40 protein-coding genes, 2 tRNA genes, 1 pseudogene and 1 riboswitch (2 of these 44 cut by a window edge) are annotated in these 57,671 nt (G+C 42.7%); of the genes and pseudogenes, 16 read left to right on the forward strand and 27 right to left on the reverse strand.

Annotated elements, in window-relative coordinates; all coding sequences use genetic code 11:
- Nucleotides 1–2,786: the 5' portion of a DUF6443 domain-containing protein gene (locus ACDQ55_RS18675; protein ID WP_420983018.1), read on the reverse strand. It extends 1,537 nt beyond the left edge of the window; only the first 2,786 of its 4,323 coding nucleotides appear in the window; the start codon lies at nucleotides 2,784–2,786; the stop codon falls past the left edge of the window.
- A gap of 495 nt (nucleotides 2,787–3,281) precedes the next feature.
- A complete protein-coding gene (locus tag ACDQ55_RS18680; RefSeq protein WP_420983019.1) occupies nucleotides 3,282–3,722 on the reverse strand; it encodes a helix-turn-helix transcriptional regulator in 441 nt (146 codons plus the stop codon).
- 167 nt (nucleotides 3,723–3,889) lie between these two features.
- On the opposite strand from ACDQ55_RS18680, the gene ACDQ55_RS18685 reads away from it, so the two are divergent.
- Nucleotides 3,890–4,372 (forward strand): hypothetical protein, encoded by a 483-nt coding sequence (locus ACDQ55_RS18685; protein ID WP_420983020.1) that lies wholly within the window; start codon nucleotides 3,890–3,892, stop codon nucleotides 4,370–4,372.
- A gap of 11 nt (nucleotides 4,373–4,383) precedes the next feature.
- Nucleotides 4,384–5,064, forward strand: coding sequence for a hypothetical protein (locus tag ACDQ55_RS18690; RefSeq protein ID WP_420983021.1), 681 nt, complete (start codon nucleotides 4,384–4,386; stop codon nucleotides 5,062–5,064).
- A 50-nt stretch (nucleotides 5,065–5,114) separates the two neighbouring features.
- Here the strand turns inward: ACDQ55_RS18690 and ACDQ55_RS18695 are convergent, their stop codons facing one another.
- Nucleotides 5,115–5,843 carry a hypothetical protein gene (locus tag ACDQ55_RS18695; protein ID WP_420983022.1) on the reverse strand — a complete coding sequence of 243 codons (729 nt, stop codon included), beginning with the start codon at nucleotides 5,841–5,843 and terminating at the stop codon, nucleotides 5,115–5,117.
- A 386-nt stretch (nucleotides 5,844–6,229) separates the two neighbouring features.
- Between ACDQ55_RS18695 and ACDQ55_RS18700 the strand changes: the two genes are divergently transcribed.
- Nucleotides 6,230–6,877: a recombinase family protein gene (locus ACDQ55_RS18700; protein WP_420983023.1), complete on the forward strand. Its 648-nt coding sequence runs from the start codon at nucleotides 6,230–6,232 to the stop codon at nucleotides 6,875–6,877.
- Between the two features lie 12 nt (nucleotides 6,878–6,889).
- Nucleotides 6,890–7,006, forward strand: a pseudogene (locus tag ACDQ55_RS18705) (recombinase family protein); the annotation flags it as partial.
- Between the two features lie 733 nt (nucleotides 7,007–7,739).
- On the opposite strand, the gene ACDQ55_RS18710 reads toward ACDQ55_RS18705, so the two are convergent.
- Together ACDQ55_RS18710 and ACDQ55_RS18715 are read right to left on the reverse strand one after the other, a co-directional pair.
- Nucleotides 7,740–7,823, reverse strand: a tRNA-Leu gene (locus ACDQ55_RS18710).
- A 93-nt stretch (nucleotides 7,824–7,916) separates the two neighbouring features.
- Nucleotides 7,917–8,330: a carbohydrate-binding protein gene (locus ACDQ55_RS18715; RefSeq protein ID WP_420983024.1), complete on the reverse strand. Its 414-nt coding sequence runs from the start codon at nucleotides 8,328–8,330 to the stop codon at nucleotides 7,917–7,919.
- Nucleotides 8,331–8,980: 650 nt separating this feature from the next.
- On the opposite strand from ACDQ55_RS18715, the gene ACDQ55_RS18720 reads away from it, so the two are divergent.
- On the forward strand, nucleotides 8,981–10,081 hold the full coding sequence (locus ACDQ55_RS18720) for a redoxin domain-containing protein (RefSeq protein WP_420983025.1): 1,101 nt from the start codon (nucleotides 8,981–8,983) through the stop codon (nucleotides 10,079–10,081).
- A 58-nt stretch (nucleotides 10,082–10,139) separates the two neighbouring features.
- Nucleotides 10,140–10,892: an XRE family transcriptional regulator gene (locus tag ACDQ55_RS18725; protein WP_420983026.1), complete on the forward strand. Its 753-nt coding sequence runs from the start codon at nucleotides 10,140–10,142 to the stop codon at nucleotides 10,890–10,892.
- A gap of 81 nt (nucleotides 10,893–10,973) precedes the next feature.
- On the opposite strand, the gene ACDQ55_RS18730 is transcribed toward ACDQ55_RS18725, so the two are convergent.
- The 12 genes from ACDQ55_RS18730 to ACDQ55_RS18785 all read right to left on the reverse strand — a co-directional run bounded on the left by ACDQ55_RS18730 (nucleotide 10,974) and on the right by ACDQ55_RS18785 (nucleotide 32,255).
- Nucleotides 10,974–11,489, reverse strand: a complete 516-nt coding sequence (locus ACDQ55_RS18730; protein ID WP_420983027.1) for a hypothetical protein — start codon at nucleotides 11,487–11,489, stop codon at nucleotides 10,974–10,976.
- A 56-nt stretch (nucleotides 11,490–11,545) separates the two neighbouring features.
- Nucleotides 11,546–12,052, reverse strand: coding sequence for a 2'-5' RNA ligase family protein (locus ACDQ55_RS18735; RefSeq protein ID WP_420983028.1), 507 nt, complete (start codon nucleotides 12,050–12,052; stop codon nucleotides 11,546–11,548).
- A 298-nt stretch (nucleotides 12,053–12,350) separates the two neighbouring features.
- A complete protein-coding gene (locus ACDQ55_RS18740) occupies nucleotides 12,351–14,606 on the reverse strand; it encodes a GH92 family glycosyl hydrolase (protein ID WP_420983029.1) in 2,256 nt (751 codons plus the stop codon).
- Between the two features lie 67 nt (nucleotides 14,607–14,673).
- Nucleotides 14,674–14,904, reverse strand: a complete 231-nt coding sequence (locus ACDQ55_RS18745; protein WP_420983030.1) for a hypothetical protein — start codon at nucleotides 14,902–14,904, stop codon at nucleotides 14,674–14,676.
- Nucleotides 14,905–15,102: 198 nt separating this feature from the next.
- A complete protein-coding gene (locus ACDQ55_RS18750; RefSeq protein WP_420983031.1) occupies nucleotides 15,103–17,457 on the reverse strand; it encodes a hypothetical protein in 2,355 nt (784 codons plus the stop codon).
- Between the two features lie 375 nt (nucleotides 17,458–17,832).
- Nucleotides 17,833–18,123: a hypothetical protein gene (locus tag ACDQ55_RS18755; RefSeq protein ID WP_420983033.1), complete on the reverse strand. Its 291-nt coding sequence runs from the start codon at nucleotides 18,121–18,123 to the stop codon at nucleotides 17,833–17,835.
- A gap of 262 nt (nucleotides 18,124–18,385) precedes the next feature.
- Nucleotides 18,386–19,264 carry a polysaccharide lyase gene (locus ACDQ55_RS18760; protein ID WP_420983034.1) on the reverse strand — a complete coding sequence of 293 codons (879 nt, stop codon included), beginning with the start codon at nucleotides 19,262–19,264 and terminating at the stop codon, nucleotides 18,386–18,388.
- 269 nt (nucleotides 19,265–19,533) lie between these two features.
- On the reverse strand, nucleotides 19,534–23,160 hold the full coding sequence (locus tag ACDQ55_RS18765) for a glycoside hydrolase family 2 protein (RefSeq protein WP_420983035.1): 3,627 nt from the start codon (nucleotides 23,158–23,160) through the stop codon (nucleotides 19,534–19,536).
- Between the two features lie 107 nt (nucleotides 23,161–23,267).
- Nucleotides 23,268–24,377, reverse strand: a complete 1,110-nt coding sequence (locus ACDQ55_RS18770; RefSeq protein ID WP_420983036.1) for a glycoside hydrolase family 99-like domain-containing protein — start codon at nucleotides 24,375–24,377, stop codon at nucleotides 23,268–23,270.
- Nucleotides 24,378–24,388: 11 nt separating this feature from the next.
- Complete coding sequence (locus ACDQ55_RS18775; RefSeq protein WP_420983037.1) at nucleotides 24,389–26,170, reverse strand: SusD/RagB family nutrient-binding outer membrane lipoprotein; 1,782 nt, start codon at nucleotides 26,168–26,170, stop codon at nucleotides 24,389–24,391.
- A 9-nt stretch (nucleotides 26,171–26,179) separates the two neighbouring features.
- Nucleotides 26,180–29,425: a SusC/RagA family TonB-linked outer membrane protein gene (locus ACDQ55_RS18780; protein ID WP_420983038.1), complete on the reverse strand. Its 3,246-nt coding sequence runs from the start codon at nucleotides 29,423–29,425 to the stop codon at nucleotides 26,180–26,182.
- Nucleotides 29,426–29,672: 247 nt separating this feature from the next.
- Entirely contained in the window at nucleotides 29,673–32,255 is a 2,583-nt protein-coding gene (locus ACDQ55_RS18785) for a kelch repeat-containing protein (protein ID WP_420983039.1), read from the reverse strand.
- A gap of 448 nt (nucleotides 32,256–32,703) precedes the next feature.
- Between ACDQ55_RS18785 and ACDQ55_RS18790 the strand changes: the two genes are divergently transcribed.
- Both ACDQ55_RS18790 and ACDQ55_RS18795 read left to right on the forward strand, forming a co-directional pair.
- Complete coding sequence (locus ACDQ55_RS18790; RefSeq protein WP_420983040.1) at nucleotides 32,704–33,729, forward strand: nitronate monooxygenase; 1,026 nt, start codon at nucleotides 32,704–32,706, stop codon at nucleotides 33,727–33,729.
- A 111-nt stretch (nucleotides 33,730–33,840) separates the two neighbouring features.
- A complete protein-coding gene (locus tag ACDQ55_RS18795) occupies nucleotides 33,841–34,086 on the forward strand; it encodes a hypothetical protein (protein WP_420983041.1) in 246 nt (81 codons plus the stop codon).
- A gap of 249 nt (nucleotides 34,087–34,335) precedes the next feature.
- Here the strand turns inward: ACDQ55_RS18795 and ACDQ55_RS18800 are convergent, their stop codons facing one another.
- On the reverse strand, nucleotides 34,336–37,473 hold the full coding sequence (locus tag ACDQ55_RS18800) for a sigma-54-dependent Fis family transcriptional regulator (RefSeq protein ID WP_420983042.1): 3,138 nt from the start codon (nucleotides 37,471–37,473) through the stop codon (nucleotides 34,336–34,338).
- Between the two features lie 183 nt (nucleotides 37,474–37,656).
- Here ACDQ55_RS18800 and ACDQ55_RS18805 point away from each other — a divergent pair, with 183 nt between their 5' ends.
- Nucleotides 37,657–38,508 (forward strand): helix-turn-helix domain-containing protein, encoded by an 852-nt coding sequence (locus ACDQ55_RS18805; protein ID WP_420983044.1) that lies wholly within the window; start codon nucleotides 37,657–37,659, stop codon nucleotides 38,506–38,508.
- A gap of 709 nt (nucleotides 38,509–39,217) precedes the next feature.
- Here ACDQ55_RS18805 and ACDQ55_RS18810 read toward each other — a convergent pair.
- Nucleotides 39,218–39,346: a hypothetical protein gene (locus ACDQ55_RS18810; protein ID WP_420983045.1), complete on the reverse strand. Its 129-nt coding sequence runs from the start codon at nucleotides 39,344–39,346 to the stop codon at nucleotides 39,218–39,220.
- 35 nt (nucleotides 39,347–39,381) lie between these two features.
- Complete coding sequence (locus ACDQ55_RS18815; protein WP_420983046.1) at nucleotides 39,382–40,203, reverse strand: CRISPR-associated endoribonuclease Cas6; 822 nt, start codon at nucleotides 40,201–40,203, stop codon at nucleotides 39,382–39,384.
- Between the two features lie 1,020 nt (nucleotides 40,204–41,223).
- A riboswitch (cobalamin riboswitch) is annotated at nucleotides 41,224–41,437 on the forward strand.
- Nucleotides 41,438–41,606: 169 nt separating this feature from the next.
- On the opposite strand from ACDQ55_RS18815, the gene ACDQ55_RS18820 reads away from it, so the two are divergent.
- Both ACDQ55_RS18820 and ACDQ55_RS18825 read left to right on the forward strand, forming a co-directional pair.
- Complete coding sequence (locus tag ACDQ55_RS18820) at nucleotides 41,607–42,725, forward strand: DUF5074 domain-containing protein (protein WP_420983047.1); 1,119 nt, start codon at nucleotides 41,607–41,609, stop codon at nucleotides 42,723–42,725.
- A 461-nt stretch (nucleotides 42,726–43,186) separates the two neighbouring features.
- Nucleotides 43,187–44,029 carry a YXWGXW repeat-containing protein gene (locus tag ACDQ55_RS18825; protein ID WP_420983048.1) on the forward strand — a complete coding sequence of 281 codons (843 nt, stop codon included), beginning with the start codon at nucleotides 43,187–43,189 and terminating at the stop codon, nucleotides 44,027–44,029.
- A 195-nt stretch (nucleotides 44,030–44,224) separates the two neighbouring features.
- On the opposite strand, the gene ACDQ55_RS18830 is transcribed toward ACDQ55_RS18825, so the two are convergent.
- Complete coding sequence (locus ACDQ55_RS18830) at nucleotides 44,225–45,199, reverse strand: Gfo/Idh/MocA family protein (RefSeq protein ID WP_420983049.1); 975 nt, start codon at nucleotides 45,197–45,199, stop codon at nucleotides 44,225–44,227.
- 596 nt (nucleotides 45,200–45,795) lie between these two features.
- On the opposite strand from ACDQ55_RS18830, the gene ACDQ55_RS18835 reads away from it, so the two are divergent.
- From ACDQ55_RS18835 to ACDQ55_RS18845, 3 genes are all read left to right on the forward strand, one after another.
- Entirely contained in the window at nucleotides 45,796–46,671 is an 876-nt protein-coding gene (locus ACDQ55_RS18835) for an AraC family transcriptional regulator (RefSeq protein WP_420983050.1), read from the forward strand.
- A gap of 69 nt (nucleotides 46,672–46,740) precedes the next feature.
- The gene (locus ACDQ55_RS18840; protein ID WP_420983051.1) at nucleotides 46,741–47,544 is read left to right on the forward strand and encodes an inositol monophosphatase family protein; all 804 of its coding nucleotides are present in this window, start codon (nucleotides 46,741–46,743) and stop codon (nucleotides 47,542–47,544) included.
- A 14-nt stretch (nucleotides 47,545–47,558) separates the two neighbouring features.
- Complete coding sequence (locus ACDQ55_RS18845) at nucleotides 47,559–48,191, forward strand: NAD(P)-dependent oxidoreductase (RefSeq protein ID WP_420983052.1); 633 nt, start codon at nucleotides 47,559–47,561, stop codon at nucleotides 48,189–48,191.
- 187 nt (nucleotides 48,192–48,378) lie between these two features.
- On the opposite strand, the gene ACDQ55_RS18850 is transcribed toward ACDQ55_RS18845, so the two are convergent.
- Nucleotides 48,379–48,462: transfer RNA gene (locus ACDQ55_RS18850), tRNA-Leu, on the reverse strand.
- Between the two features lie 321 nt (nucleotides 48,463–48,783).
- On the opposite strand from ACDQ55_RS18850, the gene ACDQ55_RS18855 reads away from it, so the two are divergent.
- Together ACDQ55_RS18855 and ACDQ55_RS18860 are read left to right on the forward strand one after the other, a co-directional pair.
- The gene (locus ACDQ55_RS18855; RefSeq protein ID WP_420983054.1) at nucleotides 48,784–49,344 is read left to right on the forward strand and encodes a hypothetical protein; all 561 of its coding nucleotides are present in this window, start codon (nucleotides 48,784–48,786) and stop codon (nucleotides 49,342–49,344) included.
- A 2-nt stretch (nucleotides 49,345–49,346) separates the two neighbouring features.
- Nucleotides 49,347–49,904 carry a thioredoxin family protein gene (locus ACDQ55_RS18860; protein ID WP_420983055.1) on the forward strand — a complete coding sequence of 186 codons (558 nt, stop codon included), beginning with the start codon at nucleotides 49,347–49,349 and terminating at the stop codon, nucleotides 49,902–49,904.
- Between the two features lie 23 nt (nucleotides 49,905–49,927).
- Here the strand turns inward: ACDQ55_RS18860 and ACDQ55_RS18865 are convergent, their stop codons facing one another.
- From ACDQ55_RS18865 to ACDQ55_RS18885, 5 genes are all read right to left on the reverse strand, one after another.
- Entirely contained in the window at nucleotides 49,928–51,025 is a 1,098-nt protein-coding gene (locus ACDQ55_RS18865) for a class I SAM-dependent methyltransferase (RefSeq protein WP_420983056.1), read from the reverse strand.
- A gap of 74 nt (nucleotides 51,026–51,099) precedes the next feature.
- A complete protein-coding gene (locus ACDQ55_RS18870) occupies nucleotides 51,100–53,313 on the reverse strand; it encodes an alpha-galactosidase (RefSeq protein ID WP_420983057.1) in 2,214 nt (737 codons plus the stop codon).
- A gap of 33 nt (nucleotides 53,314–53,346) precedes the next feature.
- Nucleotides 53,347–54,681 carry a sugar porter family MFS transporter gene (locus tag ACDQ55_RS18875; RefSeq protein ID WP_420983058.1) on the reverse strand — a complete coding sequence of 445 codons (1,335 nt, stop codon included), beginning with the start codon at nucleotides 54,679–54,681 and terminating at the stop codon, nucleotides 53,347–53,349.
- A gap of 24 nt (nucleotides 54,682–54,705) precedes the next feature.
- The gene (locus ACDQ55_RS18880; RefSeq protein WP_420983059.1) at nucleotides 54,706–55,776 is read right to left on the reverse strand and encodes an aldose epimerase family protein; all 1,071 of its coding nucleotides are present in this window, start codon (nucleotides 55,774–55,776) and stop codon (nucleotides 54,706–54,708) included.
- Nucleotides 55,777–55,797: 21 nt separating this feature from the next.
- Nucleotides 55,798–57,671, reverse strand: partial view of a DUF5107 domain-containing protein gene (locus ACDQ55_RS18885; protein WP_420983060.1) — the 3' portion only. The gene runs 1,474 nt beyond the window's last position; only the last 1,874 of its 3,348 coding nucleotides appear in the window; its start codon lies off the right edge, out of view; it ends in the stop codon at nucleotides 55,798–55,800.

Genomic DNA, 57,671 nt, shown 5'->3' on the forward strand with positions numbered 1-57,671 from the left:
GGGCCAATTTTTCGACCTTCGTCTTTAACGTTAAGCCTTGCTACAGATTTGTTATCGTCGGAACTGCCGTCCGAAGGATAACCTACTGGTTTGGGAGTTCGGGTTGCATCTATGTTGCTGAACAATATATTCTCTTTGGCGGCTAACGGCGCTTCCATCGTCGCGGTATATACAGAAAGGTCGGATTGCTCTGTAAGTACTAAACGAACGTTGCCCAGGCGGTCTTTCACAAAATAGTCGTACACATATTGCGGTGCCTGCCCCGTTTTCAGGAACAATCTTACACGACCTTCATCATGCGCCATATATAACAACGTGTCATTCTGATATACAAATCCGCTGATATAATTGATAGAGGTAATTTTGGCGGGTGATTTTGTATAATCTGTGATTTCCTTTTTCAGTTTGTTGCCTACCGCGTCATATTGATAGCGAACGATGCCCTTACTGCCGAAATCTACTTGTGTAGGAAGATTTAAATGATTATAACTAATAGTAGATATTGATTTATTGAGATCCTTTGACAGGTTACCATTCGGGTCATAAGTATAGTCATTACCATTCTTATTACCATCTTTGAAGTCACCAAGGGGACTAGATACTGCACTGGTATCAAATACAGCAGACAGCTTATTGCTATTAGGCGAATAACTATATGCCAATTGGTCCATTGGTACAATATTGACCCCATCCATCCCTTTCTGCGACATTTTTGTTATGTTGCCATTGGCGTCGTAATTTATCCAGGGAACAGTAAAATCCATTTTGTCCTGTGTCCAGGGACTACCACTTGTGTTCTGTTGAGTGAAATATGCCTGGGTCAGGCGATTAACTTTGTCATAACTGTATCCGTAAGCTCTTGGCAGTGGGTCATTCCATCCTTTCCAGCGGGTACCTGCTAAATTGCCATTGTAATTTCTTCCAGTAAAGCCATAGTCATAGTTCAGTTCCTCACCAAAGTGTGAGAGAATACTCCCGCTATTAAGGTAATCCTTGTTCAAACTTTTAAGCCAACCACGAATATTATACTCGTAGGATAACTGTTCTATAGCTTGATTGTTAGTCTGTAAACCCAGGGCTTTTGTTTTTAACTGCCCTAATTCATCATATTCATTCGTGGCGATAGTTCTTTCAAGACTTACATTGTCGTTAAGTCTCTTCTTCAGGCTAATAACTCTCCCCGCTTGGTCATACTCTTTCATAGTAAGTACCATCGTTTGAGGACTGACGCCGCTACGGGGATTCGTATGCCGCTGATAAGTACTTAATACTTTTCCGCTGAAATCATACAATGTTGTGGTAATATCTTTGCCACCTGCAATGTTATCACTGACGACGTGTATTATTCTCCCTTTATCATTGTACCAGGTAGTAGTGGTCAACCATTGGTCAGTGTCTAAAACACGAACTTTCGTGCCGGTGACTAATCCCTTTGTCATGGAACTGGTACCTGTCACCGGTTCAGCATAAGGGTTATTACCTGCCTGTGGTTTAGCGAAATCCCCTGAAGTAGGATTTTGTACGCCGGGATAGCTATAATTGTCGTAAAAAGTATAAGTTAAGGGTGTGAGTGCAGCTGAAGGAATATTTGGTAGTGGGTTGGATACTGTCAAATTAATGAGGTCTCCTTTTAAATTTGGATCTATATAGACATCTCTTTGATTTCCGTTGCCACTATCAAAACCACTTTCCAATGTTACAGAATTAGTAGCTACATAAGTATTTCTGTCGTCAGTGGCAACGACCAAATCTGAAATACCTGGAGTTTGATAGGAGGTATTACCAGTTCCAGTGGAACTATTCAAACTCGTTTGTAAAGCGTCCCTGGTAGCAGATGAATTATATAAAGCAGTTTCAACAGGTCTGTTAAGTTCATCGTAAAAGGTTACCTGCCATTGATTACCCGTCTTCAAGTTACCGTCCCGTGAAAAGACCAACCTGTCACGCTGGTCATACACCATCTCAGCAAGGCTTGCACCTGGCACTTTTTTTTCGATCATGCGGTTACGCCCATCAAAACGATACTGAAAGCACAATTCATCTGCTACGACGTACAAACTCCAATTGCTGAAAATTTTTTCTACTGCCAAAGGAGGAATTACAAAACGTAAATTGCCTAAGTCATCATATACATAGTAAGTAGATAGCCACCCAATATGTGCTGTACCTGGCAGGTCAGATAGTTGCACTTTCTTTAGTACCAGGTGATTCTCCTTGTCTTTATATTCTATAGTCTGATTACCACTTTCATCAATCATTACATTTTTATGAAGTTGTCCAGCATCATAAATGCGAGTGCTAACTGGGACTGGATCAGATATATCCCATATTCTTACGGAATCACTTAAATTATTTACCAGATATTGATGTTTTACAGGGTGATTTCCACCTGTTTTAGACCAACTATTGCCAGCAGCATAAGTACTAAGAACACGATTCAATGGCGATGGTTCAAAGTCAACCTGACTGTAAAAAATGCTTTCGTCTTTAATACCGGGATTTAGACCGTTATCTTGATAAAATGCTTTCTGTACAGTGAATGGGTCTGTTTTAAATTTACCATCGCTGGTATTGCCTGTCTGTGGCACATAAGGTAGGTATTTATATGCTTCTCTACCAAAATCGTCATAAATATTTGTTGTTACCAAATCCTTTCCTGAAGTGCTTACTCCTTTGACTACAACTTGTAGAGGTCTACCCAGTCCATCAAAGTATTGTGTTGATTGTTTTACCTCATTTATCGTGCGAGCGGGGTCACTTGCAACGGCGGGATCACTAGTAGGCATGGATGGCTCCCAGGTGCGTATGTAGTTGATAGTAGGAGTAGAATATGGCACTGGAAGCCCTACGGGTGTAGCAACTGGTCGAGCGTTGTTTGCAGGGGTATTCTGTGCGCTAGCACGGGCTATACAAAACAGCATTAGTATTGCACTAACCAACTTCATGTAGGTATTAGGGGAAAAAGGATACATATGGATTATTTTTGGTCCAGGTTAAAAACCTTCTGATAAAAAGTAAGAAATATTTCAGTTAACAAATCTACAGGTAATAGGCAGTTTATTCGATCATCCACAGGGTTGCTACAGGGGTACCAGTACCTAAAGACAGTTACCAACAAACTAATACTTAAATAAACAAAATCCTATTGAAAGATAGCTATTTTTTCGTAAAAAAGTCACCGATGAGAAAGGGCATAAAACGTCTAATGGATAGTACCCACATTAAAGGCTGGCGGGCTGAATAGCCGGTCAGCCTGCATTTGAATATTCTTATCGGTAGTGTTACTTTCCACCTTTTTTCTCGTTCAGCAACTTCTCCAACATTTCTACCTTTTCCCGTTCCGTCTGCAATAGGCGCTCATATAGTTTTTTATTTTCATCCATCGCCTCCAGCCATTTGTCCATCGGGTTAATCGTGCATTTATAGTTAACTGTAGGACCGCCGTGTATTACAGAGCCTTCATAGTTATTCTGAATATTATGAATGGCTGTTTCCTCATCAAAATTCCTGATAGCCTCAGCGGGAACTTTTAGAGCTTTTGCCACTTGTTCGAGAATTTCAGGATCAACTGTTTCCTTGCTTTCCAGCAAGGAAATTTTCTTTTGATTCCAATCCTCACCTAGTTCAAACGCCAGAGCGTCTTGTTTAATTCCCAGCATTTCGCGGAATCTCTTAATATTATGGCCTTCATGTACTTTACTACGCATATCTGTATAAGTCATAAAACAAATATAATTAATTTTTTGACTACTTAAATATCCCTAAAGATAGGATTAAATATCGGCTAAAACATCTTCAATATCCCAGTAAATCATCTCCATATCAAATTGAATACTATTTTATTACAAAGGAACTTGTATCCATGTTTATAACCTTCAAAAGTCAAATTATGGAAGAAACAGATAAAATACATTTAAGCCCCCCGTTTAATGAAGATGAGTGGCTAAGGCTGGTTTTCCTACTTAGCGACACGCAAAACTGGCTGAATGAACTGGTTAACGCTGCTATGTTCAGCGTACCCATGAAGGACAGGAAAAAATTGTTCCGCAAGTCTTACTATATCACAGTAGGGGCGCTGGCTCATATAATGGAAAGGCATCATTATAAAATTCCCAGACACCCCAATGTCAGCAAATTCACTATTCCGGTAGTTGAAATCCTGGCCTTACTCCGGGATGCCAATACAGAGCCGGTTGAACAGGTTACCGGTGCTACTTACCTTAAAAGGATTATTGATACCGGAAAAACAATAGGCCACGACTTTAACCAGCTCCCTACTAGCGTTTTAACCGTTTTGACGGATGGCGGAGGGCGCATCCTTACAGCCTTTCCCGGTTTCATGAAGTCACAAACCAGTATTTCAAACTTATAAATCCGCCAGCTATGTATTTTACTACTCCCCGCGCATGGGATAACCTCCCTTTGCGCCTTACAACCGAGGAAATACGCGATCCTCATGAAGTAATACACGAGTATTACTCCGCACATGATATGCCACGGGCGAGGCAAATTTTAAACAAATGGCTATGTTCAACCAGTAAGGAAAAGCCGGGCAAGCAATCGGCATCCGGGCTGCAATTCTTTTATGAAAGAACGGAATCATTGATTGAAGCCGCCTTTTTGGTCGAACAATTGGACAATAGCGGAAGAAAGGCGATCATCATGCAAAACGAAGATGATGAAGAAATCGACCTGATGAACCCCCGTTTATTCTGCGCATGGATTAGACAGAGCAAGGGAGAAGGCGTAGCCTACCGTGAAATATGGGATAATTTCCCTAGAAGCCTTTCCTATAAAGAGTTTTTAAACCCCTATCTGGTTTTTGAAAAATTCTTTTTGTTCCTCACATTGGGGGAATGGCGGGAGTTACTCCGTGAATTGTTTTCTATGGGTTTATCCTGTAGAACCTTTTTTGATGAAACGCTGGACTTTGATATGTTAGGCATAAAGAAGCACCTTGAAAAACTAATTGAGGCGTGCCACCTGATTGATGTTCGCGAACGCCGGCAGGCGTTTTATGATAAAGTAATGAGTGAAGCAGACGAAAAGAAAGGTGAAGCATAAAGGACTATAGCGGGGAACAGGCGAATGAAGCGTTTGAAATTTCAAACGCTTCATTCGCCTGTCTGTATCGTTTCCTTCCTTAAGTGGTCAAGCCACTTATTCACCTGTTCCATTACCTCTTTTAAATCCATATTGGGATAATATTTCTGCACATAGTCTGCGAACTGGGATTTTGTTTTTTCATCCTCCCATTCCAGCACAGTAAGGCTTAACATTGGCCACTTCTTTGTTTGCTGCATAAAGCCGTATAGTGGAAGGTATGGCGGGGCATAGTAAAACGAATTTTCTACCAATTCATCATACAAAGGCTTATTAAAAGCCCTTTTCATATCCCGTACTACATCATAGACAATACGAAATCTACTACCTTGCTGTACCATGACAGCAAATGCCGGCATTCCCTTATCTTGAAAAAAGACGTACATATAATCAATAAAACCGTCTTCCGTTACGTCACATAGATCTTTGCTATAGTAGCCATATTCCTGTTTAAACAGGTCTAAAGAAAAGTCTGATAGGTTTTTGTCAATAATGAAATCAATTAACGAATTTTCTTTTTTAATAATATCTTCAATAGACGGACCACCTGTCAAACCCGCTACAGATAAAAAGTACCGGGGTTTAGAAAATAGTTCAAAATAGTAGCTCTTAAAAAAGATCGTCTTTCTGTCAAATGTTACCTGTATATACAGCGGATAGGTAAGTTTTCCATGAAAGGACACTTGTTTAAGCCGTTCATTGAAATATGTTTTATAGCTAACCTTGTAGGTTTTAGTCATTTTTATTCGATTTTATACTTACTTGTGTACAAATGCATAACAATCATTTCGCAATCATTGTTTTACAACACAAACAGTATCAAAACATACTATTTCTTACCAACATTAGTAAAGATCGATAAAATTTGATAAAATTTATAAAAAAGTTTAGGTAAAACATAAAATAACAAAACAAAATACTTATATTCGTTATGAAGAAGTATTTCCCTCCATAGGGTTTTGTGAAACTGATTAATGTGATGATGTAAAATGGAGACAATTACCCCCGAAAAAATAGTAGAAATACTAGGAAAACATGGTGCGCATGTAACAATAGAAGAAGCTAAGATTATTCTGGAATTTATGTATAAACTGGCTAATATAGCCATAAACACGTATTTAGGAAGATGAAGGCAGATTTATACATCCGCGTAAGCACTGATGAGCAGGCAGACAAAGGTTTTTCCCAAAGAGACCAAGAGGAAAGGTTACGCAAATATTGCCATAATAACCAAATATCTATTCGCAAGGTAATTTTTGAAGATCATTCTGCCAAGACATTTGATAGGCCGGAGTGGCGTAATATGCTCTTAGATCTGAAAAAGCGGAAAGACCAGATAGATGTTATCCTATTCACCAAATGGGATAGATTTAGCCGTAATGCTGGTGACACCTACCAAATGATTAACGTTCTGCGTAGGTTAGGAATAGAGCCACAGGCCATAGAACAACCGTTAGATATGGCCGTTCCGGAAAATAAAATAATGTTGGCAGTATATCTGGCGGCCCCCGAAGTGGAGAATGACCGGAGAGCATTAAATGTATTATATGGGATGCGTAGGGCTAAGAAAGAAGGTCGTTGGATGGGACCTGCGCCAGTAGGATATGCTAATAAGATAACGGAGGACATGCGGAAGTACATAGCCCCTGTAGAGCCATATGCCGGTATTATGAAATGGGTATTTAATATGATGGTAACCGGACAATATCAAGTAGAACAACTTTACAGAGAAGCCCGCTTAAAAGGTATTAGATGTTGTAAAACTAATTTCTAGAATCTCCTAAGAAACCCGGTTTACTGCGGGAAGATTTATCTATCTGCTTATAAGGACGAGCCAAGTACACATGTCCCCGGTTTGCACGAGCCCATTATATCAGAGGCATTATTTTACGAAGTACAGGACTTACTGGATGGCAAGAAAAAGAATTACCGTACTAAAGTGGGTTCACAGGAAATCATGCAACTGCGGGGCCACCTGCTTTGTCCTAAATGTGGTCATTTATTAACAGGTAGCGCTTCACGGGGCAGAAACGGAATTTATTATTACTATCATTGTAAATCATCATGCGGTGCACGTTTCAAAGCAGAAGCGGCAAATGATCTCTTTTCAAAAGAGCTACGCAAATTTGTTCCCCGCGCAGGCATGGCAGAATCATACAAAGTTGTAGTTAATTCAGCGTATAAAGCCCAAGCAAAAGGCCATCGTAGTGAAGCAAAGGAAATTACCGATCAATTAAATGAAGCTCAAAACGATATAGCAAAAGCGAGGAAACTGCTATTAAAAGAAGAAATTGATGCTACCGACTATAAGGCAATCAAAGCCGAGAGCGAAAAAAGAATTATCCTACTGGAGGCCAAATTAATGGAGGCTGCTAAGAATACAAATAATATAGAATCCTTGTTGGATAAAGCAGTAAAATCCCTTGTAACCCTTGACCAGCTTTATAAAGACGGAGATGTAAAGAAGAAGCGGCAAATCATTGGTTCGATTTTCCCTGAAAAACTCACTTTTGACGGAATCAATTATCGAACCGCACGGCTTAACGAAGCCGTTAAGCTAATATATATGCTGGACGTGGGTTTTACCGAAAATAAAAATGGACAAACCGAAGCAATTTTCGATTTGTCCACTTTTGTGCCCAGAACTGGATTCGAACCAGCACACCCTTGCAGGCGCTGCGACCTGAACACAGTGCGTCTACCAATTTCGCCATCTGGGCAACTGATATCGTGTCAGGGAGCGCAAAGATAAGCAGCTATTTTATTTTTCCAAAAAAACAGCAACTTTTTTCTGACTAACGTAAAAGACTATACTAATAATTGTAGATAAAGCCGAAAGAAGTAATACTAAATGGCATAGCGCCTCTGGCTACCAGGTATAAATCGTGTACACCTTCTGCATGCCGTAGGTTACCGGTTAATTTCAATGCGTAGGTGCTATCGCCAGTATAAGGTATATCAAGCGTACCAATAATTTTTCCTTTGGGTTTGTCGATCCGGAATTCCAAACGGGCATTACTTCTCTTATGCTCTGAGGCTACTTCCACCCGGAAGCCTATTTCTCCCAGACTCAGATTTACCTGTGCAAATGCCAGATAGCTACCTTCCTTCATCTGGAATTCGGTTTCGCGATTCCCTTTTTTTGCCGGTTGTGCTGGCGGCGGTGCTGTCTGTCCATAAACAGACAAAGGTACCAAAGCAAAAATCAGCCAGATCATCAGCCTCATAGGATAGGTTATCTTCTTCTCGTTTTTTATCGAAACCGCGATAAATTAAGGAATAAATCTGATAAAATTAAGGAATAATGTAATATTATGGCAAAATAATTCTATCAACTGATAAAAATCAGTCTTTCAATTGATGGCTGTCGGCCGTCCCGTCGCCATTCCAGGCTACTTTACCAAACGGTTAAGCTTTCATTTGCTTTACAAAGCTACACTCATGTCAAAACATTAAAAGATACGAGAACGATCGTTATACTAATACAAACCAATCCAACTAAAAAGGTATAATCCGCCACCTGTTCTAAGCGCTCGCTTCGTCTTGGCTGCCGGCTCTTTAGTGATAAAAAGGATAACAGGCAGCTGGCCATTAACAGAATGGCTGCCACACCGGTAAAATCGTCAATAATAGTCGTCTGATTAAACCGGGCTACCTTAATGGAGGTCAGTACAATTAAACAAAAACCCAACAGGTTCGTTGATGTATTAAGAATGTGTGGTGACTTACTCTGATGGCTCATAATATCTCGTTATTACGGCTTAACAAGTATTTTACAATATGAATTGAAGAAATTAAATAAATACTTTTAGCGGCAGATTACCATCTTATGAAAAAAATAACAATTCTGGCCCTATTAAGTTGGCCCTGCCTCATAATGGCACAACCCGCAAAATTTACGTTGAATGGAAAGTTAAACAAACAAAATGGCCCCGAAAAAGTTTACTTAAATAGAATGGAGAATGATAAACTGATAGTAGATTCTGTAGCTATCAACAACGGTGCCTTCTCCTTCGAAGGGATGGTAGATGGCCCGGTCCGCACCATGTTGATACTTGATCACAAAGGCGGCGGCATAAATTATATGCAGTTACCTCCTGATACAGATATAAAGATATTTTACCTGGAAAAAGGTACTATTAACCTGGAAGCAGAAGATAATATCAGTAACGCCAACGTCATTTCTCCCCTCAATAAACAACAAAAAGATTTTAAAAACTTCTTTAAATCTGTCGATAAACCACTGGCACAGATAAACAAAGCTTATCAACAAGCCTCCAGCGCTCAAAAAGCAGATAAAAACTTTCAGCAACAGATGGCCCAACGGTACAAAGTCGCCATCGAAGCAAAAAAACTCCTCCAACAAAAATATGTTGCCGAAAACCCCGACTCTTACTTCAGCCTGGAAATATTAGAAGAACTCGCAGGCGTTCAGATAAACCCCGACGTAATAGGCCCCTTGTTTAAAAAACTGTCTGAAAGAGTACAAAATACGCCTGAAGGCAAATCTTTCGCAGCAGAAATTGCGCAATCCCAAAACCTGATAATCGGCTCCGTTGCTCCCAACTTTGAAGTACCTGATATCAACGGCAACAAAGTGAAACTATCCGATTTTAAAGGGAAAACCGTATTGCTCGACTTCTGGGGCTCGTGGCTTGAGCCCTGCAGACAGCAACACCAATATGTCCGGGAAGCCTACAATAAATTCAAGGATAAAAATTTTACCGTTATCAGCATTGCACTCGACCCTCCCGCAGACCGGTCATATATGCTGAAAGCCATTCAGGAAGACAGCCTCGTATGGACCAACCTCTCCGATCCCAATACCGATAAAAATGAGGCGGCTAAAGTCTATATTATTAAAACCCTTCCACAAAATTACCTGATAGATTCTTCTGGCACTATCTTTAATAAAAACCTGCAAGGCGCCTCCCTGATGCAACAACTCAACAGCCTTTTACTACCCCAGAATAATTAAAAAGCCCTACATTTGCTCCTGTCAATTATAAATATAATATATTATAAATATATAAAGCATGAGCAAACAGCCTCTTTTCTGGGCCGCAAACCTTAAATTATTACGGACACGAAAGAAGATCTCACAACAACATCTGGCTGATTTACTGGGACTGAACAAATACAAGATCACGGCGCAGGAAAGTGGTAAAACCCGCAATCCAAGAATGGAAGACCTGGTGCTGATTGCCGGCTATTTTATGATCGACATCGATATAATGATCAAAACAGATCTTTCCCGTATCCCGGAAGCACTGTTACTGGAGCTGGAAGCCGGGAAAAAGATAGACCTTGCCGGAAAACATTTACGGATACTGCCGATCACCGTTGACGACAACAACGAAGAAAATATGGAATACGTGCCGGCACGCGCTAAAGCGGGCTACCGCAACGGTTTCAGCGATCCGGACTTCATTGCTGCACTGCCACGGTTTACCCTACCCGAATTGCCACGGGGCAAAACCATTCGCATGTTCCCGATCAGCGGTGATTCGATGGCACCCATTCCCGATGGCAGCCATATCATTGCACAATACCTGGAAGACTGGTCTATGCTTAAAAACAATATGCCCTGCATCCTGGTGTTAAGAGGCGGCGAAGAAGATATTGTGTTCAAAATAGTAGGCAATCATATCCGGCAAAACGGTACACTTACGCTCCATTCACTGAATCCAAACTATGCAACCACTACTGTGGCCATTGAAGAGGTGCTGGAAATATGGACTTTTATCAGCTACATGAGTAAACAAGTCCCGGAACCACTGGCCTCATAGCGCATTAATAAAATGCGCTCCGGAATGTTTTCCGGAACGCATCCACTGATTTCAGGCTGTAATGACGTCAATAAACATGAACTACTTATAGCTTTCCCGGAACGCTTGTAACGCTTGTTCCATTTTTACTTTCAGGCGCTCGCCCGCAGGACCTTCGCCCGGCTTTGCAATGTGCATCAGCGAAAGCATATTGTTTTCTACCAGCTCACGGCTGCCCTTCTCACTTTCAGCTACCTTCACTACGTTACCTTCAAACTCCAGCCCAATGTATTCGTCATAAAAAACACCCTTGATAGCACTCACCGGAGCGATGAGGCGATACAATGTAAAACTGGTTTCTACCGGATAGCGAAACGTCACCGATAACATCCCATCTTCACTTACCCGGAAAGAAGATTCAATCCTGGCGCCGGCTTCTGTTAGGTAAGATAACTGTGGCGGATATACGCTAGCGGCATCGTTAAGCACTTTAGCAAACTGTATGGCCGCTTTGGCCCTGCTGCCAGGATTAATAGCTGATTGCGGTCCCTGTTGGGCCATCGTTGTAAAAAAGGAAAAGGTCAGCAGTAGGCTGACAAGGAAGTAGCGTTTTTCCATAGGTATAGTTTTCGGATAGATATTTTACTGCTGCAAAGATAAAAACTTTGTTTTTTCTATTCTGCAAAAGAATACGTGGCAACTGGCTCCCACGGCCCCTTACGGTAACGCCATAACTGTATACCTGTAACGGTGGCGGCTATATGATAAAAACTTCGTTCCAGCTCCTGATAGGTTTGTTGTGCCTTAAATGCGGTTGATCCGTTCATAACAGTGATGTGCGGATAAAATGGCCGTTGGTCCCTCTTGGAGAGCCAGGATTCCCATTGTAATTGCAGCGTGGCATGCAATGTTTTTACCTTATCAGATTGCAGCGTATAGGCCACCCAGTTACCATACAACTGTACCTCACTAATAGCAACGGGAAAAACTGGCTGTGCAGCCACTGTCTCCAATAACGTATGGGTGATCAGCTGTTCCGCCGCTACAGGCAGGCAATAAAATAATGTTAGATGCGCCGCCACCCGGTTGGCATGCGCCGGATAATATTTTTTGCGCTGTCTGTTCAGAAAAGCGGTGGTTTCCGTATCCAACTGCAGAGTAACGATCAGGTTGTGGGACATCCCTATAATTTCAGGCAAAGATACATTTCAGGCGAGGATATTACCACAAAAACAAAGGCCGCATTGCTGCGGCCTTTGTTTTGTCTTCATCAATATTACAAGTGCTCACTTACTTCACCTGCAAACTATCTGTCAGGCGTATATCGGCAGAGGAACTGCCTACCTATTAATTTAAATATGCCCGGCTCTACTACCCGCTTCATTTCGGCTCCAAAGCCACACCATCTTTGTTGATGCCTTGCAGCGAACAACAAGCCAATACTAAAAATATCACATAATATTTTCAGTTATGGAAAGATTACTGTACGCCCCAGCTCTTATTAGGCTTAGGCCCCATGAACAGTTCCAATGTACCGCCGTCTACCAGTTGTTGATGGGTGAACGTTGGATTATTCAGCTCCTGGCCATTGAACCTGGCCGACTGTATGTATTTATTTACAACAGAACTATTGTGCGCAATAACGGTAAATTGCTTCTTGTTAGGCAATGCAATGCTTACATTTTCAAATACGGGGCTGCCAATAGTATACACTGGCTTACCAGGCGTAATCGGATAAAAACCCATAGAAGAGAATACCACAAAAGCAGACATACCGCCACCATCTTCATCTCCCGGAATACCAAATATATTATCCTTAAACCACACGTCCAGCAGGAAGCGTATACGCTCCTGCGTTTTCCAGGGAGCGCCGGTAAAGTTATACAGGTAAGGAATGTGGAAGCTAGGTTCATTACCCATGGAATACTGGCCTACCAGGCCCGTAGCATCTGGAAATTTGTTCCAGAAAGTATAACGGGACATATCCAGCGGTTCACGGAACAGTTGATCCAGTCTGTTTTCGAAAGCCTGCTTACCGCCCATTAGGCCAATCAGCCCGGGGATATCTTGTTGTACCTGCCAGAGGTAAGTCCAACCATTGTTTTCATCATAATAATCACGGCCACCTACACCGCCATCATATTTTACATTGATATCAATCCAATTACCATTGCTATCTTTTGGCAGGAAAAATTGCTGATCAGCGTTCCAGAGGTGCTTATAATTGTAGGCCCTTGGTGCAAACAATTGCTGATCCGCTTTCTTATTCAGTTCGCCAGCCATTTCAGACAGCGCCCAGTCATCGTATGCGCCGCCCAGGGTAACTGCTACCGCCTGTCTTTTTTCGAAAGGATGTACTTCCGCTACAGTTTCTTTTTCACCTGGGTGTAAGGCAGGGAAATAGCCTTTGGTGCGGTACACATCATCCAATACAGTACCAGGACCATTACGCCATGGTAACATTGTAGCCGATGTAGCGTTTTTACGCATACCCTGGTAAGCTGTTTCCGCATCAAATTTACGCAGCCCTTTTCTGTAGGCGTCCAGCATTACCACAGAAGAATGGAAACCATTCATACAAACGTGGTCGCCGAATAATACCGGGAAAGTAGGCATCCAGCCGCTCTGCTCATACATATGTACATATGATTCAAGGATGTCTTCTTCCCTGGACGGGTTGAGGATCATTCTCAATGGATGCAGCGCCAGGTAGGTATCCCAGGACCAATCATCTACATAAAAAGGCCGGGAGTCTTGGTGCACCTTCTTATCAAAGCCGCTGTAATATTGACCATCTTCAGTAATATCCACCGCCCTTTCATAGCAACGGTACAAAGCAGTATAGAAAGAACGCTGCTGCGCCAGGGTGCCGCCTTGTACTTTCACCTGGTTCATTACATCAGCCCAGGTTTGCTGACCGCTGGCAGCTACTTCGTCGAACTGTTGTTGGCTGATCTCTTCCGCGTAATTTTTCTTTGCCTGTTCGGGGCTGATGTAACTGATAGCGTATTTAAAGGTTACTTCCTTAGTAGTAGCCGGGAAACTAATCCAGGCCTGAATTTTTTTACCCGCAATGCTTTTCTTGCTGGTCAACTGGCCTTGTTCAATTACACCAGGATTACCGGCCTCACTGAACACACCATACATATATACCTTTACATAACCATTGTAAGTTTCCATTCCGGTAATCACATTACCTGGCAGGAAACTATACGTAGCCTCACCGTCGTTGTATACACCCAATAACAAGGATTTATTTTTTGCTTCCGGGAAACGGAAACGGTAGTAACCTGCTTTTTTTCCGGCAGTAAACTCGATGTTTACTTCGTCATTGAGCAACCAGGTAGAATAATACCAGGGCTTGTTAATTTCCAGGTTATGATCATAAGCCATTCTTGTTTGCCAGGCAGCTTTGTCTACCGGCGCCACACTGGGCTTAATAGAAAACACCTGTCCAAGCCGGTGTGAAACGATCGTCAGCGGGAAGTTGGATATCTGGTCATCCATATAATCTTTCCGCTGTGGAGTAAAGCGTATCAGCTGATTGGGTAATTGTACAGTAGGTCTGGTAGGCTCCAGTAACTGTCCTACATTACCAATAGTAGGGTCTATCAGATCTATATTTTGCTTAGGTCCGGGAATAGTATCCGCCACAGTGGCCTTAGCAGCGCCAGACAAATACATAAAGGGCGACAGCAACAAAAGGCTGCACAACTTCCATGTTGTTTTTTTCATTCACTAAAAGGTTTATACTCAAAAGAGAAATTCAATATAGTATAGTTTAACTAATAAAACATTTTAATCATGCACAGGTGCTATTCAGGGAAGGCAATAACTCTTTGGCATATCTCACTATGGTATGGGAATAAATGCCTGTAAGTACCCAATTAATGGCTTGAGGTTGTTCATCAGGAAGCAATACCGCCAATATTATAAAAAGAAAAAGAATGCTGACGAGCTTAATCATCAGCATCCTCCTATTTTGTAATAAAACGGCCTGAGTGCCATAGTCGTGGAATCGAGTCTTATTCATTTTCATGCAATTTATAGGGTATACCTTAATAACAGCACTAATAATGCACTAACCACCACTATAACCAGGAAGAAATATCCTGCTATGCTTAATTAATGATTAATAACAAATTAAAAAGTGGCTTAGTCAGCTGCAAACAATTGTTATTTTGTTTTGCGAAATGACTAAGCCACTGAAAAAAGGGTATGGGTATAATGATTATTTATCGCCGGAAAACGCATTGAAAGGGTATGGAAAATCCTCTCCGTACATATGCTGGTATTCCTTTAAGAATTTATTGAAGGTAGTTCTGGCCAGGGAATGACGGCCCAGAGCGATAAGGCTGCTACATTTCAGGCGCAGTGCTTCTTCATTTACCGGATCAAACAGGAAAATGCTGTCTGCAATTTCAATAAGCAGTTCAGGATCTGCTTTAAACTGTACAGCAGCTTCGGTAAGTATATCCAGCGCCTGGGTGGAAATTTCCGACTGGATATCTTCCAACCATGTATAATTTGTATCGGGCAGGAAAGAGCCCCGGTGCAGTATTTTTAATAATCCCCGCAAAGATGGCTGTTGCAAAGGCCTTGGCAGCTGCAACAACACCTGGAAACTGGCCAGGTCCATGTCTATTTCTGCCGGATCATATTGCAAGCTCCACCTGTCGGCTTCCTTAACGAAAGCACAGGTCCCTAATTTATCGAGTATGGCTTTCAGCTTTACCATATTCACAGAACGGTTGTTCTGGGCTTCCTTGTTCGACTTATCACGCCACAGCGTAGCATATAGCTTATCAGAAGCAATGCCTTTACCACCAGAGCGAATAGTATTGATGGCTATCAACAGGAAGAGCTCTTTTAGCAATGGCGTAAAAAAACGGGTAATATCCTGCCCTTCTTTATCCTGTACTTCAAAGGGGCCAAAGCACCAAACATTGCCCCTCTTTTCTGCTTCCGGATCCGGTAAGGCTTCTTCTTCCGGCACTGCAACAGGCAGCGCAACCGCCTGTTCTTCGGAAGCAGCATCATGTACACTATTGATTACCGGCAACACTGGGGCCGGTACCTGTTTAGCCTGTTTACGGCGCCTTCTTCTTAAGAAGAAAGCGATCATCAATATCATCAGAGGGACTACCGCCAGGAAATAATACCAACCGGGTAATCCGGGCAGCCCTGCATTCGTGACCACCATAACATCTGGCGGAAATTCCAGGGTATATACTTTTACTTCCGTGATATTGTCTTTAGAAGTATATAAGGTGATTGCCACCAGCTTCTTGCTGTCTTTACAATAATACAGGTCGGCGAAAGATTTGATATCGTGGAAAGAATAAGGAATAGTGCCAGCGAGCGGCGCATACTGCGGTTCCTCCAAAGAGCCTTGGATCAGTTGCAGGGAAGTATTAAACTTATCGTCGGGGAAGATCAAGGCATAATAATGCCTTCCATCAGGGTCTATTACAAGGCTGTTGGCAAAACAAAATTGGGTAGATGGTTCAGGCAGGTGGTAAATGTTACTGAAGGAATGGTCTTTTACGTGATAAGCCAACAGATCGTAGTAATGACGCGGATTAACCACCTGGTTGCCGCTATTACTGCCATATCCCCCCAGTACAAACGCGGTGTCTCCATCGGCATTAGCGCCCACAGCCGCCAGGTAACGGGGTGTCAGGCGTTCGCCAGTAGTAATGATGGAGTCCCATTTATGGTCGGGTATATGATAGCGTTGTACCGTATTTTTATATTGCAATTGCCCATATCCACAGAGAATATAGAGAGAAGAATCCTTCCTGGAAATAAATTTATTCGCCTGCCAATAAACAGTGAGTGGGTCTGGTGGATAGCTTACCTCCCACCTCCGGGTGGCAGGGTCATACACCCCCACCCTTTTTTGATCTATATAAAAATTATACAGCCGGTTGTTGAAGGGATTATAAACAGACTGGTTACCGGGCATCAGACTATCCAGCCGTTGCGACAACTTCACGGCATCCTGTTGTTCGCTCTTAAATGAGATTGCATATAAAGAATCTGCCGACACTATATATACTATTTCGTCATTTCTGTTGAATGCTATGCTAGGGTTACCATTAATTTCCCTGGTATACACCAGGTTCCAATTGCGATGCCGGGGCCCTATCCAATTGGGATTTTTGACCGTCGCCTTCTTCCCTTCCACTAGATCAATAGCGACATTACCCGTATTTTCAGACAGCGGCCAGTTGAAACGAGTTTGTTCCCCTTCTTTCACTACCACATTCCGTAAGTTCATAGGCGGGATATCTACCGTCTGGAAACCTTCATAACTATTGGCACCGAAAAATACCCGGAAACACAGCGGCACACTGAACCTGACAGGCCCGTTACAAATAGGCCGGTTGTTAACCAGTAAGGCCACCTCATTTTGTTGCAGATCGAACCGGATGGTAAAATGCGTCCATTTCCCGAACAGGTCAAGCGAATCCACTGTAAACACCTGAGAAATGCTTTCCCCTATCAGAAAATTAAATGTTCTTTCCTTTTGGTTGTATACCAGATCAATATTCTGGTTATTAGCCGTAATTAATCTCAGCACATATCCAAAATAAGTTTCCTTATACGGCAAAAAATTCAGCTCAAAAGAGATTTCCCCATTTTTTTTAAAGCATAGGGGACCGGATGACGTTAAATGCAGCGTTGTTCGTTTCTCCTGTACTACTTCATGGCTGGAAAAGCGTAATCCGTAGGATTGAGCATACCCAACTGCAGTAATCAGTTGAACATATATAAAAAGTAAAAGGATAAATTTCCACATACTCCGCTATAAAACTAAAATAACAAACTATCTAAATATTTATCGATCTAACGCCACGTGGAATATACAAATAATAAACAAATTAATACTTTTTATGCCCTAATAATCAATGACAAAGTATACACGCAAAGCCGTCAATAACTAGCCGTTAAACAGTTAGCTTTTTAAAAATTGATTGACCAATAGTTCCCATTCCTCTTCCTGCGAATAATCCGGCCTGGTAATGCCAGCTTTCCGGTACCAGTAACCAGCATTCCATTCATCTCCTTCAACCCTGTGCAGGTAAGCATGTACCCTGGCAGCGGCTGTACCTGGTAACTGATCTACCAGGTCATGCGCTTTTTGCCAGTTTCCCCTGGCATCATACCACAAAGACTCCAGATATACTGATAACGCTGCAGGCGGGTGCACTCCCTGCAATGTTTGTTTAAATTCAATAAGGTCCATCTTTATAATTTATCAGCTAAACTAACGCGGACCTCAAATATACAGCCGGAGCAGGTAAAATGCCAAGCTCCGGCTTCAGTATAATATTAAATTAGCACTAATTAGTGATCAAATACATATTAAGTGTGTAATATATATTATTTTATTACTCTTTTAAGCCTATCCCACTTTTATAAATACCTGGAATGCCCGAATACATCGAGGCTGTATCATGGATACAGCCTCGATTTTTGTTGCCCCGGCAGGTGAATGCAACAAGATATTAATTGATCTTATGTACGCTAAGGTTATCGTAGTAGATATAGCCTACAGAAGATGATTCCCAATAAGATTGGCTACCGCCACGGAAAGTGTGAAAGGTAACTTCTCTGATCTGGCGCTTTCTGTCGTTAGTAGTCCAGCGGATATTACGGTCGAGTAATACCGTGCCGTTAATCACGATTTGTACATGCCCGTCGGTATTGCTACCAGTATTACTTTTAATATATAAATGTACGTGATAGGTAGTACCTTTTTGTATGCTGCCACTGGCAGGATAAGAAAGTCCAAAATCATCTCCATAGTCGCCTGGCTGATCTTTATAATACAAATACGGTTGAAAATATACCCTTCCGGCGTCGTTTTGGTACCACATCAGCCGTAGGGAACCACCATTACCGTCCCAGCCAGGGTCGCCGCCAGTATTGCCATCCCCAACAGAGAAGCCAAAACCGACTTTACCACCACGGCTCCAGTCGAATTGGCTATGAAAACGAATATCGTAATCCATTTCATAGGCTGTTCCATCAGATACATCGATGTTGGCCACTACACCACCCGCAGCAGAAAGCGCATTGGGGTCCAGTTGAATACGCAGATTACCATTAGAAATATAAGCCCTGGAATTATTCCAACCGGTTACATTTCCAAAATCGGCCGCGGCATTGCCAGAAGTATAGGTAGTACCAGTAGCATAACCATCCCAATTAACCGACCAGGTACTATTGATGGAATTAATGCCTACTACGGCATCTGCGGCATTACCGGTTTCTCCGGCGGGAGAAAGGGTGGCCGACAAATTTTTTTTACAGGCAGTAAAACTGCCGCTGATTAATAATAGTGCTACTGCTACGGTAGTACGAAAAGAAACAGTGGAATTCATGCATGTTAGGTTGAAAATGAAGAAATAGGTTCATTCATGTGCCTGGGCTACAACAAACTAAATATAGCCGTAAGTACCCGATACCCCAGCAACACCGCCACTTCATTTCTACGTCATACCTGAAAGCACCATTGCGCCAGTCTTTCCCCGGAGCACAAAAATGTGCTGCACGACTTATTTGGTGCACAAGCCATATCATTGACGATGTTTGATGCACCCTATTTTTCAGTACCCGGTGTTAGTTTAGGCGCTTTGCTTTTGATACCCCCTTATTTAGATAATGCCGTGATCAAGTTACTGAGCAACCTACCGGCAATAGGATCAGTAACCGCTTTGTCCAATAACATGGTGGAGAGATAGGCGGTGCCCTGACCACTTATCTTTACCAGGGTAGCGCCCTGAATTTTAGCCATGTAGGCAGCGCGTTCTTTCATACCGCCGTTAATATAGCCGTGTACGTTAATGTGCTTAGCCAATACTTCCAGATTGCCGTCTCTTTGTACCGACAAAGCAGTATTACACACAGCAGGTAATTCCCGTTGGTTATTATTAAAATAACGCAGGTCCAACGGAGCAATATCCTGAAACACCGCTGATTCCGGGATATCCATATTCGCAATGTCTCCTTCCTGGAAACGCAATGTATCTGTTATCTGGCCGGGGAACAGCTGTGGCGCCACCCCGGCGGCTCCCAACAACAATACCTTAGCCCCAGAGTGAATGAAAGTGCGTAGCTGCTCAAGTTCTTCCAACGTAACGTTTTTACCAGCCTGCAACCCTGCAAATACATATACAGCAGCTTTCTTACTCAGGGCTTCTGTTACAGAAGCGACGGAATCATATTTATAGTGCAAGCTATCAAATGCCGACTGCATCGTATGCGCCGCATCCAGCAACACTATAGATACAGGTGGAATAGCCGTATACCGTTTATCAGCCAGTATAATTTTATACTCGTTGGCAGATACCTGCTGCTGGTTCTCCTCTAATCTGAGGACCAGTTTACCCGTAACACGGTTAGCCGGCAAAGTAGCAGGAATGATGATTTCAGGGACTACCCATTTCCGGCCGTAATAAGGCACTGCAGCTATGCTTTGTTTGCCTGAAGCTATTTCTTTTCCGTTGCTGGCTAGTAGTTGCCAGGTAAGCGCGGTTGGCTGCAAAGATGTACCTTCAGGCCGATCGTTTACAACGCAAATACGTACGGGCACCCTGGCGCCTGCATAAAAGTGCCTTCCCCACAGCTCGGCGCTCACCAATACTGGTTGTAATGCCCTTTTAAGCGCATAATAAGTGGGATAAGGTGAAATCGCTTTACTGTCGTATACATTTTTGAACCAGCTTAACAACGCAAAATGCAGCATCCCCGATGCCTGGTCGTTGGTACGCCGATAGGCTTCTGCCTGTTCTCCGGTAATAAATGCCTGCGATTCCATGAAATAAGCAGGATCACTGAATTCATAAGCATAATCGCCTACCAGCTCCTGCGCTGTTTGATGTACTTGTGTATAAAACCTTACCGGATGACCAGTTTCGTTGTTGGAATAACCAGAAGACATCTCCTGGCTGATCAGCGGGCGGCCCGGATGATAGTTGCGTTGCTGGAATTCACCATTGAACTGCTTAAAGATCGAGTAGTCGTACCAGTTAATATATGCATGTATATCATCAATATCGCCATCATCAATATCTTTGAAAAAGTCTTTACCAAATTTTTTCTCATTCCGTTTGTAGTTGGAGTCGAAGCAAATAGGACGGGTACCATCTGTTTTACGCATGCTTTTTACCACCTCTGAAATGATCTTCATTTTGAGCTTAGCCCGTTCAAAATCGGGATCGTTATCATAGAATTTCATCTCATTATTAACTGTCCAGAATAATATAGAGGGATGATTACGATACTTTCTCAGCAGGGCCAGGTACTCATCGGCCCACATGCTGATCAGCTTTTCATCGGGCATAGAGCCATTGATCATGAGCCAGGGCCAGGTACCTTCATAGCTGATGCCGATTCCCTTTTTATCGGCGGCATCTATCCAGCATTCGGTATAGGGTGAAGTATGCGTACGCGTTACTTCCATATTACCTGCCTTCATCAGGTCGTAGAAAGTGTTGGCCAGTTGCTTATCGTTAGGCGCCAGGGCAAACGGCGTGTGGTTACCTCCTCTGAGCCAGTAACGGCGACCATTGAGATAGAAAAACCCATCTCTTGATTCAAAGGTCCGGAAACCAGACGTAATGGTAGTACGGTCGGTTGTATGTCCATCACTTTCTAGCGAAAAAGTGAAATCATAGAGGTGAGGCGTTTGTGGCGACCAGAGCAAGGGCTTCAGGTGATTTACCTCATAGTGCAATACTTTTTCTTCACCGGCTTTGATGGTAGTACCGGGTAAGTTTTCTCCACTATAGAGCGTCTCTTCTTTCCCTTTGATACTCGTATTAATGGTAAATACCTGATCGGCAGCAGCGTTATTCTTCACCGTTACTTCAAAAGCGGCACCGGTTAAACCAGGCTTAATGAATACATCTTTGATGGCCAGTGGTGAGGTGATCACCAGCGATACTGGCTGCCAGATGCCTGCAGGATCATCATTATAAAAACCATGGGCGAGGTCTTTCAACATTTTGTTGGTGACTTCCACACTAACAGCCACGTCTACTACCTTACCTGCATCCTGTATATCAGTGATGTAATCCCTTACCACCTTTACCGTCACCAGGTTTTTACCTGCTTTAAACAGGCCTTTACCATTTACGGTAAAGTCGCCGAACATGCCGATATGCTTACCCGCCAGCTTGCCATTGATATATACTTCTGCAATTTTAGATACGGCGTCAAAGTGCAGGGTGGTTTCTTTCTGTTCTATGCCTGCAGGTAGTGCTATCCATTGGCGATACCAGGCGGCGCTTGTTTTTTTATAATCAAAAGTATACCCTTGGCACCTAGCCGTTTCTTGTTGGAAGTACGCATCAGAAGCGCCTTTAGGATGCCCGTTGAATGTTTCGCCATGCAACCAGATACGGATGGGATTCCAGAAATCAGGCACCTGCATGGTATGCCATTGCTGATCGCTTTCCCTGGGAGAAACGGCTTGCTCTTGCCCGGGCAATTCGTATACAGGCATAAATAACCAATTGCCATCCAAAGATACAATGGTACGAGGCTGGCTGATATCTGCCACCTGTATTGGCTGATAGGCAGCGCGTTGTTTTTTCCGGAGATGTTCTTTTTCTATTTCCGTGGGAAGGACTGTATATTCCTTTTTAGGCACGCCTTTCAGGGCATCTGCCGGCAAAGGCTTTACTAACAGATCGTCGTACCAGGTTTTAACCCAACCGCCGCCAAGTGTAATTTTTCCGGCCGGCGCAAGCTGGCTATTCACATCCACCACATCAATGCGGGGCAGCAGTTCATTGTTCAGGAATACACGGATACGGTTACCGCATACGTCTACCCGCAGACTGTACCAGGCGCCAGGTACAGGGTGAAAATCGAGCGTACGCAAAGCCAGAAACTCATCTGTGCCCATATATCCCAACCGGCTCAGATACAGATTATTCTGCCTGCCTCCCCGCAAAGCTACTATATACCGGTCGTTCCGGTTAAAGGCCCGGAAACCGGCCCATATCTGTACCTCCCTGGCTGTATCCGGCGAACTGGCGCGAAAGCTGAAGGAATAATTGCTCCAAGACGTGTCCCCAAAAGCAGCATAAGCATTTTCTGTTTGCAGTACGCCATTTTCCAGGGTGCAGGTGCCCGCTCCTGCAGTTACTAACTGAGTGGGGCTTTCCTCAAACGATTCTTTCCATTCACGCTGCTGTGCATATCCCTTGCCTGTTAAAAGCAGCAGAACAATGGGGATAACAACATACTGCCTGCTTCTTTTTATCATCATAACAGGTATATTTTCATTCTTTAACATAAAAAAGAAAGGGGGGCTGTAAACCAGCCCCCCGAGATAATAGTGATCAGAAAAATCACCGGGCTTCCACTAAATATTATTTATTTCTTGAACTCCTGCTTCACAATATTGGTATATAGCTCTCCATAGCTCTGTGCTGGTTCCAACTGGGTATCATCCGACCAGCTATTCCACGAATCTATTAGGATCAACCGGATTTTACTGCTCGCATTTTTCTTGGCTACGTTACACAGCTGCCTGAAAATAGCGCCACTATCGGAACGCGGGTACACTGGGTTAGTGCTGGTAGGGCTACCTATCAAAGGATTATAGGCCGGGGAAATATTGGGTATATAATCTATACCATAGTTCTTATCAAAGTAATCTTTAGAATAGATCCAAGCCTGGTCTATAGTTTGGGGAAGCAAATACCACCTGTCCCAGTTGCTGATAAAAGAACTGTAAGACTGGTGGTAAATAGCATCTACACAACCCTGGAAGCGGATCTGATAGCGGGCTGGCGGCGTCCAACGGTCTTGCATACCTACTATGTATACCTGCAGGCCCTGCGCACTTAAACGGCTTCTTAAAGTATCGTAAATCTTTTTGTTGTTATCGGAGAAAAGGGTTTGTGCATTTTGGATATACAATAGTGGTTTACCGCCTACCTGCATACAATGTTCATCCTTGAGGAAAGGTACAACACGCATAAAGTCCTGGTAAAACTGCTCCATTCTCACCGAATCTTTTTCGATCGGGTTAGTGGCGCTGAGTGAGCCGTAAGTACCTGTATTAAAATTATACTGGAGTGCAAACTTCATCTTGCCGTTAGCATCGCTATTGATGAAGTTTGCGATGAGTGTGGAATCCGACTTAAAGTTGTTGAAATCTTTGTTGGGAGAACGGTAAGAGAAAATGAAATAATCCAGGCCCGCTTTTACTCCCTGATCAATATGTTGCGCCATCAGGTTGGGTGTGAGCACTCCGCTGGGCATGGCGTATTTTCCCAGCACAGGCACCTCTTTCACATTAGCGTTCCAGCCACCATAGTTATAGTAAAAGGCGCCCACAGTATAATCCTGTGTAACCGGGATTTCTTCTATTTTATAATTCAGGATGTTATCATCTACAGATGGCCCGGACATATCTTTCTTACAGGCAAATAACAACACCACAGCTGCTGTAGTAAATAATATATTAAAACGTTTCATTTTTTCCTTTTTTACTTATGATAAGTAGAAGAGATCATTACTTTAAACCCTTGTGTAGCGGCAGCTTTCACGTAATCTTCGAATGTGTTGCCATACCATTTCATCAGGAATTGGTAATCATACATAGCTGGCATTGAATTCCAGTCGGGCACGGTATAAGGCATTGCGAAATGCAGTTGCTGATAGATATCATAATCGTCTACGCGACTGGTACCCAATTCTTTTAATGCGCTCTGGTAGCCGGCAGGGTTCAGGTTTACTACCGTAGTCGGATAAGAAGTCCTTCCCGGCACATCTGAATAGGTAGGGTTGGCAGAGTAAGAAGAGTTACCACCCGGATTGGTATGCGGAGGCAGGTTAAATACCCTGGTTCTGCGTTCCAGGCACCAGCAATCGAAACCGCCATCAGGAAAATAATTCAGCCAGCGCTGTATCCAGATCTTATTAATATTAGTTAGTGGAATATCTGTTTTTACCAGATGGAGATAGTTATAAAAACCAATGCCGGCAGTTCCCCACTTAATACCATCAGTTGCTTTGTAGGCATCTCTTACCGTACTGCTAATACCCCAGTAAGCGAAGTTGGCATCTATGCCGGCATTATAATATTGTGCGGCCCCCATAGCACCGCCAAGACCTAATTCTGCGGCTTCTGCTTTAAGGAATAATGCTTCTGCATAAGACAGCATAATAAAAGGCCTGTTTACCTGGTAAATGACCGGATTAGCATTGGAATAGCTGTTGATGTTGGAAGAACCCACTATATCCGCCGCGCCGGCCAAGGCCGTCCAACCAATCAGTTTGGTAGGTGCTTTAGGCTGTCCCAGATAAGGAATAGGCACTAACACTATTCTGAGGGAGTCATCCATACTACTGGCCAGGGTGTCTGGCAGCAGCAAACGATTGGCCATTGGTACAGTATCATAGTAGGCCTGTAATCTGGGATCATTATAAGATCTGAAAAAGGTCAGTAAAAACTCACTCAGTTTAGGCGCCTGTCCGGTGGCGGTAGGCGTGTAAGGATAGTAGCTATTGGTTTTAATGAACTTGGCGTAATAAGGATTTTCGTTACCTGCTATATTTTCGTAGTTCATTTTAGCTGTTTCCGCCTCGCTGTTGATCGTAGCTGTTTCATTAGCCATTACATCCTGAATCTGCTGCCTGGCCAGGTCTGGCAGATTTCGCTGGCATTGAAGCGCGATCTTCAGGCGTAGCGTATTGGCAAATTTCACCCAGTTTTGCAGATTACCGTTATATACCGGATCGTAGGTCAGCTTATCCCCGGTAAGGGATATTTTAGACGCTGCGTCTTTGAGCGTAGTTAAGGCATAAGTATAAAGGGTATCTTCATTATCAAACATCACGGAAGACAGATACTGTGTATTGTTCGCCTGTTTCAGCGGAGCCGGACCAAAATTACTTGCCAGGATGAAATAGGTATATGCATGAAGTATCCTTGCAATCTGCACCCGGTTGCTGAAGGAAGAATCATTGCTGTAGTTCAGCAATACCTGGTTAAGGTTACCCAATACCCCCTGGTAAAATGTTTGCCATAGTCCGGCATCCGTTACATCGTACCTGTTGGCCTGCTGGCACAGGAGATGGCTCAGATCCCAGTATTTACTGATGTTATAATTAGCCATCTGCGTGTTCAGGTTCTTCACCGCCGCCAGAATGCTGGCCTCTGGCGTAGCTTTTGTAAACTGCGTTGGGTCTGTATTAAGACTGGTAAAATCACGCTTGCACCCCCAACACAGGATCAGCAAAAAAGAAAAAATATATATTGCTTTCATGTTGCTCAATTAAAAAGTTAATTTCAAATCAAATCCATAAATAGAATAGGGAAAAGAACCGCCGGCTTCGATACCTTGCGCATTACCGGTAGTATTAGCTGATTCGGGGTCAATACCATGCGGGGTATGTTTGAAGATGGTCCACAGGTTCCTTCCTACAAAGGCCAAACGGGTAGATTTGACAGGCGTACGTTTTAGGATCGTTTCCGGTAAAGTATAGCCGAATATTAACTCACTTAGCTTGATGTTGCTGGCATTAAAAGTAATGGCCGGGGTATTGTTCAACGTCATATCAGACTCCCAAGTAGTAGGGTTCATCCAAATATTACTTTTTTGACCTGGCTGCATTCTGCCATTCTTATCCAGGATATAGTTTCCATTTTTATCCACCAGCGGGAAATAGGCATTGGGATAGCGGGCTCCTTTAGGCCTGTCCAGATCCTGGTAAACAGTATTGCCTGTGCTGACAGCCTGGCCTACTCCGGATCTTTCCTGATCATTTTCTCCGAGGATCACGTTGCTTAATAACCATTCATCGCGGCCATACAAACTATAAACAGTGCTACCCTGGAAGTTGGCCCGGCCATAAGAAGCAGAATAAAGTACCCCACCCCATTTCACGGTAAAGAGGAAGGAAAGATCGAACGGACCATATTTGAAAGAAGATCCCAAAGATCCGATCCAATCCGGATGGAAATTACCTAATACTACGTTAGGGTCTGCGATGGTTCTGCCGTTGGAAGGGTTCACAATCAAAGTATCATGTGTTTGATAAGGCGCGTTGCCGGTGAGCATACCATAAGGCTGGCCTACTACGGCGCTTACCGTAGCGCCCAGGTTGGTGCCCAGCGTCAGCTTATTCACACCATTTGACAACGACAATACCCTGTTCTTATTCATAGACCAATTGGCCAACACATTCCATCTCAGCTTCTTGGTTTCCAGCGCTACCGCATTTACAGATACCTCTACTCCCCTGTTCCTCATCTCACCAGCATTCACTACGCGGGTAGAGAAACCCGTTTCCACAGGTATCTGTGCTTTGATGATCTGGTTGGTAGTATTGGATTGATAAACATTAGCTGTTAATTGCACACGGCTATCAAAGAGCCCCAGTTCCAAGCCAGCTTCCCTGGAAAGTGTTTTTTCCGGTTTCAGCAAGGCATTATTCAACTGGTTATTGGCGCCATAGTTCAGGTAAGGGTATCCCAGGAATAAACCACCATAAGCGTAGGTAGTAATCAAAGACTGTGGTGGCGCTGCGTTACCTACCTGCGCCAGGGAAGCCCTCAGTTTTCCATAGGTTAGCAGGTGGTTTTGGGGAATGAAGTTGGAAAAGATAAAACTACCACTCACCGAAGGATAGAAAAAAGAGCTATTGGCAATCGGCAAGGTAGAAGACCAGTCGTTACGGCCTGTAATATCCAGGAACAGGAAGTCTCTGAAACCGATTGTAGCGTTGCCTAAAATCGATTGCACATTAGATTGAACATGAGATTCCGAGGCGGAAGGGAATGCATTACTATTCTGGATACTGGGCATATTATGCACCAGCAAGGAAAGAATAGTCGCTCCCCTGGTAAGGTTGTTGTTCATGATATATTCCGCTCCTGCATTGGCACTCAGGGTAAAGTCATGGAACTTATTATTATACATAAACATGCCTTGGTAATCCCAGGACTGGTTATTCTGGAAAGAGTTGGAGTAAGAACCGTTAGGCGTTTTCAGACCACCCAATTCCTTGTATTGGTAGTAACTCACCATCGTGATATCGGAAGATGCCTGCATCCTCAAGGTGAGGTGATTGCTGATCCGGGCAGAAGTAGTAATACCGGCCAATATCCTGTTACGGTCGTCCTCATTTTTGTTTTCATACAGCATCCAGAAAGGATTCTCGGTACTACCAACAGAACCGAAGGTCACAGAATTGCCATTTGCATCGGTCCAGGGAGCCATTGTACCCACATCTATACTACGGGGCAGATACACATAAGCCGCCATAGGACTATTAGCGTCCAGGTTACGGTAGGTACGGTTTTTAGTAGCCTGGCTCGTATACTGTATCCTGGCTTCTACATTGAACACGTTCCCTAATTTGCGGCTGGCATTAAATGAAATATTATGCTTTTTGATCAGGTTCTGATTCTTCAGTACATCATCACTGTTAGTAAAGGTATACGACAATCTGAATGCAGACAATGCATCTGCTTTACTGATAGCCACACTGGAAACATTGGTAACACTGGGTTTGTAGAAGGAGGTAATATTGCCGGGTTGCGGAGAATACCCATCCGGCAGTGGTTTACCGCTAAAATCGTTGTAGGGTTGCCCCAGCATGGGCATGCCCCAACTGGAGCTGTTTAAGCCTTCACGAACAGCGCCTGTACCAGGCGTAATATTATTACCACTGCCTACCAGGAATCCATTGCCCCCTTCTCCATATACGTTCTGGTAAGCAGGAAATTCAGCGATAGAATTCACCTGGGTATTTTGATTAATGGAAATACCAAGATTACCATCTTCCATTTTACCTTTCTTGGTAGTAACGAGGATGGCGCCATTAGCAGCCCTGGAACCATATAACGCAGCAGCGTTGGGGCCTTGCAGTACCTGTATCGACTCAATATCGTCCGGGTTCAGATCGGCAGCGCCATTACCAAAGTCAAGATTATCCCTTCCATCTCCCATGTCGTTGTTGATGGGCACTCCATCGAGTACCCATAAGGGTTGGTTGTTTTGCGTCATGGAGTTTTCACCACGCAGTATAACGCGACTGGAAGATCCCGGCTGACCGGTGGTAGTTACCTGTAAACCGGCTACTTTACCAGCCAGACCATTCACAATATTCAGGTCTCTGGCTTCTGTCAGGTTGTTCGCATTTACCGACTGGGTAGCATAGCCCACCTCTTTGGAACGTTTATTAATACCTAGTGCCCCTGAAATAACAACATTCTTTAAGTTAATGGTAGAAGTAACTAATGAAATCTGAATAGACGTACGCCCGTTAAGCGTTATTTCTTTGGTTTCATAACCAGTCATGGTAGCCCGTAAAACAGTATTCTTCGGATCAGCCACATAAATAGAAAAAGAACCGTCGTCGGAGGTAGCCACACCATTACGTGTGTCTTTTACCATAATACTCACACCAGGTAAAGGATTATTTTTTTCGTCTGTGGCCCTCCCTTTCACTAGGGTTCGCTGAGCCACTGCCTGCGTAAAACAGAGCAAGAGTAGGACTGGCAAGCAGAATCTCATAATTGATTGATAATTAATGGTTTAAAAAATCGTGGAACTTTTCTGATCGTGGAGCTAGGCAAATAATACTTATAGGAAGGGCATCTTTCAGATCGTGGAATCCAGTAAGTAAATGCTTCGCTGATAAAAACAGCTGTTAAATAAATTATATTGCAAATCAATGCGCTACGCGCTAATAAAAGCATTAACGAACGCATTAATGCCGGGCCAACCGCTAATTTTTTTTAAGAAAAAGTTAAAAAATACCTTACGAGATAATTTCCTGGAAACTGGGCACAAAAGGTTCTCCGTACATATGCCGATAATCCTTACAAAACTTTTCATAAACAGATCTTGCCAGGGAAAGCCTATTTAACTGGATCAGGGTTTTACATTTAATGCGTAGCGCCTCCTCATGGATAGGATCGAACACAAAGATGGCATTTACGATATCGATATAAACTTCCGGGGCAGTAGTAACCGGAAGCCGGTTAATTTCCCGCAGCAATACATCCAGCGCCTTTGAGGATATTTCAGATTTAATATCCTCCAGCCAGGAATACTCTGTCCGGAACAGGAAAGGACCTTCCTGCACGATCTTTAACAAGGCTTGTAAACGGCTGTTATCGAGCGGACCTGATTTTACCAGCTTGCTGAAATCGGCCAAGTCTATCCATAGCAATGCCGGATCATACACTAACTTCCACTTCCCTTCTTCCCGCATAATCACTCCGCTGCCTAATTTCTCCAGGATGCCTTTTAATTTTACCATGTTCACCGAGCGGTTATTACGGGCATCCCTTTCAGACTTATCATGCCAGAGGATCTCATAAAGCTTTTCCGAGGAAATGCCTTTCCCGGACCAGGCGGTATGAATAACGATCAGCAGGAACATTTCCCGAATCAGCGGAGAAAAAAAATGTGTAAGGGCATTCTTGTCTTTGTCTATTACCTGAAACTCTCCAAATAATAAGAGGACTGCTTTGTTATCGTGGTCAATAAACCAGTCCTCTATGGGTACCTCTTCTGACTGCGCTAATGATACCACAGGCGCTACCGGCGGAACAATGGGTACAGACGTTGGCGTGGCAACCGGAATAACGGGCACGGCTATCGGAACTGTTTTGACTTTATCTTTATATAGATATAATACGATTAACGACACCCCTCCTGTTACACCTAACAGGATCAGCATCCATTTAACCGGAAATCCTGCCGCGTTGCCGGGGGCCGATAATACCAGTTGCCCGGGTGGAAAAGCCAGGGAATAGATCTTTATCTCAGCCGATTTATCTCTGTTGGTTAACTGTGTAATCGCCAATAACTGATTACTCCGTGGGCAATAATACAGATCGGCAACAGAACGGTTGTCGAGGAATGCGTATGGAATGGTATCTCCGGCCAATTGATAAGCGGGATTATGCAAGGAACCTTTGATCAGCTGCAACCTGGATTTATACCGGTCGTTCGGAAACATCAAGGCATAATAGCTGTCATTCGTTGTATCGATCACCATAGAAGAAGCAAATACAAAAGGTTCCTGGGGTTCGGCCAAACTAAAAAGCTTTGTAATGCGCTTGTTTTTTACATCAAACAGCAACAAATCATAAAAATATTTGGGATTAAGCATTTGCTCGCCGGTATCGCTGCCATACCCTCCTAGTATATACGCTGTATCCCCCCTGGGCGTAGCCCCGATGGCAGCCAGGTATCTGGGCTTGTAATCACTTTGCTGAACAGCCACTTCTTCCCATTTACGGCCAGCAAACGTGCACCGCTGTATGTGATTTTTATATTTTAGCTGTCCATAGCCTCCCAAAATATATAATGCATTCTCATTCCTGGAAATAAATTTATTCGTTTGCCAATATTGGGTGATATCTGCCGTATCAAAGGGAATATCCCATTGACGGCTGGAAGGGCTATACCCCGCCAATACCTGTTGATCTATATGTATGCTATATAACGTATGATCTGCCGGATTAAAAATAGACTGGAAGCCGGGAGAAAGGTATACTGGCTTGCTTAGGGCATCTGCTGTGAGAGACTTGTCACGCAGCAGAAAACGGTATGTACTGTCTGCTCCCACCATAAACACTTCTTCCTCTTCCGGATTAAAAGTATAACTGGCATTCCCTTTTACCGTGAGCACCTGCAATAGTTGCCACTGCTGGTGCAGGCGAGTGCCCCAGATGGGATTATTTACATTGGCTGTTTTACCCTGTATTGAATCTGTAGCCACATTACCGGCAGATTCATGAAGCGGCCAAAAAGCAGCCAGTTTATTATGCTGGTATAAAGCCACCTCTTTCAGCTGCATAGGCGGCACATCGCTGGTTTTGAAATTGTGCAACTGGCAGGCGCCAAAAAGTATCTGAAAACATAGATCTTGCAGTGCTATTTTCCGGCTGCCACAGGGCTGCCCATTTACCGTGAGACTTAGGGTATGGCGGCTGTACTGCAGGGTACAGGTATTCCACTGGTGGAACAACCGGTTGGTGTCGATCTGAAAATCGAGGTTGGCAAAATTTTCTCCCAGAATAATATTAAATCTTCTGGTATTGTGGTTATAAATAAGGTCAATATTCTGCTGATGATGGTTGATCATCCGGAGCAGGTATCCATAATAGACATTGCGGTCGGGAAAGAAATTGAAATTAAAGGAGATGCCAAAGTCATCATCCAGGCAAAGGGGATTGTTACCATTCAGCACAAGTGATGTCCTCTTCTCCTGCACTTCCTCAAAGGAAGAAAAAACCAACCCTTGTGAACGGGCAGGCAAAATATTGGTGGCAAAAAAAAGTATCACAGCCCATACAATCACCGGGGCTTTATGTGAGCAAATATTCATAGTGGAACACTAAAGGGCATATCTATCAGATAACAGATTGCAAGTTATTATTTTATACCGGAACATAACATGCAGCATTATCTTTCAATAATATGCAATACGCTTTACATTTTTCTGGTTGATTAATATCGTCAAAATAACCCCCATTTAGAAAGGTAGGATAAAAATAAGATAAAAAAAGATAGGGAGCGCCAATAAAACAGGGTATATCTTTTCCAGGGCTTACCTTCTTCAAAAAAGAACCCGCATTAACCAGGTACCCCTTTATTTAAAATGTTCTCATTCACAGGGCGGCCTCATCATAAAAAAATACGTCATCCTTCATGCCTCTGCCCTGATATACTAAAAAGTCAAAAAAGATGGACTTTATTACAAAGCGCCCCTTCATTTACCGGCTTACTTTTACAGTAGCAACGATGATAGCTATTTAACCGGAAAAATCCATATCATGTGGTATCAGACAAAAGCAACTTCCATCACCGGCATTAAATATCCGATTATTCAAGGTCCTTTAGGTGATGGACTATCCACTACCCAGTTATTATCTGCCGTTTCCAATGCAGGCGGACTAGGTAGTTATGGCGCTCATACCTGTAGTCCGGAGCAGATCATCGCCCTCAACAAAAAAATCAGAACCCTTACGCCTCATCCTTACAATATTAATTTGTGGGTATCCAACGGTGATGAAGAAGCATCTACCCAATCATTAACAAAGTTTGCGCAGTTACAGGCATTCTTTCAACCATATTTCGATGAATTAAGTATCCCTATACCTACTTACCCGTCTCAGACACCTGTAAAGTTTGAAGCACAAGCAACAGCAGTATTACAAGCCCGGCCTCCGGTATTCAGTTTTGCTTTTGGTATCCCGCCGGCAGCTATCATCAGGGAATGCCGGCAGCAACACATTATTACGATCGGAACAGCCACTACACTGGAAGAAGCAGTGGCATTGGAAGAAGCCAGCGTTGATCTTGTAATAGCTACGGGGATAGAAGCAGGCTGGCATTGCCCGGCTTTCCTCCATCCGGCCGAAAATAACGCTACAGGGATTTTTGTTTTAATACAGCAACTCACCCACCGCATAAAAACGCCAGTGATTGCCGCAGGAGGCATTGCAGATGGCAAAGGGATAGCTGCTGCACTTACTTTAGGCGCCGCCGGCGTACAAATAGGCACAGCCTTCCTCGCATGTGAAGAATCTGGTGCTACCAATACTCAGAAACAACGCATGTTTGCAGATGACGCTATGCAAAACATACAGCAACAGCCGCCACTTGCCCAGGAAGCGACCCGTTCATTTTACTTGCAATCACTTTTTCTTCTGCCATTAAAGGAAGCTGCTATCGCCCAACATAAAACAGATCTGCTCACCTTCTGGTATGGCACCATTTCCAGCATACTCCGGCACACCAACGCCACTAAATTAATGCAGGCACTTATTGCAGATACCACTGCCATTCTAAAAAAATAAATTGACCTAAATGATCAAATAAGTTGAACGCTACAGCAAAATAGAATAGGAAAAGAAGATAGACCTTTACATCAGATCAAAACTAATCAACTAATCAAAATAATTGTTTGTATGAAAGACAATATTCAAAACAACTCAGCTATGCTGGCTTTAATTGCCGCACTACCTGTAGTCACTGTAGTACAAAGAGATACTCATGAGCCATATTCTGAAAAAAGGACCCGTGCATTTCCCGGCTCCTTATATGTATCCCAGGAAGCGCCATTAGAACTATTAACACCTGAGCAGGCACGTGCAGTACTTTCAGGCTCACAACATTATCCATGGTGGCTGGATATTGGGGAATTTCCCTCTTAATATACATCACCTAGTCATTATCATAACATAGAAAAAACCGATGCCAACTTTCTTTAAACTGATTCTTGTATATATGTATATGTGAGTGAGGACGGAGGCAACCTCATGCTAGTGAGAAAAGTAGCTAAAATAATTCACAACCGATCAGCTACGAGGGGAACTTTGCTGCTGTTTGCTATATGTGCGCAAACCAGCAAGACAGGAGTAACAACCACTACCGGGGCCACATGCCGGTGAGTGGTTTTCCTGTTATTTATATTTGTAGTTTTCTTCTTTTACGATGCCTAGTTTTTTGATTTTGGAATTAAGTGTAGAAGGTGGTACGCCCAATAAGGACGCAGCTCCGCCAGCACCACCGATCTGCCCTTTTGTTTTCCTTAATATGGCGATAATATAATCCCTTTCATTTTCATCGATCGTTTTAATCCTACCTTCCACCTCTCCAACAGACTGTTCCGATAGTTCGCCTGCAGAGAGGTTCATTTCACTGATTATGGTACCATTGGCTAGTAACATACTGCGTTCTAACTGGTGCTCGAGCTCTCTCACATTGCCCGGCCAATGATAAGCCTGAAGCATTTTCATTACTTTGGCAGACACTCCCTTGATTTGTTTTCCCAATTTACGGTTAAAACGTTCTACGAAGTGATTGACGAGCAAAGGAATATCTTCCGGCCTGTCTCTTAGGGGAGGCACCACCACTGGAAATACCGCTAACCTGTAATAAAGGTCGCTTCTAAAGATGCCCGCCTGTACTTCTTTTAATAAGTTTCTGTTGGTGGCCGTAATGATTCTGATATCTATTTTAATGATATTTTTACCCCCAATGCGTTCAATCTCTTTTTCCTGTATGGCTCTCAGCAATTTACCCTGCAATTCCAGCGGTAATTCTCCAATTTCGTCCAGGAACAAAGTACCATTATTTGCCAGCTCAAACTTACCGATCCGGCGCTCTATGGCTCCGGTAAAGCTACCTTTCTCATGACCGAACAACTCACTTTCAATCAGATTAGCAGGTAGCGCCGCACAGTTTACCTTTACCAGCAGTTTATCTTTCCGTTGGGAACTATTATGGATAGCTCTTGCTATCAACTCCTTACCTGTACCGGTTTCTCCCAATAGCAATACAGTACTGTCTGAAAAAGACACCTGGGAAATCAACCGGAATATCCGGTGCATTTCCACGCTTTCACCGATGATCTCTCCATAGTTGTAATTGTATTGTATTTCTTCCTGCAAATAAGTATTCTCTTCTTCCAACTGTTGCTTATACCGGTTAATTTCCGACAGCTGACTTTCTATTTTCTCATTTGCCAAAATGTTGATCATGGCAATAGAAAGCTGTGCAGCAACTCCTTTCAACAGATTTTCATCGAAAGAGCTTTCCTGATCAGCCAGCAGGATAATGGCGCCTATCGTTTGCTGTTCGTTATATAATGGTGAGATTATTACGTTCTTAGTATCCGGCGTATAATACGCCTTCAAAGATGGCAGGTCTTTCACCGTTAACCTAACGATTTGCGACGGCAAGGCTGTAAAGTTCACCTTATCCTGGATCACCGGTATCGCTGATACTGCTATACCATTCTTACTATCGGGGATTTCAGCAAACACATTGGCTGATTGTTTATCATCGCTGATACAGATCACCAAACCATGTGTAAATGAGAAAAGCTGCTTAAATGCCGCGTTGATAAACTGTACAATGTCTTTATTAGAGCGAATAGCTGCAATATCATTGCTTAGGGATAGTAACGACGTCTTTTCTTTTTCCCTTGTAATAATTTCTTCGTTTGCCAGGATATTAGCCACCGCTATAGAAATCTGATAAGAAATACCCGCTATCAGGTCGAGCTGTTCCTTACTAAAGGAATACTCATCTTCCGAAAAGAGATACAGCCCACCGATACTTTCGCTATTATTTCTTAGTACGGCGCCCACCATCCGTTTAATATTATTGCTATGCCAGAACTGAATATAGGAGGGTATTACTTCCCATTTCATCACCTCTTCAATATCCCAAACCACAGGATATTGTGATGCCAATGTTACATTATAGATACCATCCTCAATAGGCGACTCTTTAGCAGCGGCCGCAATATATTCCGGCTGCACACTCCGTTCTCTCAGAGAATAGTACAGGAATGCCTTATGGTGAAGATTATCCGGGCAAGTAACAGTGATTACAATATCATTAAAACTGATAATTTTTTTCAAGTCATTGTAAATCACATTCAACAAATCTTTTTTATTTCTGATGGAAGCAATAGCATTACTTAGCTTCAACAACCCGGCAGTTTCCCTCTCTTTTCTCTCCAGTTGTTCGTTGGCCAGCACATTCAACATAGCTATCGTAATCTGGAAACAGATTCCTCTGATCAGGTTCAATATTTCTGCCGTAAAAAAATGTTTTTCTTCAGAAAAGATCAGTAACACGCCTATATTCTTTTGTTGATTCCGCAAAGGCGCCACTACCATTTCCTTGTTTCCTATGTTGTGGTTTAACGTTACAAAAAGTGGTATATCCTTTTCTTGCACTGCCCAATCATCCAGGTCTACCACCACAGGTATATCAGTGCTTAATGCTTCCCTGAAAACAGCATTGGACACAGGCACATCTGTTTTAAGCGTTCTAACAATATCAGAATAACGGATAACCTTAGATGCATCCGACCAGATGAAAGCGTTTACCGACTGTTGCTCTTCATTGATAATACCAATGGCACTATGACGGAAAGCAAATAATTTTCTGAGTTTCTCATTAATGACTTTCAGCAGATCCTGTTTATTGCGTACAGATACGATCTCATTGCTCAGCGATAACAACAGGTCTTTTTGCGCTTCCTGACGTTTTACCTTTTCTTCTGACAGGATATTAACGACTGCAATTGATACCTGGTAAGAGATTTCTTTAAATAATTCCAGATTGTTATGCAGGACAGCTTGTGCCTGTTCTGTAGCGATAAATAACCCTCCTATGAAATCATTGCCATTACGCAATGCCATACCGATCAGTTCTTTAATGCCTGCTTCCTGATAAAAGCTCGCATAGCCGGGCGCATCTGCCTGCTTCAATAGCTCGCTGACTTTAAATATAACAGGATCATCTGATTGTTTTATAGTGGAATAAACCAGATCATTAAGAGGATAATGATGGGTGACTGCATGTTTAAAAGCAGCGTGCTGCCTTCTTTTGGGCTCACTATACTGTATAAAGTTGGTACGTGTTTTCCTGTCTTCACCAATAACAGAAATAGCCAGATCGTTGAAGGAAAATAGCTTTTTCATTAATAGCTTGACCACCTGCAAAAAGCCTTCCCTATTATGTACTTCCGCCAAACGACGGCTCAGCGACAACAGTATCTCACTTTCTTTGCCGGTTTCCATACTAAAAAGTATCTTATTTAAAGATACGAAAACAAACAGCGAAATATCGTATTCCCCATCGCCAATCAGCGAAATATCGTGTTAAAAAAAACACCCCATCTACCCCAATCAACTATAAATCAATAAACTATAATGTGGCACCAAAATAGAATTAGACGGGATGCCACCATACAACACTATAAGATGGAAAACACAACAACAAAAAACAGCACCACTCGCCAGCTATCTCAGCTACAACTAAACGGAGACATCGTGATGGAGTATTTCACTGATGATAACGCTCCAGCCGGCTATGAGCTACTGAAAGACCATCTCCTTTTGTTTGTGCTAAAAGGTAGCTGTACCATCCAACACGGTAGCCAACAATACGCAGTAGGTACCCAGCAAATGATATTACTCAAAAAGAATATCAACATTACCTACCACTTCCCAGAAGTGCCAGTAGCGTACATCAGCTTCCGGATAAAGGACTCCCTGCTGCATGAAATAAGCCGGGACCTGGCATTACCACCAGCAACACAGGAGGAAGAACAACCTATTATTATTACTCCGACCTGTAAACACCTTAGTGCTTACCTGGAATCATTGAAACATCATTTCCTTGATCCAGCCTCTACCCCACAAGCCCTCATCCGGCTGAAACTTATGGAACTCATGTACCTCCTGAACCAAGGAGATCAACATATACTGAAACAATTACTGCAATATAAAACACCTTTCCAATCAGACATTTCCTCTGTAGTAGAAGAAAATATCACTACACCACTCTCTTTGCAAGAACTGGCCCGCAAAGCAGGCAGAAGCCTATCCAGTTTTAAAAGGGATTTCAAATCTATCTACAACCAAACTCCCTCTCAATGGATACGGGAGAAAAAACTTGAAAAAGCCAAAGAACTCATCATCGGCACAGCGATGTCTGTCACTGATATTTGCAATACTCTCGGCTTCGAGAATATTTCGCACTTCTCCAGGTTGTTTAAAACATATCACGGTGCGAGTCCATCGAAGTATAAAGAAGTAGCAATAGCGGCGTGATGGAACAGTGATGTTTGGAAGCAGATTTAAACACGATACCGGAGCTATGTGTGATTCTTTTAAGTATTATAAATCTTGCCAGGATTTCTGTGTGTATTCAGTTATTGCAAATCCTCTAAAATAGGATTAAAGTTCCAGAGATATCTGTTATCTCAGGAATGCTATTACTATTTCATATACGGTAAAAATTTACCTGGAACCAAAATAATAATAACAATTTTAATTCCTATTCCTATATGAATATGATACGATTAAAACAGGAGCTGTTATTTCGTCCTTATGCAAAGAAATCTTATTTCAATTCTTATATGATACAAATTAAAACGCTTGACTGCGTAGTGGGCATTTACCAGCAAACAAAATTTCAATTCCTCCATGATACAACTAAAACTATTCATTTCACAACGTTTACGAAGTCTCTTCTTCATTTTAATTCCTCCACGATGCAATTAAACCTTATTTTGGTATTGAAACTTCTATTTGAGACGTTGTATTTCAATTCTTCCATGAGACGGTTAAAACTAAGGGACTTGCGAGATGTTGTTAGTTTTGTTTGCCTATTTCAATTCCTCCATGATACGATTAAAACGTAGTAGTACACGGCAGGCAGCGTGGGGTGCTTTTTAAATACAGCATCACGCCACAATCAACTTTCCGTCTTCCGGATGCTTTTCCCTTGTAAATCCCCAACAATAAAGGGCTTCATCATTCATGAAAAGCCGGCCTTTTCCTGTTGTACCCGTAATAAAATGTGTAGTAGTCCCTCTTTGGGCTTCAGATTCAGGGAACGGAACCGGGGATCGATCGTGGTAATAAAGTCGGATATAGATTTTATCATTGCTACCTTACTTGAATTTTAATAAAATGGAGGTCTCAAACAGCAACAGGGTTTACTACTTCTACTGCGCCTAAACATTGACTATTGTAAATACCGGCGCCACTATTTATTAACAACTCCAGGGCATCTGTTGTACCCTTTACTTTCATATGAAAATTAACAAATCCACGGATCTTCGTCTCCTCACGTGTACCTGCTTTTATAGCAATCAGGCGCGATCTTGGCGGAGCTGCCAATATCACGGCTTCCACATAAGCATCCTTAAAAGCCCGACCGGCCAGCTCCTCTCCATATAAACTGGTATACTTTGCTTGCCAATTCTGAAGTATCAGCGAGTTAAATGCTTCATGCCCAGGAGCAATAAAATCATAATACCCTTTCAAATTCTTCAATCCTGTTACTACTGGAGAAATAGGGCGTAATAACAATTCATGCAAAGCAGTAGGATCATCATCCACATCTAATGCAATAACTGGTAACACCCGTACATCTGCCACCTTAAAAACACAGCGGCTATGCCGGTCTGCGATCTCTAACCTTTGATGGAAGAACAACCCTCTTATAAATTTCTCTGCAGCAGTAGGTAAATGAAAAAACACTACCACTCTGGCTTCATCTGACAATAAATTCAACCGGTCGCCTACTATTTTAAAGGGTGTTTTTATGTCTGACGCGGTAAATAATTTAAATCTTTTCATTGACTCGGCTTGCCCATATCCTTGTTGACACAAAAAAGTAGCATACTCCTTGTCGGCGCTGTATAATATCTTATATATGGCGGCAGACAGATAATAAGGATAATTAACGGGTATACAGGCTCCTTTTTCGGCCGTTTTTAATGTTAATTGCAATTTCATGATGTTATTTACATAAGATGAGATTGGGATAACTATATACCATACACGTAGTTTTATTCGGGGGTACTATAATTAAGCAAAAAATTTGTGCCTTGATAATTACATATGATGCATATGTGTTTTTATCGTATTGTATTTTCAATACCCCAGATTAAAACTATTCTGTATCAGATATACGTTTCAATTCCTATATGGTACGATTAAAAATTGCCTTTACAGCCAAACAAAAAACCTAAATTTCAATTCCTCCTGGTTCAATTAAAATACTTTTCATAGCGCTTTCAAAAGACATATCAATTACTACTCAATAATTTCAATTACTAAATGCTAAAGAACATTCACCTTAATTTCTTCAAAGGACGATAGCATTATAAAAATTTTGCATCAATAACCTCTTATTTTTCCTGCGATTCAAAACAAAGAATCCATGATTTAACGGGCTTCCTATAATCACCCCGATAACTCTCACTTTTCTATCAGTGCTCAATACCATAAATTGAATAATATACATGACTCCACATAGCCACACAACTACATTAGCAACCCTTGTTTAAAAACTCAAAATTGCTAAGTCAGGGACGGTAGCATCTATAATCATCGGGATACTCGCATAGTAGTTGGTCCAATTCTCCAACTGAAAAAGAGCACTGGTCAATTGATTCAACATGACGTTTGCCGTGTATGATATCTTGAATGAATACAAGATATATACTTAAATTACTTTCCATCATTTTTTATGTTAAAGAAAGACAATAGTTACACTTCATTATTTATCACCTCAATGCTCCCATCCAAAAAAAATCCTAATGATTGAAATATTTTTTTCAGTCGCTCCCGACCTAAGGATAATCATCCCTCAGTATAAAGGAACCGTTCCTTCTCCTAAGTACTATTCCCCTCCAAAAAAATTTCTTTCACCTTACCGCCCATACGTAAATACCCTGCTATCCGCCTTCGGTACAGCAAAGCCACTACCTTATATTTTCAACTATCATTTTGGATATTATATTTTCTTGATGTACGTTTGTACCCGCAATTGGTTCCGCCCCGCGGCGGATTAAAAGGGAATCCGGTGCAATACCGGAGCTATCCCCGTAGCTGTGATCCTGCATTTATCTTATGATAAATCGTTTTTCCGGAAGATACTCCATACCACTGCTGGCCACCTGGCCAGCGGGAAGGTTCCCGGAAAAGCAGGAAAGCCAGAAGACCTGCCAGCTGTAATTTGCTATTCAGCGCTTTCGGGTGAAATGCACTGAATATAGGCCTACCAGGCACTTTAATTTATATGGTCATTTGCCTATTTGTGTATCCATGCCGGATAATACTGGCATTGTTAGGCACTTTTCTGACGTATAGCCAGAAAGGGGATTGCTATGTGTTCTCACTAATAAAAAATAAAAATGAAAAAACAGCTATTATCCATTTTAACTGTAACAGTCGCCCTGTTTTTCGCTTCCTGTAAAAAGGACGATACCTTACCCCAAAACCTCAACGGAAACGGTAAATCCAGCGATAAGCCACCGATGGTAACCGGAAAATATGCCAACGGCTTTTTCATTGCCAACGAAGGCTGGTTTGGCCATGGTACCGGCGACCTTAACTTCTATTCCTATAGCGGCGACAGCCTGGTGATGAACATTTACCAGTTAGAAAACCCAACAAACGGATTAGGCGGGCCTTCTAATACGCTCCAATATGCTACTATCTTTAACGGCAAGCTATACATCGTTGTAAAGGCAGGCGGTCCATTGGTAGTAACTGATGCCGGCACTCTCGTAGAAACTGGCCGTATCACTGCCTTGCCTGGCAATGACGGACATGCCTTTGTAGGGATAGACGCTACGCATGGGCTGTTAAGCGCTAAAGACGGCGTATATCCTATAGACCTTACTTCCTTTACCGTAGGTACTAAAATAACCGGTGTATCTGGCTATACAGGCGACATGTTGAAAGCCGGCAGCAACGTTTATGTATTATCTCAAACAGATGGCATCGTTGCGCTGAACAGCAGTACATATGCAGTGGTCAATAAATTTGGCGCTGCTAACCTTGCCTTTGCTGCCGGTAAAGATGGAGGCGTATATGCCACCACCTCCGACTCGCTGATCCGTATAGATACAGCTACTCAGGCCCGTACGGCTGTAAAACTGCCTTTCACTGTACCTTCTCCTTGGGGCGCATGGCGGCATGCGGCTATCACAGCTTCCACACAGGAAAATGCCATTTATATTGTACGCAACAACAGCTTCGCCGGCGGCACACAATTGTACCGTTATATCATCGGCGATCCTACCTCCCTGTCCACACCTTTTATCACCTTGCCTTCTGGTCAGTACTTCTATGGTGCCGGCGCAGCATATAATAAAGATAAAAATGAACTGGTGCTCACCACTATTAACGGTTCCTTTACGGGTGATACTAACAGGGTGCTGATCTACGACGCTACTACTGCTACACTCAAAAAAACACTTACCTATATAGGCTGGTATTTCCCGGCAATGCCTGTATTCCAGCAATAAATGCAGAAATTAAGCATCAAGCAAAACCTAAAAGAGCCTGTATCAAAATAGATACAGACTCTTTTTTATTTATCAGCGATAACAAAACCCATTGCAAACAACATGCTGGTAACTCAATAAAATTTCTTCCATTGAACATATATAATTATAATGCAGAAGATCCCCCAGCATATAAGAAACACAATAGTTTTACTTTATTGGATAAGCTAGCCATTTGAACTGATTCAGGATATATCGGTATATCCATTTTACTCAAACTAACCGCTTTTGCTGCGCCCTCATTTCTACCTCCAATTGATAAATCCGTTATAAAAAACACCTCCACATCAAAGATTTATTATACACAAAATCCCAATGCTAGCGATACTACCAGGGAATACCCACCTCTTCAACAGTTAAACTTTAACACAAATAAATGGTCAGAAACTTAGGTATTAAGTTCATTTAAATGATTAAATGCCATGAAAAAGATAATGATTTCTATCCTGCTACTGGTAGCAGCCTGTGCTACAGGATTAACAACACACGCACAGGTAAACGTAGGGGTCGGGCTATCCGTTGGTATAGCTCCTCCAGCACTACCAGTTTACACGCAACCGGTTTGTCCGGGTGATGGGTACATATGGACACCCGGCTATTGGTCTTATGGTCCCAATGGGTATTATTGGATAGCTGGCACATGGGTACTACCCCCACAGCCAGGCTTTCTCTGGACACCGGGTTACTGGGCATTCTCCAATGGTAGATATAACTGGAACCGCGGTTATTGGGGAAGAAGCGTGGGTTATTACGGCGGTGTGAATTATGGTTATGGTTACAATGGCCACGGATTTACAGGTGGTAGATGGGAAGGAAACAAGTTTCATTACAACACAGCTGTAGCTAACGTGAATCGTAATGTTATTCATAACACTTATACGGACGCATCAGCCATTAACAGAGGCGGCAACCGAAACAGTTTCGGAGGAGCAGGCAGACCTGGTCAGACTAGGCCTAACAATGGACCAGGAAATAACCGTATTATGGCTACATCCGTAGAACGTGCTCCACGACACACTAATAATATGCAGCCTAATAATATGCAGCGGCCACAAAATATGAATACGCCACGACCACAAAACAATATGCCTCACGGCAATATGAACCAAGGTGGTATGCCTCATGGAGGAGGCAATATGATCCATGAAGCTCATGAAGGCAATATGAACCACGGCGGTGGCGGTGGCGGCATGAATCACGGCGGTGGCGGTGGTAACCATGGAGGTGGCGGAGGCCACGGAGGTGGTGGTGGAAGACACCGGTAAAATTTATTTTCTATATTGTTTTTGTACAAAGTAGCCGGAAATTACCGGCTACTTTGTTGTATTCCCCCTTCGTTACTTGATAGACTACATTTAATGCACAACTAATTTTTTGGAGCGGCACATAAAGCAGAGCCATTCCTCAAATGATAGCCTCAACCGCTTTGTTTTCCCCCAGCTGTTGTTTCAATTAATATATCAAAAGATGACTCTGTCCTTTTTAGTAAAACTATCCATCAGCTGCATAGATAGTATGGCCTGTTCTGCCGAACATGGATTTGGGCCTTCCCCTAAAAAATAAGCGGTTACCTGTTCTATCATCGGCTGCTGCACGTGTTGCAGAGGGTCAAAAGCAAATACTTCCTCCTTGCCATTTTTGCTAAGTGTAAATGCATGTCCAAATACCGGGAAGCTTATCTTGCCTAAAGATCCTGTTATTTCACAAATATCAGATTTCTCCGCTGCAGCAACGGAGAAGCACCAGATGCCGTTAAAAACAACCCCATTCTCAAATAGTACATTCCCTGCCACCAGGTCATCTGCTGCGTACATTTTTGCCTGATTCCTGGCTATTCCGGTAGCGCTCCTCGCCTTTCCAAAAAAATAAATCATGAGGTCAAGCTGATGGGGAGCCAGATCATGAAACAATCCTCCTCCCGATATGGCGGGATTCACTCGCCAATTGCCTTCCGATGGTACAGACGGTTGCAACATTTGCAGCGATACGAAACGGACGTCACCAATAACATTATTCAACAGCAGTTCTTTAATTTTCAGGAACATGGGTTGCGCTCTGCGATAGTGGGCTACACTTAACTTAACATTGCTGCGGATGGCCGCATTCTGCATCCGGTATGCCGCATCTGCATTTAATGTCATAGGCTTCTCTACATAAACCGGTTTTCCCGCCAATAAAGACAACAACGTATACTCCTCATGCTGCAATGGTGGCGTGGCGATATACACCGCATTTACTTCCGGGTCATTAATCAGCTGGGCGGCGTTATCATACCATTTGGGTACACCATGCCTGAAGGCATAATCCTTGGCTTTGGCGGCATCTCTGCGCATAACTGCTACAAGGGACGAGTTGGGCACCTTATTAAAAGCAGGCCCGCTTTTAACTTCTGTTACATCTCCGCAACCAATGATACCCCATTTAATGTTTTTCATATATTATCGTCAGATTTTAATCATCTTGCCCACCTCCGTTACACCAGAATATTTGCCTGAAATATGTGCATGCTTACGTTGGCAGCAGTACTTGGTTTTGTTGTTTTTACGGCTACAGGCTACCGTCAGTAACGGCTATTACAGCTATGGTAGCACATTTCAGGAAACTACGTTTAGTTTAGACAGTAAGATAAGCATTTCAGAAAGTTAGTGCAAGCAACAGTATCTGATTACGTAATTTTAACCCAATGATAATGGCTAACCATATGTAATGATCTTTATTGTACCCGGTAAAATGAAAAACGGTGCCGGTAAGATTTATAATATCCGGATAAACCTGTTCATGAAATTTCTTTATTTTCCAGGCAAATTTATTGGCATTGGTATACCTTTACTATCTGTATATATAGCGATGAAAAATTATAACAAGAATTGTCAGTGCTGAAGGTGATGCAAAACCAGAAATTAAATCACAGGAAAAGGATGATTTAAGTTTCATAAGTCAATGTGATCCATCGATTCGACAGGGTAAATTTTGGACGTCTTCTTATCGACTTTTACTGCGAATGATCAAAGTACAGATTAAAACTTCTCTTATGAAAAACAAACAAAGCGCGATTCAACAATACGGGCTAACGACTTTTGCCAAAGCCGGTGTAGCCATCATGAATTTAAATAACAAAGAAGACAAAGAAGAACATGACATTCACGCACCACATCGTGATAACCATTATCTATTAATGTTTGCAACCAGTGGTACTTTGAGAATTAATATTGACTTCAAGGAGAAAGCGATTACTACCCCTTCGATGCTGATCATATTTCCTGGTCAGGTGCATTCCATGGTTAATTATAATTCCTTGCAAGGATGGGCGCTCAGTTTTGATCCGTCATTAATGGACGAAGACATGCATTTCTTTTACGAGAAAGCTGTGCCCTGCCCCTTAGTATTAAATGTAGAAACAGCTTTCTACCAGCAAATGGTAACCCTGATGGCACTGATCGAGCAAATGCTTTCCGGCATTCCGAACAGGTTTACCAGCAGATCTGTCCATAACCTTCTTGCTGCTATCATTAGCACTATCGCCGGAGAAGTAAGCTTACCAGACCATGATGACAAAATGAAGGAAAACCGCGGAGCGATCATTGAACAAGGTTTCAGCCAGTTACTCAGAAAGCATTATAAAGAATGGAAACAACCGGCACGCTATGCCTCAGCACTATCAATTACGGTAACGCACCTAAACGATACTGTAAAAAAAATAACAGGAAGACCGATATCTTTACATATACAACAACGCTCTATACTGGAAGCAAAGCGGCTGCTTTATTTAACCGAGTTAAGTGTTAAAGAAATAAGCTATGAGCTTGGTTACGACGACCCAGTCTATTTTGGCAAATTATTTAGAAAAACCACCGGTAACAGCCCCAAGCAATTCCGGCAACAATTCCGAGAGCAATTCCGTGATTAGGACTATTATTTCAGTTTTAAGACCTACTTCTGATCTTTTACCATCACCTACTTTTGTATTAAAAAAAAGATGCAAAAAGAAATTGATATCCCAGTCATTTTAGATGCGGTGAAAAAGGTAGGAGATTTATTTCTTCATAACTATAAAACAAATAATATCCCTCAGACTAAATCTGAGCTACTACAGCAATTAGATAATATCGACGAACGCTGTTTGGAATCCTTAAAGTCGGATCTGGATGTACATTATCCGGAAATCCCGTTCAGAGGCAATGAATTTGACTATGAGGAACAAAGTAAAGCCATTGATATAACTGAATACTGGTTATGCGACTTTATGGATGGCGCCATTCAATACTTGCAGCATATAGCGGGCTGGACAATCAATCTTGTTTTAGTACGTAACGGCCAGCCATATTTCTCGGTAATTTATGATCCTATGGCAAATGAAATGTTTTGGGCCCTGGCCGGTAACGGTGCATTTATGAACGGACATAAAATAAAACCTAGTCCCAAAAAGGATAATAGCGTAATGATAGCCGTATTTGAATACGGCCACCAGGAAAGCGGACTGGAAGAATTGTACCAGAAAACAGGGGCCGCTGTAACTAACCTGCTCCGTAATTTTGGTGTTGTCAGAAACTATGGTCCACATGGCCTACAACTGGCCTATGTGGGAGCTGGCAGAATTGATGTATTCTACCAGGAAGGACAAGACGCTTACAACTGGCTGGCGGGGATTCTGATAGCGAAGGAAGCTGGCGCAGATGTAACAACAACAAATGGTAAACCCTGGACTTGGGGCGATGACAGCCTGATGGTAACATCTCCTGGAACAGGTAAGTCTTTTATTCAGGCAAAATCAAACTCATAATTAACAAAATAATCATGAATATTACAATTATAGGAGCCTCTGCCGGCGTTGGCTTAATTACGGTAACAAAAGCGCTGGCAAAAGGCCATCATGTCACGGCACTTTCGAGAAATACTGCTACCATACCTGACCATCCTTTATTAAAAAAAATCGACGGTAGCTCAACCTCTTCTGAAGATCTAAAAAACGCGGTTCAAGGAGCAGATGCAATCATTATAACGATTGGAACTAAACAGAAAAAAGGAACTACCTTATTCTCTGATACTGCCAAAGCCCTCATCAAAATTACCGACGCTTCATTAAGGACCAAGCCAGTTTTAGTGGTATCTGGATTTGGAACAGGCGATAGCAGCCCTTATTTAAGCTTCTTTATGCGCACTGTAATCCGGCTTTTCCTTAAAGATCAATATGAAGATAAAACCAAGATGGAAATACTTCTGGCCGGTAGTCCGTTAAAATGGGAAATCGTACGTCCGGGAATCTTAAGTGATGGCCCAGCAACAGATAATTATGAAGTAATAAACACCTTATATAAGGGCATGAAAATAGGTAAGATATCTAGAAATGACGTTGCGGATTTCTTATTAAGGGAAGCCGAAAACCCAAAGATGCTGCACCAATATCCCGCTCTAAATACTAAAAAGTAAATACTGCGTATCCAAAGTGAGGCCACACTGTTTTAATCCCAGGCCATTTTTAATTACTGTAAAGACAAGGCCAGAAGCAATTATTCAGGCTTTGTCTTTATAATTATTTGGCCCTGTAGACAGTGAAAAATTGACACCTTATTAAATTAAAAAAGCCTGTAAGTCGTTGACTTACAGGCTTTTAATGTGCCCAGAACAGGAATCGAACCTGCACTCCCTTTCGAAAACAAGATTTTGAGTCTAGCGCGTCTACCAATTCCGCCATCTGGGCAATCTTTCTAAGAACATCTCCGCGTCTGAAGCGGGGTGCAAATATATAAATCTTTCTTCAACTTGCAACAAAATTTTCTATTTACAGAAAAAAAATTGTTGCAAGTTGAAACACCGAAAGGATAAACACAGCTCCCCTAAAAGCGACTAAGCAGTGAAGCGTACATCATAATTGCTAAAGACCGCGTAAGATTTCCCATATTATTCGTAACCTTTAAATACTTTTGCAGGGGGCTTATTAGCCCACTTTATATTTAAGCTTTATCATGTATTTATGCTAGATACCAATGTAATAACTGCGACGGCAACAATAAGCGAACTTTTGAAGCAAAACCCGCTCTTTGTATTCGCCCTGGAATCTGAAGCAATAGGTGAGTTTGAAGAACTCGACCCTCTTTTTGTAGGCATCGGGAAAGTAAACGCAGCTTATCACCTTACCAAAAGAATCTCCGTACAGCAACCAGGAGTAATCATTAATCTTGGATCAGCAGGCAGCAATAAATACCAACAGGGCGAAGTTATTTGCTGTACCCAATTCGTTCAAAGAGATATGGACGTAACGCCATTAGGATTCGCCAAATATGAAACCCCTTTGTCGGGCCAAGCGCCACTGCTGCAATACGGGCTAAAGGTACCCGGCCTCCAGGAAGGTACCTGTGGTACTGGCGACAGTTTTGAAATAGGTCATATTACCTCAGATTACGATGTAATTGACATGGAAGCTTATCCCCTGGCCTGGATTGCCAAAGAGGAAAATATCCCTTTCATCTGCCTGAAATATATTTCAGATGGCGCCGATGGCAAAGCTGCGGAAGACTGGCAAGTAGCGGTACATCTGGCAGCAGCGGCACTGAAACAAATCATCAACAAATTATCTGAATAACCATGGACTTTACAGCATACCTAAAGCACTTTGAAGCAATCATTCACCATCCGGCTCCGGAAAAACCCTATGATAACCCAGACTATCTTAATTATACCAAGCTAAACTGGTCGAGGATGCACCGGTGGCTAAAACAAGGCGTTTTAACCACTGCCATGAAAGATGCGGTACTAGCCATTTTCAGCCCTCAGCAGTGGATCGTTATCACCGAACCCTGGTGTGGCGACGCCTCGCATGCTATCCCTTTCTTCCAAATGATGAAAGAAGAAAACCCATTCATCAACATTAGTTACGAATTACGCGATACATCCCCTTTCCTCATCAATGACTACCTTACCAATGGCAGCAAATCCATTCCCAAACTGATTATCAGAGATGAAAAAGGACAAGACCGGGCTACCTGGGGACCCAGACCAGCAGCCTGCCAGGAATTGTATAATCACCTCACTGCCACAAAAACAGACTTCGAAACACTAAAAACAGCGCTACAAAAATGGTATAACAACGACAAAGGTATTAGTATGCAAGAGGAATTACTGGCCCTGCTGCAAAGTATTTAGAACAAGGCTTTCAAGCAAACATATCAGCGCATATCAGGTTGCAATCCTTGGAGACTTATTTCAGGCAAACCCTTAGACTGGATCAGCACTTTATATCTATTCCCCATGTCAAATAACAACGTCCGGGATACAAACGATTCCTCCATGGCCATTTGTAATATATCCTTTCCCTGTTGCAGGTTGGCTTCTCTTATAAGTTCGCGGAAGCCCAGTGATAATAAAAAAGAAGCCTGTGAAGTAATTCCGCAAGTGTTTAATCCTGCCTGTGCACCCCAATGCATCAAAGCGCTGAAGTTAATATGGGCAGTAATATCCTGTTCACCGATATGAAAGAAGGGGTCATCCATAACCTGGTGTTTATAGTAACAAACAACAGTTCCACAATCTCTGTGTGGTTTATAAAGCGCTTTAGATACATCCCCATAATCAATAGTAATTACAAATCCCTTTTTTAGTCGTTCCGCTATGCTTTTGATCCAACTGACTGCTTCAAGGTTTACTTCTGTCCGGTATCCTTTCGGCAAATCGACTTGCAGCTCATTAAAGTAGTTAATCAGCTCCGATGTTGCGGGCTGTAATATTTCTCTGAATCCTTCCCTGTAATCCACGAATACCTCCATCAGCTGATCTTCCATTATTACCTGATGTACGGGTAAATTATCAATCAGTTCATTTGAAAATACACAATCTATTTCCTGTGGTATACCATCTATGCTATCATACCAGCTAACCTTCTCTGTCAGATGCTCCTTTTCTTTCTTTCGCATGAAGGAACTTTTTTCAATAATACAATAGCGAAGATGGCTATACAATAAGGGATTCTTTTTAAGCTGATCCAGTATGTCATGACAAAGCATACCTGTACCGGCGCCATATTCCACAATGGTAAATTCTTTTTCACCGAGGAAATGCCACATTTCTTCTATCTGTCTGGCAATCGCAGCGCCGAAAGAGCTGCTAAGTGTACTGCTGGTATAGAAGTCTCCTTCCTTACCAATCTTTTCACGATCGGAAGTATAATATCCCTGATTGGGATAATAGAGGCACATATCCATAAAGTCACGGAAGGAGATACGTCCTGCTGCTTTGATTTTATCAATAATGATGTCTGTTAATGCCATATCGTTTAACTAACAAGCATCGCCTGGGAATAGTTTAATGACGATGTCATGCTGATAAAGCATAGCAGCAATTGCTAATGTACCTCATTTACCTCCAGTACCACGCTTGGCCGCTCTGCATTTACATCCGGATTAAAACCTGCCTTCATCAGAAAATCACCGCTGTAAACTTTAAGGGCATCAATCGTGGATACTGTTCCTGGATATAGGTTCACCTCCTTTATGGTATATTTTTTAACTGGGTCCAACCCCTTTAAAAGCACAGGCATTTTACTACCTTCATTGTACCGGTTGTTAACGAGGTAATTAAAAATAACTGCTGATGACTGGTCTTCATTAACATACAACACTGATGCTATACTCCCTGCCCGGGGATCAGACAAACGATACTGATCTCCCTGCCAGATCTTCGGTTTAATAGCATTATAGGTTTTTATTGCTTCCTTACAAAACTGAAGATCATGGTCGCTCAATCTACTTACTACAATATCAAAACCTAATTTGCCCATCATAGCAACATCTGTGCGGAATTTAAGAGACTGTTTGCCCCAATCAGTTACATGGTTGGAACTGGTGATGGCAGGATAGAAATACGAATATTCCCACTGTATAAATATGCGCTCCAGCGGATCGGTATTATCACTTGGCCAAAACTCAGTGAAGTACTGTAAGGCGGCATAATCTACCCTACCACCTCCACCAGAACACAACATCATTGGCACTTTTGGATATTTAGCACGGATGCTTTCCAATACCTTGTATAGTCCTCTCATGTATTCTATATAGAAATGCGATTGATTTTTTAAATGAGCGGAGTAAGCATTATAAATAACAGCATTACAATCCCATTTAATATAGGCCAGATCCGGGTTTTTCGTCAACAGGCCGTCAATAGTACCATAAATAAATTCCTGTACTTGCGGATTGCTTACATCCAGCACCAGCTGGTTCCTGAAATAATATTCTTCTCTTCCGGGTTGCTTAATTACCCAGTCGGGATGTTTTTCATATAATTCGCTTTTGGGATTCACCATTTCGGGCTCAAGCCAAATACCGAACTTCACACCATTATTGTTAGCTTCCTTTACGAGAGAAGCAATACCATTAGGTAATTTTTGTTTATTCTCCTGCCAATCGCCCAAACCCGCATGATCATCATTGCGGGGATATTTGTTAGCAAACCATCCATCATCCAGCAGGAACATGTCCACACCTAGTTTCTTCGTATCTTTTAAAAGCGCCGCCAGTTTATTTTCATTAAAATCAAAATAGGTGGATTCCCAGTTATTTAATAATGTAAGTCTGTTTCCTTTGCCGGCCAGCAATTGATAATTTCTTGCCCACTGATGCAGCTTTCTGCTGGCATTTCCTTTGCCCGTAAAGGATAAGGTATATAAGAATGCAGGAGTAGTAAAGACTTCGTTGGGTTTCAGGGTATATGCAGATGAATAATTATTAATCCCTGAAATAATCTTCAGGTTATTCTGATAATCCAGCTCCAGGTCTGTCCTAAAATTGCCACTGTACTCCAACGCACCGTATAACACAGTGCCTTCATCTTCTGAGGCCGGCTTATCCAGTGAAATCATGAACACTGATGGCTGAAAGAGATTGGTACGGGTACCAAGCTTACTATCTAATGTTTTGATGCCATGGGTGAGCCTTGATTCTTCCGGCTGCATTTCTTTTGCCCAATCACCATGGTACTGGTTTAACCAATAGCTGCCCGCTTTTAAATACAGATTGGCAGAAGCAAATTTTTGCAGGATAACGGCTCCTTTTTCCTTATTTTCAATGACACTCCATTGCTCCAGCACATCTTCCCGGAAATAAGATTTATAGTATAATGTTACCAGAAAATTGTATACGGGATCTTTCAGTACCACGCTGAATAAAGATACATCATCGTTCACCTGGGTAATAGTATGACTAACATACCGCAGGTCCAGTGAATTGTTACCATCCGCATGTGTTACCGTGATGGCTGGCTCCAGTAGGTTTCTGGATCCTGAAGGCGTATAGGCGGCATTGAGTATTCCGGTATAATCGGTGCCCTGTTTATAAAGCTCCGGGATATTATTGTATTCTGCCTGGTCGAGCAATTTTTTTCCAAAATAAATCGTACTCAGGTTTTTATTCCCGTCTACCTGTAATACCAGGGCATTATGCTGAGATACTATCGGAATATTGATATTCTGCGCTTGAAGCTCCATTGCAGGTAACAGCAGGTTGCTGTATAACCCGGAGAAAAAAATAAAGCAGGCGCCTGTGGATATCTTAAATTTCATTTTTACCATTATGAGGTTGTGTGATGTATTGCCTTAATGCCCTGCAATAAAGCCTTCTAGTTCCTCCAGTGTTTTTCCTTTGGTTTCCTTTATCTTAAACCAAATGAATACAAAACCCAGGAGGCAAATAGTAGCATAAATATAGAAGGTATTATCTTTAAATTTTTCAAATAAAACAGGAAACGTGAATACCAATATAAAGTAAGCGGCCCACAAACTCAATACGGCAACAGAGGAGGCTACCGCACGGATCCTGTTGGGAAAGATCTCAGATATCAGCACCCAGGTTACCGGCGCCAACGACATGGCATACACGCCGATAGCAGCCATCAGGTACCAGGAAACGTGTGTGGAACCCTGTCCCAGCATACTTACTACAATTACATACAAAATAGCCAGACCCCCTGCACCAAAAAGCATCAAAGGTTTACGGCCCAGTTTATCAACCAACAGCATAGCCACAATAGTAAATACCAGATTTACAACACCCAGAAATACGGTTTGCAATAACTGCTCCGACTGGGAAACGCCAATACTGGCAAAGATCCTAGGAGTATAGTTAAATACCACATTGATACCGCATAACTGCTGAAAAACAGCCAGTACAACCCCAATGACTACAGCAGGTAATACACTTTCCTGAACAATGGCTTTAAAACCCGTTCGGGTATGATCGGTTTCCTGTGATTGCCGGATACCGGCCATGGATATACGGGCATGATCAACATCCCCAATCTTTTCCAAAATAGCAGTGGCTTCAGCTATCCGGCCTACTTTTGTGAGCCAGCGGGGACTCTCTGGCAGCCATACAGCTCCACCTAAGAATATGGCAGAAGGAATAATGCCTAATCCGAACATCCAACGCCAGGCATCCGGACCGTTGTTACGCAAACTGTAATTTACCAGGTTAGTAATCAGTATCCCGATTACAACTGTGAGCTGATTAATCGCTACCATCCGCCCGCGCAAATGAGCCGGTGATACTTCTGCTATATACATGGGAGAAAGCATAGATGCCATCCCCACTCCGATGCCAGCAACGAAACGCCCTGCAATAAAGAGATTTCTGTCGGGAGCACAAGCCATTGCCAGCGAAGAAAGACCAAAGATAACAGCTGCCAGCAATAATCCCATTTTACGTCCATATCTGTCTGCTATGCCACCGGCAACCAGGCAGCCTGCAATAGCGCCTAATGCCAAACATCCTGTGGCAAATCCTTCCCAATAGGCACTCAGGCCAAACTGCTGCTGCAAAAATGGAAGTGCCCCGGAAATAACAGCAAAGTCAAACCCGAAAAGGTATCCACCCAATGCCGATATAAATGATATACCGAGAATATATTTGCTATTATGTGATGCGTGCTGCATAATTAAGATTTAATGCGATGAAGATTACGTGGTACCAAATTCATAAACCGTAGACGAATGGTAATGCTGGCCCGGCTCTAGGATAGTATTGGGAAAACCAGGATGGTTGGGGCTATCCGGGAAAGCCTGCGTTTCCAGCGCTATTGCGCCATGCTTCACATATGGCATACCCTGCTGCCCGGTAATGGACCCATCCCAATAATTGGCCGTATATACCTGTATACCCGGCTGGTCTGTATACACACGCAGCCTCCTGCCACTGTCTTTATCTTCCAGTTCCGCCGCCAGCAACATCTCTCCGTGTACCACATGGGATAAAACATAATTATGATCAAACCCCATATCCAACGGAAACTGATCAAAATGAGCACCTACCTTTACCGGTACGGAAAAATCTAATGGGGTACCTGCTACAGGCAATATCCTTCCCGTGGGTATGTTATTTTCATTTTTTTCTGTATAAAACCCTGCATTAACATATAAAAAATGATCTGCTACCGTGGCATGCCCAAAACCTGTCAGGTTAAAGTAACTGTGGTTGGTTAAATTTACCGGCGTACTTTTGTCTGTAACCGCAGTGTATCTTATTACCAGTTGGTTGCTTTGGTTCAGCATGTATTTCACCTTTACCCTAAGGTTGCCGGAATAACCCTCTTCCCCATCTTCACTCAGGTATTCCAATTCAACACTATTCTCCGTGTCTTCCTTATCCAGGGAAGTTACTGTCCATACTTTTTTATGCAACCCTTCAAATCCTCCATGCAAATGATTACCGCTGTTGTTCACAGACAGCTGCATTATTTGTCCGTTCAGCAGAAATTTCCCACCTGCAATACGGTTGGCATATCTGCCCGCCACACAGCCAAAATACCAGGGATTATTTGCATATGCATCCGCATCTTTATAACCTGCAGTAATATTTTTTACGATGCCATTTCTATCAGGCGCAAATACAGACATCACTGTACCTCCGAGGTTAGTAATATTAACTGTTATAGCCTGATTTTTTAATGTTATAAGATACAAAGGTTCGCCCTTAATAACGCCACATTGTTTATATGAAACGGTGGATATTTTATCCTGCCTGTGCTGCATAGGTCCACTTTTTAATCCGGATTAAATCGTCAATACATTTATCTCTTTCAGGAAAGGTATCATATGCAGATAAGTGGCTGCTCCCTGATGGCTCACATCCAGCAGCAGCACTTCTTCCAAATATTTCACCGCCTGCGCATCATTGCCAAGACCCAGGTAGCCCAGGCCAATCAGGTACCTACAATGTATACTATTCCTGAGATCCAAATCCAGATCAAATACTAGCATATCAGGTAAAGACACCGCAAAATAATCGATACTCACTTTATCCTCCAAATGCTGCTCCCCGAAACGGATAAATTGCTCAAAAATAGTACATGCTTTTTCTGGCTCATCTAACTTTAACCATGCAAATGCCTGGTATACAATCTTATCCGGTTGAGGGTCATTATAATAGATGGCCTGTGTGGGCTCACTAACACCTGTTGTAGCAGCTTTGAAAAAAGAATATGCCTTTTCTTCCATTTTCAATCCTTCATAGGCACACCCCAACAGAAAGTTAACATCGTTTTCCTGCGCGCCGAACAATTTACCTTCTCCCAGATTTTCAGGATATTGCGCTAATGCCTGCAGCAGTTCCAGCGCTACCGCAAATGCTCTTCGCTGTAATGCCTGCCTGGCCAACCCCGTATGACAAAGAATATACTGTCCCACCACTTTCCCTTCCCCTCCCTCCCAGGGATGAAATTTCCTCGCAGCAAGTAACTCCTTGGCTTTGCCGAATTGTTGCAGGCTGTTATATAAAGTTATTCTTTCAAGATAAAGATCATCTCTTTCTTCTACAAGATCGATCGCAGATTCCAATAAGGCAAGTCTATCTTTCACACTACGGCCGGTAATCTTATACAACTGATCCAACTCCATTAAAATGCGTGCGTCTTTGCGGTCCAGTGCATACGCTTTTTCCATAAAGACAACGGCCTGTTGTTTTTTATTCACCTTATTGTAATAAGCCAGTGACAGGTTGCGATGAGCGGTAGAAAAACTGTCATCCTGCTTAACGGCAGCTTCCCAACAGTTAATGGCTTCCTGGTATTGTCTTTTATCATACCAGTAGTTGCCCAGGTAATAAGGCGCCCTGGCATCTGTTGGATTAACAGCAATAGCACTTTCCAGTATCCGTACTTCTTCTATCTTATTAGGGAAACAATAATCAGGGCTTTGCAGTGCGGCTGCAGCATAATACGCCTTTGCCTTATCCTGATCTCCTGACTGCCAGGAGTACCATCCCATGTAATAATATACCAGCGGTGATACTTCCTGCCGGATAGAAAGATATAAATTTAATACCTGCAATGCTTCCCCGTAAAAACCTCCATGTGCATAGTCGAGCGACAACTCAAGATAATTGTTCACTGCATCCCGCATCAGCGACCGCATCTTCTCCAATACTGCCGCTGCTTCCTGTTCATGATGCATCGCTTTCAGCGCCAGATGTTTTTCAAACATACAGCCGTAGTTAAACAGATCTATTTCCAGCGAAGCGCCTATAAAATAAAGCGCCTGTTCCAACTGTCCCTTTTTCCGCAGTAATACCGCCTTTAAATGACGCGCAGTATGATTATGATAATTACTGACAAGCGATTTATCTGCCAGCTGCAACGCCTTACCCCACTCCTGCCGGTGTGCGGCTATCCTTGCCAGTGAAAGAAACCCGCTGCCCTGCCAGCTATCGTTCCAGGTAGCTTTATAAAAAGCATCATATGCTTCATCCAGTCGTCCCTGTAGTGTTAGTGACCAGCCAAGATGATAATATGGCTCCCCATCATATGGATTCGGGTTTCTTTTCGTAAGCGTACGGATGGCCGTTCTGAAGTAAGGTTCGGCCTTTTTAAATTGTCCGCGGCGCAGTAATAATAATCCCATAGCGTTGTTACAACGCACATCTCCGGGGC

It is taken from the genome of Chitinophaga sp. 30R24 (assembly GCF_049056765.1).
Classification (GTDB): domain Bacteria; phylum Bacteroidota; class Bacteroidia; order Chitinophagales; family Chitinophagaceae; genus Chitinophaga.

What these genes read in the sequence shown, in the direction of transcription:
- ACDQ55_RS18810 (WP_420983045.1), bottom strand. Translation starts at nt 39,346, where the DNA reads ATGATAAAATCTATATCCGACTTTATTACCACGATCGATCCCCGGTTC.
- ACDQ55_RS18725 (WP_420983026.1), top strand. Translation starts at nt 10,140, where the DNA reads ATGAGCAAACAGCCTCTTTTCTGGGCCGCAAACCTTAAATTATTACGG.
- ACDQ55_RS18755 (WP_420983033.1), bottom strand. Translation starts at nt 18,123, where the DNA reads ATGGACCTTATTGAATTTAAACAAACATTGCAGGGAGTGCACCCGCCT.
- ACDQ55_RS18835 (WP_420983050.1), top strand. Translation starts at nt 45,796, where the DNA reads ATGAAAAACAAACAAAGCGCGATTCAACAATACGGGCTAACGACTTTT.
- ACDQ55_RS18775 (WP_420983037.1), bottom strand. Translation starts at nt 26,170, where the DNA reads ATGAAAGCAATATATATTTTTTCTTTTTTGCTGATCCTGTGTTGGGGG.
- ACDQ55_RS18760 (WP_420983034.1), bottom strand. Translation starts at nt 19,264, where the DNA reads ATGAATTCCACTGTTTCTTTTCGTACTACCGTAGCAGTAGCACTATTA.
- ACDQ55_RS18860 (WP_420983055.1), top strand. Translation starts at nt 49,347, where the DNA reads ATGGACTTTACAGCATACCTAAAGCACTTTGAAGCAATCATTCACCAT.
- ACDQ55_RS18815 (WP_420983046.1), bottom strand. Translation starts at nt 40,203, where the DNA reads ATGAAATTGCAATTAACATTAAAAACGGCCGAAAAAGGAGCCTGTATA.
- ACDQ55_RS18735 (WP_420983028.1), bottom strand. Translation starts at nt 12,052, where the DNA reads ATGTCCCACAACCTGATCGTTACTCTGCAGTTGGATACGGAAACCACC.
- ACDQ55_RS18830 (WP_420983049.1), bottom strand. Translation starts at nt 45,199, where the DNA reads ATGAAAAACATTAAATGGGGTATCATTGGTTGCGGAGATGTAACAGAA.
- ACDQ55_RS18720 (WP_420983025.1), top strand. Translation starts at nt 8,981, where the DNA reads ATGGCACAACCCGCAAAATTTACGTTGAATGGAAAGTTAAACAAACAA.
- ACDQ55_RS18765 (WP_420983035.1), bottom strand. Translation starts at nt 23,160, where the DNA reads ATGATGATAAAAAGAAGCAGGCAGTATGTTGTTATCCCCATTGTTCTG.
- ACDQ55_RS18715 (WP_420983024.1), bottom strand. Translation starts at nt 8,330, where the DNA reads ATGAGGCTGATGATCTGGCTGATTTTTGCTTTGGTACCTTTGTCTGTT.
- ACDQ55_RS18685 (WP_420983020.1), top strand. Translation starts at nt 3,890, where the DNA reads ATGGAAGAAACAGATAAAATACATTTAAGCCCCCCGTTTAATGAAGAT.
- ACDQ55_RS18880 (WP_420983059.1), bottom strand. Translation starts at nt 55,776, where the DNA reads ATGCAGCACAGGCAGGATAAAATATCCACCGTTTCATATAAACAATGT.
- ACDQ55_RS18795 (WP_420983041.1), top strand. Translation starts at nt 33,841, where the DNA reads ATGAAAGACAATATTCAAAACAACTCAGCTATGCTGGCTTTAATTGCC.
- ACDQ55_RS18745 (WP_420983030.1), bottom strand. Translation starts at nt 14,904, where the DNA reads ATGAATAAGACTCGATTCCACGACTATGGCACTCAGGCCGTTTTATTA.
- ACDQ55_RS18825 (WP_420983048.1), top strand. Translation starts at nt 43,187, where the DNA reads ATGAAAAAGATAATGATTTCTATCCTGCTACTGGTAGCAGCCTGTGCT.
- ACDQ55_RS18865 (WP_420983056.1), bottom strand. Translation starts at nt 51,025, where the DNA reads ATGGCATTAACAGACATCATTATTGATAAAATCAAAGCAGCAGGACGT.
- ACDQ55_RS18680 (WP_420983019.1), bottom strand. Translation starts at nt 3,722, where the DNA reads ATGACTTATACAGATATGCGTAGTAAAGTACATGAAGGCCATAATATT.
- ACDQ55_RS18800 (WP_420983042.1), bottom strand. Translation starts at nt 37,473, where the DNA reads ATGGAAACCGGCAAAGAAAGTGAGATACTGTTGTCGCTGAGCCGTCGT.
- ACDQ55_RS18780 (WP_420983038.1), bottom strand. Translation starts at nt 29,425, where the DNA reads ATGAGATTCTGCTTGCCAGTCCTACTCTTGCTCTGTTTTACGCAGGCA.
- ACDQ55_RS18785 (WP_420983039.1), bottom strand. Translation starts at nt 32,255, where the DNA reads ATGAATATTTGCTCACATAAAGCCCCGGTGATTGTATGGGCTGTGATA.
- ACDQ55_RS18875 (WP_420983058.1), bottom strand. Translation starts at nt 54,681, where the DNA reads ATGCAGCACGCATCACATAATAGCAAATATATTCTCGGTATATCATTT.
- ACDQ55_RS18805 (WP_420983044.1), top strand. Translation starts at nt 37,657, where the DNA reads ATGGAAAACACAACAACAAAAAACAGCACCACTCGCCAGCTATCTCAG.
- ACDQ55_RS18790 (WP_420983040.1), top strand. Translation starts at nt 32,704, where the DNA reads ATGTGGTATCAGACAAAAGCAACTTCCATCACCGGCATTAAATATCCG.
- ACDQ55_RS18695 (WP_420983022.1), bottom strand. Translation starts at nt 5,843, where the DNA reads ATGACTAAAACCTACAAGGTTAGCTATAAAACATATTTCAATGAACGG.
- ACDQ55_RS18870 (WP_420983057.1), bottom strand. Translation starts at nt 53,313, where the DNA reads ATGAAATTTAAGATATCCACAGGCGCCTGCTTTATTTTTTTCTCCGGG.
- ACDQ55_RS18820 (WP_420983047.1), top strand. Translation starts at nt 41,607, where the DNA reads ATGAAAAAACAGCTATTATCCATTTTAACTGTAACAGTCGCCCTGTTT.
- ACDQ55_RS18840 (WP_420983051.1), top strand. Translation starts at nt 46,741, where the DNA reads ATGCAAAAAGAAATTGATATCCCAGTCATTTTAGATGCGGTGAAAAAG.
- ACDQ55_RS18730 (WP_420983027.1), bottom strand. Translation starts at nt 11,489, where the DNA reads ATGGAAAAACGCTACTTCCTTGTCAGCCTACTGCTGACCTTTTCCTTT.
- ACDQ55_RS18700 (WP_420983023.1), top strand. Translation starts at nt 6,230, where the DNA reads ATGAAGGCAGATTTATACATCCGCGTAAGCACTGATGAGCAGGCAGAC.
- ACDQ55_RS18770 (WP_420983036.1), bottom strand. Translation starts at nt 24,377, where the DNA reads ATGAAACGTTTTAATATATTATTTACTACAGCAGCTGTGGTGTTGTTA.
- ACDQ55_RS18690 (WP_420983021.1), top strand. Translation starts at nt 4,384, where the DNA reads ATGTATTTTACTACTCCCCGCGCATGGGATAACCTCCCTTTGCGCCTT.
- ACDQ55_RS18845 (WP_420983052.1), top strand. Translation starts at nt 47,559, where the DNA reads ATGAATATTACAATTATAGGAGCCTCTGCCGGCGTTGGCTTAATTACG.
- ACDQ55_RS18740 (WP_420983029.1), bottom strand. Translation starts at nt 14,606, where the DNA reads ATGAAAAAAACAACATGGAAGTTGTGCAGCCTTTTGTTGCTGTCGCCC.